Annotated in this window: 60 protein-coding genes and 3 riboswitches (2 of these 63 running past the window's edge); of the genes, 17 read left to right on the top strand and 43 right to left on the bottom strand. The window is 68.8% G+C overall.

The window, feature by feature from the left end; translation table 11 throughout:
• The 10 genes from gcvP to V9K99_RS18040 all read right to left on the bottom strand — a co-directional run.
• A protein-coding gene (gene gcvP / locus V9K99_RS17995) for an aminomethyl-transferring glycine dehydrogenase (protein WP_336999698.1) crosses the window boundary here: on the bottom strand, positions 1–779 show its start. 2,068 nt of this gene lie to the left of the window's left edge; the window shows 779 of its 2,847 coding nt (coding positions 1–779); it begins with the start codon at positions 777–779; its stop codon lies beyond the left edge, outside the window.
• A gap of 72 nt (positions 780–851) precedes the next feature.
• A riboswitch (glycine riboswitch) is annotated at positions 852–941 on the bottom strand.
• 128 nt (positions 942–1,069) lie between these two features.
• A complete protein-coding gene (locus V9K99_RS18000) occupies positions 1,070–1,684 on the bottom strand; it encodes a MerR family transcriptional regulator (RefSeq protein ID WP_442914690.1) in 615 nt (204 codons plus the stop codon).
• A gap of 205 nt (positions 1,685–1,889) precedes the next feature.
• Entirely contained in the window at positions 1,890–2,384 is a 495-nt protein-coding gene (locus V9K99_RS18005) for a bifunctional nuclease family protein (RefSeq protein WP_336999696.1), read from the bottom strand.
• Between the two features lie 144 nt (positions 2,385–2,528).
• On the bottom strand, positions 2,529–3,212 hold the full coding sequence (gene ftsR / locus V9K99_RS18010) for a transcriptional regulator FtsR (RefSeq protein WP_336999693.1): 684 nt from the start codon (positions 3,210–3,212) through the stop codon (positions 2,529–2,531).
• Positions 3,199–3,723, bottom strand: coding sequence for an FHA domain-containing protein (locus tag V9K99_RS18015; protein ID WP_336999691.1), 525 nt, complete (start codon positions 3,721–3,723; stop codon positions 3,199–3,201). Before V9K99_RS18015 ends, ftsR begins: the two co-directional genes overlap by 14 nt.
• A gap of 179 nt (positions 3,724–3,902) precedes the next feature.
• The gene (gene gcvH / locus V9K99_RS18020) at positions 3,903–4,283 is read right to left on the bottom strand and encodes a glycine cleavage system protein GcvH (RefSeq protein ID WP_336999689.1); all 381 of its coding nucleotides are present in this window, start codon (positions 4,281–4,283) and stop codon (positions 3,903–3,905) included.
• 72 nt (positions 4,284–4,355) lie between these two features.
• Complete coding sequence (locus tag V9K99_RS18025; RefSeq protein WP_336999687.1) at positions 4,356–5,399, bottom strand: DUF881 domain-containing protein; 1,044 nt, start codon at positions 5,397–5,399, stop codon at positions 4,356–4,358.
• Between the two features lies 1 nt (position 5,400).
• Complete coding sequence (locus tag V9K99_RS18030) at positions 5,401–5,733, bottom strand: small basic family protein (protein ID WP_132211858.1); 333 nt, start codon at positions 5,731–5,733, stop codon at positions 5,401–5,403.
• Positions 5,730–6,515: a DUF881 domain-containing protein gene (locus tag V9K99_RS18035; RefSeq protein WP_336999682.1), complete on the bottom strand. Its 786-nt coding sequence runs from the start codon at positions 6,513–6,515 to the stop codon at positions 5,730–5,732. The genes V9K99_RS18030 and V9K99_RS18035 overlap by 4 nt, the downstream gene beginning before the upstream one ends.
• 79 nt (positions 6,516–6,594) lie before the next feature.
• Complete coding sequence (locus V9K99_RS18040; RefSeq protein ID WP_336999680.1) at positions 6,595–7,191, bottom strand: CDP-alcohol phosphatidyltransferase family protein; 597 nt, start codon at positions 7,189–7,191, stop codon at positions 6,595–6,597.
• A 219-nt stretch (positions 7,192–7,410) separates the two neighbouring features.
• On the opposite strand from V9K99_RS18040, the gene V9K99_RS18045 reads away from it, so the two are divergent.
• Positions 7,411–7,779 carry a YciI family protein gene (locus V9K99_RS18045; RefSeq protein ID WP_336999678.1) on the top strand — a complete coding sequence of 123 codons (369 nt, stop codon included), beginning with the start codon at positions 7,411–7,413 and terminating at the stop codon, positions 7,777–7,779.
• A complete protein-coding gene (locus V9K99_RS18050) occupies positions 7,779–8,957 on the top strand; it encodes an RNA polymerase sigma factor (RefSeq protein ID WP_336999676.1) in 1,179 nt (392 codons plus the stop codon). The genes V9K99_RS18045 and V9K99_RS18050 overlap by 1 nt, the downstream gene beginning before the upstream one ends.
• Here the strand turns inward: V9K99_RS18050 and V9K99_RS18055 are convergent.
• On the bottom strand, positions 8,954–9,322 hold the full coding sequence (locus tag V9K99_RS18055) for a VOC family protein (RefSeq protein ID WP_336999673.1): 369 nt from the start codon (positions 9,320–9,322) through the stop codon (positions 8,954–8,956). The two genes, V9K99_RS18050 and V9K99_RS18055, sit on opposite strands and share 4 nt — an antisense overlap.
• Before the next feature lie 32 nt (positions 9,323–9,354).
• Between V9K99_RS18055 and V9K99_RS18060 the strand changes: the two genes are divergently transcribed.
• From V9K99_RS18060 to V9K99_RS18075, 4 genes are all read left to right on the top strand, one after another.
• Complete coding sequence (locus V9K99_RS18060; protein WP_336999671.1) at positions 9,355–10,257, top strand: alpha/beta hydrolase; 903 nt, start codon at positions 9,355–9,357, stop codon at positions 10,255–10,257.
• Between the two features lie 31 nt (positions 10,258–10,288).
• Positions 10,289–10,897, top strand: coding sequence for a GNAT family N-acetyltransferase (locus V9K99_RS18065; protein WP_336999669.1), 609 nt, complete (start codon positions 10,289–10,291; stop codon positions 10,895–10,897).
• Positions 10,898–10,975: 78 nt separating this feature from the next.
• Positions 10,976–11,473: a SigE family RNA polymerase sigma factor gene (locus V9K99_RS18070; RefSeq protein WP_336999667.1), complete on the top strand. Its 498-nt coding sequence runs from the start codon at positions 10,976–10,978 to the stop codon at positions 11,471–11,473.
• Positions 11,470–12,339: a PASTA domain-containing protein gene (locus V9K99_RS18075; RefSeq protein ID WP_336999665.1), complete on the top strand. Its 870-nt coding sequence runs from the start codon at positions 11,470–11,472 to the stop codon at positions 12,337–12,339. The genes V9K99_RS18070 and V9K99_RS18075 overlap by 4 nt, the downstream gene beginning before the upstream one ends.
• Positions 12,340–12,345: 6 nt before the next feature.
• Here V9K99_RS18075 and V9K99_RS18080 read toward each other — a convergent pair whose 3' ends face one another.
• Positions 12,346–13,134, bottom strand: coding sequence for a DinB family protein (locus tag V9K99_RS18080; protein ID WP_336999663.1), 789 nt, complete (start codon positions 13,132–13,134; stop codon positions 12,346–12,348).
• A 100-nt stretch (positions 13,135–13,234) separates the two neighbouring features.
• On the opposite strand from V9K99_RS18080, the gene V9K99_RS18085 reads away from it, so the two are divergent.
• Positions 13,235–13,813, top strand: a complete 579-nt coding sequence (locus V9K99_RS18085; RefSeq protein WP_336999661.1) for a hypothetical protein — start codon at positions 13,235–13,237, stop codon at positions 13,811–13,813.
• A 1-nt stretch (position 13,814) separates the two neighbouring features.
• Here V9K99_RS18085 and V9K99_RS18090 read toward each other — a convergent pair whose 3' ends face one another.
• The 3 genes from V9K99_RS18090 to V9K99_RS18100 form a co-directional block, all read right to left on the bottom strand.
• The gene (locus V9K99_RS18090) at positions 13,815–14,537 is read right to left on the bottom strand and encodes an SDR family oxidoreductase (RefSeq protein ID WP_336999659.1); all 723 of its coding nucleotides are present in this window, start codon (positions 14,535–14,537) and stop codon (positions 13,815–13,817) included.
• A gap of 210 nt (positions 14,538–14,747) precedes the next feature.
• Positions 14,748–16,541, bottom strand: a complete 1,794-nt coding sequence (locus V9K99_RS18095) for a DNA polymerase Y family protein (RefSeq protein ID WP_336999657.1) — start codon at positions 16,539–16,541, stop codon at positions 14,748–14,750.
• Positions 16,541–17,692: a hypothetical protein gene (locus tag V9K99_RS18100; protein ID WP_336999655.1), complete on the bottom strand. Its 1,152-nt coding sequence runs from the start codon at positions 17,690–17,692 to the stop codon at positions 16,541–16,543. The genes V9K99_RS18095 and V9K99_RS18100 overlap by 1 nt, the downstream gene beginning before the upstream one ends.
• Positions 17,693–17,767: 75 nt before the next feature.
• Between V9K99_RS18100 and V9K99_RS18105 the strand changes: the two genes are divergently transcribed.
• From V9K99_RS18105 to V9K99_RS18115, 3 genes are read left to right on the top strand one after another with little or no spacing between them, the layout of a single operon-like run.
• Positions 17,768–18,307 carry a hypothetical protein gene (locus V9K99_RS18105; RefSeq protein ID WP_336999653.1) on the top strand — a complete coding sequence of 180 codons (540 nt, stop codon included), beginning with the start codon at positions 17,768–17,770 and terminating at the stop codon, positions 18,305–18,307.
• A 21-nt stretch (positions 18,308–18,328) separates the two neighbouring features.
• Positions 18,329–18,793, top strand: a complete 465-nt coding sequence (locus V9K99_RS18110) for a PPOX class F420-dependent oxidoreductase (protein WP_336999652.1) — start codon at positions 18,329–18,331, stop codon at positions 18,791–18,793.
• Complete coding sequence (locus V9K99_RS18115) at positions 18,794–19,528, top strand: PIG-L family deacetylase (RefSeq protein ID WP_336999650.1); 735 nt, start codon at positions 18,794–18,796, stop codon at positions 19,526–19,528.
• Here the strand turns inward: V9K99_RS18115 and V9K99_RS18120 are convergent.
• The 13 genes from V9K99_RS18120 to V9K99_RS18180 form a co-directional block, all read right to left on the bottom strand.
• Positions 19,491–20,183: a GntR family transcriptional regulator gene (locus tag V9K99_RS18120; RefSeq protein WP_336999648.1), complete on the bottom strand. Its 693-nt coding sequence runs from the start codon at positions 20,181–20,183 to the stop codon at positions 19,491–19,493. The genes V9K99_RS18115 and V9K99_RS18120 overlap by 38 nt on opposite strands.
• 153 nt (positions 20,184–20,336) lie before the next feature.
• Positions 20,337–21,281 (bottom strand): zinc-binding alcohol dehydrogenase family protein, encoded by a 945-nt coding sequence (locus tag V9K99_RS18125; RefSeq protein WP_336999646.1) that lies wholly within the window; start codon positions 21,279–21,281, stop codon positions 20,337–20,339.
• Positions 21,282–21,345: 64 nt separating this feature from the next.
• Positions 21,346–22,245, bottom strand: a complete 900-nt coding sequence (locus V9K99_RS18130) for an amidohydrolase family protein (protein ID WP_336999644.1) — start codon at positions 22,243–22,245, stop codon at positions 21,346–21,348.
• Between the two features lies 1 nt (position 22,246).
• Positions 22,247–22,639 carry a cupin domain-containing protein gene (locus V9K99_RS18135; protein WP_336999642.1) on the bottom strand — a complete coding sequence of 131 codons (393 nt, stop codon included), beginning with the start codon at positions 22,637–22,639 and terminating at the stop codon, positions 22,247–22,249.
• A 1-nt stretch (position 22,640) separates the two neighbouring features.
• The gene (locus V9K99_RS18140) at positions 22,641–24,212 is read right to left on the bottom strand and encodes an FAD-dependent monooxygenase (RefSeq protein ID WP_336999640.1); all 1,572 of its coding nucleotides are present in this window, start codon (positions 24,210–24,212) and stop codon (positions 22,641–22,643) included.
• 3 nt (positions 24,213–24,215) lie between these two features.
• Positions 24,216–24,944, bottom strand: coding sequence for an SDR family NAD(P)-dependent oxidoreductase (locus tag V9K99_RS18145; protein WP_336999639.1), 729 nt, complete (start codon positions 24,942–24,944; stop codon positions 24,216–24,218).
• On the bottom strand, positions 24,941–25,669 hold the full coding sequence (locus tag V9K99_RS18150; RefSeq protein ID WP_336999637.1) for a GntR family transcriptional regulator: 729 nt from the start codon (positions 25,667–25,669) through the stop codon (positions 24,941–24,943). The genes V9K99_RS18145 and V9K99_RS18150 overlap by 4 nt, the downstream gene beginning before the upstream one ends.
• Positions 25,666–26,499: a fumarylacetoacetate hydrolase family protein gene (locus V9K99_RS18155; RefSeq protein WP_336999635.1), complete on the bottom strand. Its 834-nt coding sequence runs from the start codon at positions 26,497–26,499 to the stop codon at positions 25,666–25,668. Before V9K99_RS18155 ends, V9K99_RS18150 begins: the two co-directional genes overlap by 4 nt.
• Positions 26,500–26,538: 39 nt before the next feature.
• A complete protein-coding gene (locus tag V9K99_RS18160; RefSeq protein WP_336999633.1) occupies positions 26,539–26,934 on the bottom strand; it encodes a RidA family protein in 396 nt (131 codons plus the stop codon).
• A complete protein-coding gene (locus tag V9K99_RS18165) occupies positions 26,934–28,022 on the bottom strand; it encodes an Ldh family oxidoreductase (protein WP_336999631.1) in 1,089 nt (362 codons plus the stop codon). Before V9K99_RS18165 ends, V9K99_RS18160 begins: the two co-directional genes overlap by 1 nt.
• Positions 28,019–28,798, bottom strand: a complete 780-nt coding sequence (locus tag V9K99_RS18170) for an ABC transporter permease (protein ID WP_336999629.1) — start codon at positions 28,796–28,798, stop codon at positions 28,019–28,021. The genes V9K99_RS18165 and V9K99_RS18170 overlap by 4 nt, the downstream gene beginning before the upstream one ends.
• The gene (locus V9K99_RS18175; protein WP_336999627.1) at positions 28,795–29,583 is read right to left on the bottom strand and encodes an ABC transporter ATP-binding protein; all 789 of its coding nucleotides are present in this window, start codon (positions 29,581–29,583) and stop codon (positions 28,795–28,797) included. Before V9K99_RS18175 ends, V9K99_RS18170 begins: the two co-directional genes overlap by 4 nt.
• Positions 29,584–29,595: 12 nt before the next feature.
• Positions 29,596–30,615, bottom strand: coding sequence for an ABC transporter substrate-binding protein (locus tag V9K99_RS18180; protein WP_336999625.1), 1,020 nt, complete (start codon positions 30,613–30,615; stop codon positions 29,596–29,598).
• Positions 30,616–31,041: 426 nt separating this feature from the next.
• Here V9K99_RS18180 and V9K99_RS18185 point away from each other — a divergent pair, with 426 nt between their 5' ends.
• Both V9K99_RS18185 and V9K99_RS18190 read left to right on the top strand, forming a co-directional pair.
• Positions 31,042–32,391, top strand: coding sequence for a sensor histidine kinase (locus tag V9K99_RS18185; protein WP_336999623.1), 1,350 nt, complete (start codon positions 31,042–31,044; stop codon positions 32,389–32,391).
• Position 32,392: 1 nt separating this feature from the next.
• The gene (locus V9K99_RS18190; RefSeq protein WP_336999621.1) at positions 32,393–33,049 is read left to right on the top strand and encodes a response regulator transcription factor; all 657 of its coding nucleotides are present in this window, start codon (positions 32,393–32,395) and stop codon (positions 33,047–33,049) included.
• A 39-nt stretch (positions 33,050–33,088) separates the two neighbouring features.
• Here the strand turns inward: V9K99_RS18190 and V9K99_RS18195 are convergent, their stop codons facing one another.
• On the bottom strand, positions 33,089–33,661 hold the full coding sequence (locus tag V9K99_RS18195) for a MarR family winged helix-turn-helix transcriptional regulator (RefSeq protein ID WP_336999619.1): 573 nt from the start codon (positions 33,659–33,661) through the stop codon (positions 33,089–33,091).
• A gap of 120 nt (positions 33,662–33,781) precedes the next feature.
• Here V9K99_RS18195 and V9K99_RS18200 point away from each other — a divergent pair, with 120 nt between their 5' ends.
• The gene (locus V9K99_RS18200; RefSeq protein WP_336999617.1) at positions 33,782–34,435 is read left to right on the top strand and encodes an FMN-dependent NADH-azoreductase; all 654 of its coding nucleotides are present in this window, start codon (positions 33,782–33,784) and stop codon (positions 34,433–34,435) included.
• 52 nt (positions 34,436–34,487) lie between these two features.
• On the opposite strand, the gene V9K99_RS18205 is transcribed toward V9K99_RS18200, so the two are convergent.
• The 9 genes from V9K99_RS18205 to V9K99_RS18245 all read right to left on the bottom strand — a co-directional run bounded on the left by V9K99_RS18205 (position 34,488) and on the right by V9K99_RS18245 (position 44,409).
• The gene (locus V9K99_RS18205) at positions 34,488–35,318 is read right to left on the bottom strand and encodes a putative RNA methyltransferase (protein ID WP_336999615.1); all 831 of its coding nucleotides are present in this window, start codon (positions 35,316–35,318) and stop codon (positions 34,488–34,490) included.
• 24 nt (positions 35,319–35,342) lie between these two features.
• Complete coding sequence (locus tag V9K99_RS18210) at positions 35,343–36,221, bottom strand: ABC transporter permease (RefSeq protein WP_336999613.1); 879 nt, start codon at positions 36,219–36,221, stop codon at positions 35,343–35,345.
• Positions 36,208–37,128 carry an ABC transporter ATP-binding protein gene (locus tag V9K99_RS18215; RefSeq protein ID WP_336999611.1) on the bottom strand — a complete coding sequence of 307 codons (921 nt, stop codon included), beginning with the start codon at positions 37,126–37,128 and terminating at the stop codon, positions 36,208–36,210. The genes V9K99_RS18210 and V9K99_RS18215 overlap by 14 nt, the downstream gene beginning before the upstream one ends.
• A gap of 26 nt (positions 37,129–37,154) precedes the next feature.
• Positions 37,155–38,255 (bottom strand): LolA family protein, encoded by a 1,101-nt coding sequence (locus tag V9K99_RS18220; RefSeq protein WP_336999609.1) that lies wholly within the window; start codon positions 38,253–38,255, stop codon positions 37,155–37,157.
• A gap of 126 nt (positions 38,256–38,381) precedes the next feature.
• The gene (locus V9K99_RS18225) at positions 38,382–38,984 is read right to left on the bottom strand and encodes a hypothetical protein (RefSeq protein ID WP_336999607.1); all 603 of its coding nucleotides are present in this window, start codon (positions 38,982–38,984) and stop codon (positions 38,382–38,384) included.
• Positions 38,985–38,997: 13 nt separating this feature from the next.
• Positions 38,998–40,365 (bottom strand): 5,6-dimethylbenzimidazole synthase, encoded by a 1,368-nt coding sequence (bluB, locus tag V9K99_RS18230; RefSeq protein ID WP_336999605.1) that lies wholly within the window; start codon positions 40,363–40,365, stop codon positions 38,998–39,000.
• Positions 40,362–41,717: a cobyrinate a,c-diamide synthase gene (locus tag V9K99_RS18235; protein WP_336999603.1), complete on the bottom strand. Its 1,356-nt coding sequence runs from the start codon at positions 41,715–41,717 to the stop codon at positions 40,362–40,364. Before V9K99_RS18235 ends, bluB begins: the two co-directional genes overlap by 4 nt.
• Positions 41,711–42,325, bottom strand: coding sequence for a cob(I)yrinic acid a,c-diamide adenosyltransferase (gene cobO / locus V9K99_RS18240; protein ID WP_336999601.1), 615 nt, complete (start codon positions 42,323–42,325; stop codon positions 41,711–41,713). The genes V9K99_RS18235 and cobO overlap by 7 nt, the downstream gene beginning before the upstream one ends.
• The gene (locus V9K99_RS18245; protein ID WP_336999599.1) at positions 42,325–44,409 is read right to left on the bottom strand and encodes a putative cobaltochelatase; all 2,085 of its coding nucleotides are present in this window, start codon (positions 44,407–44,409) and stop codon (positions 42,325–42,327) included. Before V9K99_RS18245 ends, cobO begins: the two co-directional genes overlap by 1 nt.
• Positions 44,410–44,479: 70 nt before the next feature.
• Positions 44,480–44,605: riboswitch (cobalamin riboswitch) on the bottom strand.
• Between the two features lie 241 nt (positions 44,606–44,846).
• On the opposite strand from V9K99_RS18245, the gene V9K99_RS18250 reads away from it, so the two are divergent.
• A complete protein-coding gene (locus V9K99_RS18250; RefSeq protein WP_336999597.1) occupies positions 44,847–45,542 on the top strand; it encodes a 3-keto-5-aminohexanoate cleavage protein in 696 nt (231 codons plus the stop codon).
• Here the strand turns inward: V9K99_RS18250 and surE are convergent.
• Positions 45,533–46,306: a 5'/3'-nucleotidase SurE gene (gene surE, locus V9K99_RS18255; protein WP_336999595.1), complete on the bottom strand. Its 774-nt coding sequence runs from the start codon at positions 46,304–46,306 to the stop codon at positions 45,533–45,535. The two genes, V9K99_RS18250 and surE, sit on opposite strands and share 10 nt — an antisense overlap.
• Positions 46,307–46,328: 22 nt before the next feature.
• Positions 46,329–50,036 carry a cobaltochelatase subunit CobN gene (gene cobN / locus V9K99_RS18260; RefSeq protein WP_336999593.1) on the bottom strand — a complete coding sequence of 1,236 codons (3,708 nt, stop codon included), beginning with the start codon at positions 50,034–50,036 and terminating at the stop codon, positions 46,329–46,331.
• Positions 50,037–50,071: 35 nt separating this feature from the next.
• Positions 50,072–50,198, bottom strand: a riboswitch (cobalamin riboswitch).
• 231 nt (positions 50,199–50,429) lie between these two features.
• Here cobN and V9K99_RS18265 point away from each other — a divergent pair.
• On the top strand, positions 50,430–51,128 hold the full coding sequence (locus tag V9K99_RS18265; protein WP_336999591.1) for a GAF and ANTAR domain-containing protein: 699 nt from the start codon (positions 50,430–50,432) through the stop codon (positions 51,126–51,128).
• Positions 51,129–51,131: 3 nt separating this feature from the next.
• Entirely contained in the window at positions 51,132–52,073 is a 942-nt protein-coding gene (locus tag V9K99_RS18270) for an acyl-CoA desaturase (protein ID WP_336999589.1), read from the top strand.
• A 2-nt stretch (positions 52,074–52,075) separates the two neighbouring features.
• Here V9K99_RS18270 and V9K99_RS18275 read toward each other — a convergent pair whose 3' ends face one another.
• The 3 genes from V9K99_RS18275 to V9K99_RS18285 all read right to left on the bottom strand — a co-directional run bounded on the left by V9K99_RS18275 (position 52,076) and on the right by V9K99_RS18285 (position 54,857).
• The gene (locus tag V9K99_RS18275) at positions 52,076–53,053 is read right to left on the bottom strand and encodes a DUF3500 domain-containing protein (RefSeq protein ID WP_336999587.1); all 978 of its coding nucleotides are present in this window, start codon (positions 53,051–53,053) and stop codon (positions 52,076–52,078) included.
• Between the two features lie 197 nt (positions 53,054–53,250).
• Entirely contained in the window at positions 53,251–53,931 is a 681-nt protein-coding gene (locus tag V9K99_RS18280; protein ID WP_336999585.1) for a phosphoglycerate mutase family protein, read from the bottom strand.
• A 2-nt stretch (positions 53,932–53,933) separates the two neighbouring features.
• A complete protein-coding gene (locus V9K99_RS18285; RefSeq protein WP_336999583.1) occupies positions 53,934–54,857 on the bottom strand; it encodes a cobalamin biosynthesis protein in 924 nt (307 codons plus the stop codon).
• A 42-nt stretch (positions 54,858–54,899) separates the two neighbouring features.
• On the opposite strand from V9K99_RS18285, the gene V9K99_RS18290 reads away from it, so the two are divergent.
• On the top strand, positions 54,900–55,006 hold the beginning of the coding sequence (locus tag V9K99_RS18290) for a serine hydrolase (RefSeq protein ID WP_336999581.1). It continues 697 nt past the right edge of the window; 107 of the gene's 804 nt are visible here — the first part of the coding sequence; it begins with the start codon at positions 54,900–54,902; its stop codon lies off the right edge, out of view.

Below are 55,006 nucleotides of genomic sequence, written 5' to 3' on the forward strand. Positions count from 1 at the left end.
GCACCGGCCTCACCCGGTGCCTCGAGCAACGTCAGCGCGAGCAGGTCCGACGCGACCGCGACCAGGGTGTCGCGCTCGTGCGCGGCGGCGATCAGCGGCTCGAGGTCGCGGACCACGCCACCGGAGCCCGGGTACTGCACCAGGAAGCCGAAGAAGTCGCCCTCGGGCAGACCGTCGGTGGTGTCGGCGACCACGACCTCGATACCGAGTGCCTCGGCCCTGGTCTGGACCACCGCGATGGTCTGGGCGAAGCAGTCCGCGTCGACCAGGAACCGGTCCGACTTGCTCTTCTTGTTCGACCGGTGGGCCAGCGTCATCGCCTCGGCGGCCGCGGTGCCCTCGTCGAGCAGCGACGCGTTGGCGGTCGGCAGGCCGGTCAGGTCGGAGACGACGGTCTGGAAGTTCAGCAACGCCTCGAGCCGGCCCTGAGAGATCTCCGGCTGGTATGGCGTGTAGGCCGTGTACCAGGCCGGGTTCTCGACCAGGCGGCGAACGATGACGGACGGGGTGAAGGTGCCGTAGTACCCCTGGCCGATCATCGAGGTGGCGACGTCGTTGCGGGCGGCGAGCTGGCGGAGCTCGTGCAGCGCGTCCACCTCGGAGGCCGGGTCGGGCAGCCGGAGCGCCTCGGCGGACCGGATCGACGCGGGGACGGCGGCATCCACCAGCGCGTCGACGTCGTCGTACCCGAGTAGCTGGACCATTCGCGCGACCTCGTCCGGGCGCGGCCCGATGTGTCGGTCGGCGAACGTGGCGGAGATTTGCGGTTCGGTGGTCATCGAGAGGCTCCGTTGCTGACAGTGCTACCGGTCGCCTCCCCCTCTGTCACGCAGCGCACGCTCCAGAGTCGCCTGTGGCACTCGGTCCATGGGCCTGAGAGGTTCCGGGGAGGAATTGCCCCTTCGGCGCCCGGTCAAACGGGTCTCTCCCGAGTGCTGTGTACGGCTGTCCCGAGGCTACCAGGAATCCTCGAACAGTTCGGGCAGCAGGCTCGGGGGCAGCAACAAAGTCGCCCACACACCGCGCACTGATTCGGCGGTGAGTGGGCGCACAGTGTGATGCGTGGGTGTCAGCCGGTCATCCGGGCGCGACGGCGCGCGGCGAGCTCGTCGTTCGCGTGGTGGTCGCCGTCGTCGTGACCGTCGGCGCGCTCGGTGGGGAGCTCGGACAGGGAGCCCTCGACCTCGCGCCAGACGCCGCCGAGAGCGATGCCGAACACGCCCTGGCCGCCGGCCAGCAGGTCGATCACCTCGTCCGGCGAGGTGCACATGTAGACCGAGGCGCCGTCGCTCATCAAGGTGATCTGGGTCAGGTCGTCGATGCCGCGCTTGCTCAGATGAGCGATCGCGGTCCGGATCTGCTGCAGCGAGATCCCGGCGTCGAGCAGCCGCTTGATCACTTTCAGCAACAGAACATCGCGGAAGCCGTACAACCGTTGCGTCCCCGACCCGGTCGCCGGGCGGACGGACGGGGAGACCAGGCCGGTCCGGGCCCAGTAGTCGAGCTGACGGTAGGTGATCCCGGCCGCGGCACATGCCGTCGGACCGCGGAACCCGACGTCCTCCGGCATCGGCCGCAGGTCGTCGTCGAAAAGCAGGCCCTGGACGCCGGCGGTAGCGGCCGCCTCGGCGTGCGCTTCGGACGTCGACTGCGCCGTCAGATCCGTGTCGCCGGTGCGTGTCACGCCTGAGCCTCCCTGGGTACCGACTGGAACGGGTCACATCCGTGGAGTGACAACACCCCACAACTCCTTCAAGGTAAGCCGCCGATCAGGGAGGGTCAACGATCACAGCCCTCACCCGAGAGCGTGTCGCAATCCCGACCTCAATCGTTACCTGCCGTGCCTTGTACCAGACCGTTCAAATCTGCCCGGGCGCGAGGTCCGGGCGTCAGCTCTTGTCGAAGTCTTCCGGAGTCACCTGGTCGAGGAACTCGCGGAACCGCTCGACCTCTTCTTCCTCCTCCACCTCGTCGGTTTCGGCCGTCTCGCTGTCCGGGACCGGGATGCCGGCCTCGGCCAGGATCTCCTCGGTGCAGAACACCGGGGTCCCGGTGCGCAGCGCCAGCGCGATCGAGTCCGACGGCCGCGCGGAGATCTCGGTCTTGTCGTCGAACACCAGGATCGCCTCGAACACCCCGTTGGTCAGGTTCACGATCCGGACCTGGCTGAGCGTGTGCCCGAGCACGCGGATGGTCTCGGCGAACAGGTCGTGTGTCAGCGGCCTGGGCGGCTCCATCCCCTGCTGGGCGAAAGCGATCGCACTCGCCTCGGCCGCGCCGATCCAGATCGGCAGATACCGCTCGCCGCCGACCTCCCGGAGCAGCACGATCGGCTGACTCGAGGGCATCTCAACCCGGACTCCGACCACGTCGACTTCGCGCACCCCTTCAGCCTACTCCGCAGGCCGGCCCCGGGCAGGCCCGCGGGTGCGCCCCACCTCATGGTTGCCCCCTCAGATCGGGGGTTGCCCACTCAGAATCCGAGGGGGCAACCCCCGACCCGGGGGGTTATCCCTTCGGATCGGGGGTTAGCGAGGTAGGCGGGAGCGGACCAGGGCGGCGTGCAGGCGGACGGCGAGGGCGGCGAGTTCCTCGGTCTGTTCGGTACGGCGGGGGCCGGTGACCTGCTCGATCAGGCCGGCCTCGCGGTCGGCCGCCGTACGGAAGGGGCGCAGGTGGCGTGGCTCGATGCCGTACCGGGCGAACTCGCCGGCCAGCTTCGCGACCAGCAGCGCGTCCCCGTCGTAGTGGTTGCCACGGGCCACCACCAGCCCGTGGTTCTCCACCTGGTCGAGCAACTCGGCCGGGATGTCCGCCGCGGCCCGCAGCTCGTCCCGGGTCAGCTCGAGCCGGGTGCCGTAGGCACCGAAGTCCTCGGCGACCGGCAGACCGGGTGGCTCCGGCAACGAACTCGGGGCCACCGGCGGGCCGCCGGCCGACGGGCGCAGGCCGCGGTCCATCGCGGCCAGGTGTTCCTTGATGATCTTCAGCGGCAGGTACTGGTCACGTTGCGCGGTCAGCACGTACCGCAGCCGCTCGACGTCGGCGGCACTGAACTTGCGGTAGCCCGACGCGGTCCGGGCCGGCGCCACCAGTCCCTCGGCCTCGAGGAACCGGATCTTGGAGATGGTGACGTCGGTGAACTCGGCCTGCAGGAGCTGCAGCACCTCGCCGATGCCGCGGCCTTCGACGGAGGGCTCAGGCTTGGCCACTGGCGTAGTACACGAGGCGGTACTTGCCGATCTGGACCTCGTCGCCGTTGCTCAGCTGGACCTCGTCGATCCGGTCGCGGTTCACGTAGGTGCCGTTCAGGCTGCCCACGTCGCGCACCTTGACGCCGTACGCGTCCCGGCGGAACTCCGCGTGCCGGCGGGACACGGTCACGTCGTCGAGGAAGATGTCGCTGTCCGGGTGGCGACCGGCGGTGACCACGTCGACGTCGAGCAGGAACCGGCTGCCCGCGTTCGGGCCGCGCTGGACGATCAGCAGGGCGGATCCGGCCGGCAGTGCGCCGACCGCGGCCTCGTCGTCGGCCGAGAGCGGCTCACCGGTGCGCTCCGGCTCCGGCTCGACGCCGATCGGGGTGAGCATCGCGGTGTCGGTGACACCGGGCGTCGCCGGGGTCGCCGCCGGGCGGTCCGCGCCAGGGAGCATCGCTCCGCACTGCGAGCAGAACCGGCTGCCCTCGGAGTTCTCGTGCCCGCACTGGTTGCAGAACGGCATGCTGTGATCCTCCCGATCGCCGGCGGTCCGGCGACGTTTTTGATAGACCCCGTGTGAACAAGTGTGGACTCAGAACCGCAGACCTCAACCCTCTACCAGCGGTTGAGGTCCGGCCAACCTATCAGTTGCGGCCAACCCGGTTACGGTCGGTGCCGCAGGCCCGGCAGGCCCGGTGCGGGTCAGCTCTGGTCGAGCTGGCCCTGGTAGGTCTCGGCGTCCATCAGCGCCTCGACCTCCTCGGCGTCCTCGACGTCGATGTCGAGCAGCCAGCCCTCGCCGTACGGGTCGGTGTTGACCAGGTCCGGCTGGTCGGCGAGCGACTCGTTCACCGCGGTCACGGTGCCGTTCACCGGCGCGAACAGGTCGCTCACGCTCTTGGTCGACTCCAGTTCGCCGCAGGCGTCGCCGGCCCGCACTTTGCTGCCGACCTCGGGCAGTTGCACGTACACGATGTCGCCGAGCGCGTCCTGCGCGAAGTCGGTGATGCCGACCCGCACCGGGCCGTCGCCGGCCTTCACCCACTCGTGCTCGGCCGTGTACTTCAGGTCTTCGGGGTACACCTTCGTCCTCTTTCGCTCAAAGCACAGCTAGTTGGTCGGGGCACAGCTTGTGTTACTCGGGTCTGGCTGGGGTTACTTGGTCGGGCTGGGCGCCGGGCGAGCGTAACGATGCTCCTCGGGCGCGTGCAAGGCGGTGATCTGGACCTGCTCGAGCTCGTTCACCTCGGCGGTTCCACCCACCTGAGGGCCGGTCACCTCGCTGACCAGGCCGCCGGGGAAGTTGGCCGCCTCGGCCAGGTTGTGCGACTCCCCGATCGCCTCGATCACGTACGGCGAGTTGAGCTTCTGACCGTCGATCCGGATCCCGGGGGCGTCGTCGACGAAGTCGGTACTGGCCACCACCCGGACCGAACCGTTGACCTGGATCGCCTCGGCACCGGCGTCGCGCAGCTCCTCGATCGCGTCCAGCAGGTTGCTCGACGTCATCTTGCTCTCCGGGTCGTTCAGCGTGATCCGCACCCCCGGTCCCTGCGCGGGCAGGGTGCCGGCCAGGATGCCGAGCACCCGGACCTGCGCCTCGGCCTGCTCGCGGGCGGTCTGTGCCTTGTCCGCGCTGGACGACAGCGAGTTCTTCCGCTCCTCCAGCTCGGTGATCTCGCTCTCCAGCCGGCGGGTGTTCTGGCCGAGGCCGTCGAGGATCGCGATCAGGTCCTCGCGGCGGGCGTTCTGGTAGCCGTCGTCGGCCCGGTTGACCCGGACCTGGACGACCGCCATACAGGCGACCAGTGCGAGTACGACGGCCACGATCGCCTGGCCGCGGGACGGTTTGAACCCGGCCTTGAGCCGGCGCAGCGCCAGGTTCGGCGACCGCGTCTTCTTCGGCTGCGGCATCGGCGTCGGCTCGGCCGGAAGCTGCGCCTCGACCCGCTCCGCCCCGGCCGCCGCCGGCGTCGCGGCCGGCTTGGGCTCAGGCGTCGCGGCCGGCTTCGACCCCGGCGTCGCGGCCGGCTTGGCGTCGGGCGTCTCGGCCGGCTCGGGGGCGCGTGACGCGGCCGGTTTCGGGTCAGGTGTCGCGGCCGGTTTCGGGTCAGGTGTCGCGGCCGGTTTCGGGCCGGGTGACGCGGTCGGCTCGGGGCCGGGCGTCGTACCGGGGTCGTCGGGTTTGTCGTCGCTCATGTCAGGCCCTGAAGACGTGCCGGCGGATGGCGGCCATGTTGGTGAAGATCCGGATGCCCAGGACGACGACGACGCCGGTGGACAGCTGGGAGCCGACGCCGAGCTGGTCGCCCAGGTAGACGATCAGCGCCGCAATCAGCACGTTGGAGATGAACGAGACGACGAACACCTTGTCGTCGAAGATCCCGTCCAGGAACGCGCGCAACGCCCCGAACACCGCGTCCAGCGCCGCCACCACCGCGATCGGCAGGTACGGCTGGGCCCACTCCGGCACGTCGGGTGCGACCAGCAGGCCGATCACGACACCGATCACCAGTCCGAGTACGGCGATCATCTTGGACCGACCTTTGCGTAACGCAACGCGATGGTCGCATCGGCGGGCACCAGCAAGGATTCCTCCGTCGTGATCGTCATCCGGACACCGAAGTTGCTGACCAGGTACTGCACCCACTGACCGCCCGAGCTCTGTGCGAACCGGGCCGGCATCGTCGCGGTGTCCCCGATCGCGTGCACCGTGTACGGCGGCGTGAGCGAGCTGTAGTCGACCGTGATCGCACTGCCGGCGCCGCGGATCGCGGTCATCGAGGTGAGCCGGTGGCCGTTCACCGAGATCGCCTCCGCGCCGGCCGTCCACAGGCCGTTGACCAGCTGCTGCAGGTCGACGTCGAGCAGGCGCCCTTCCTTGTCGGCGTCCTTCGCGTCGTCGACCACGGCCTTGATCCCGGGTCCGGTGACGGCGATGGCGCCGGTCTGCAGTTCCAGGGCGTCCAACTGCTGCTGCAGCGCGGCACCCGAGCTGGTGTTGCTCAGTCCGCTGGCCTGCAAGCGCCGTACCTCGTCTGCTAGTTGGGTCTGCTGGGTGCGCATGGTGCTCAGCCGGGTGTCGGCCTGGTTGATGCGGGTGATCAGCTCTTTGCGCTGCTTCTCCGCCTCGGGTGCGCTGCGATAGTTCTGCGAGGCCGCGACGGCGAGCAGGAAGCCGAGCACGAGGGTCGCCGCCACCAGCATCACCCGGTGCCGCCTGCGGGCCGGCTTGTCCTGCTTCGGCCGCGTCCGGGCGGCGACGGCGTACCCCTCGTCGAGCGGGTGGGCCATCAGGTTGTTCAGCAGCGACATCGACGCGTCGACACGGCGCGGCTTGGGTGGGCCTTCCGTCGAGGGCCCAGACTTCGGGGGCGCAGACTGAGTCACGGGTCTACCCGGCCGGGTCGTTGATCGGTTTCACCGTCTGGACGAGGTGGCGCAACTGGGCGAAGTAGAGGGCGCCGGCCCAGTAGTACAGCCCGGTCCCCCAGATCGCGAACGCCCAGCCGAACACCCGCGCGAGCAGGTTGAGAGTGCTGTCGCCGTCACCGAGCAGGAGCAGCGGGAACGCGTACAGCAGGCAGAAGGTGGCCGACTTGCCGAGGAAGTGCACCGGCAGCGCGTTGAAGCCGCGGCGGTGCAGCGCGGGCAGCGTGAAGGTCAGCAGCAGGTCGCGCAACGGCAGCGCGATCGCGAGCCACCAGGGGATGATGTCGCGCAACGCCAGGCCGAGCACGGTGGCGAAGATGTAGAGCCGGTCCGCGACCGGGTCGAGCATCTGGCCGAGCCGGGTGGTCTGGTTCATCCGGCGGGCGATCTGGCCGTCGGCCCAGTCGGTGAACCCGGAGATGGCCAGCACCAGGATCGCCCAGCCGTCCTCCTGCGGACCGAGAATCAGCCACAGGAAGAGCGGCACCCCCAGCAACCGGAGGAAGCTGAGCGCGTTCGGGATTGTCAGTACCCGGTCGGACACTTCCAAGTCCGGCACGCGACCCCTCCCTCTCTCACCCTGGATACCCGACCGCAACTGTACTTGGGGCTGCCGACAGGTTTACGCCCGGCCACACCGGGGCATGCCCCGGTCTTCCCCTGATACCAGAACGCCCCTGGCCGGTTCCCGCTATGCCCGCGATGAACCGGTGACCCGATCGATATCCAAGGGTGATCCTTGAGCTGCTTTACGCTGACCAGAACGGGAGGAGTGCTGGTGAAGTTCCTGGTACTGATCTACGGCAATCCGGAGTCCCGCAAGGTCTGGGACTCGCTGAGCGAGGAGCAGAAGCGGGAGGGGATGGCCGGCTACACGGCGCTGCACGAGGCCCTGGCCGCCCGGGGCGAGCTGGTCGCGTCGGAGTCGCTCGACGATCCGGAGGCAACCAAGCAGGTGCGGATCCGGGACGGCCGGGTGCTGACGACCGACGGGCCGTTCGCCGAGGTGAAGGAGCAGCTGGCCGGGTTCTACCTGCTCGACTGCGAGAGCATGGAGCGCGCGGTCGAGATCGTTCCGCAGATCCCGGAGGCGCCGTTCAGCATCGTCGAGATCCGTCCGGTCCGGGACCTCGGTGCGCTGATGTGATGGTCGAGGAGCTGCTCCGCGAGCTCGCTCCGCAGGTGCTCGGTCCGCTGGTCCGGCGGTACGGCGATTTCGACGCGTGCGAGGACGCCGTACAGGAGGCTCTGCTGGCGGCGGCGCAGCAGTGGCCGGCGGACGGCGTACCGGACAATCCGCGCAGCTGGCTGATCACGGTCGCGTCGCGGCGGCGGATCGAGGTACTGCGGAGTGAGGCGGCCCGGGTACGGCGGGAGTCGGCGGTCGCCGCTGAGCCTGCGCCGGAGCCGTCGTCGGTCGACGATTCGCTGACCTTGCTGATGCTGTGCTGTCATCCGGCGCTGACGCCGCAGTCACAGGTCGCGCTGACCCTGCGGGCGGTCGGCGGGCTGACCACCGGTGAGATCGCCCGGGCGTTTCTGGTGCCGGAGGCAACGATCGGGCAGCGGATCAGCCGGGCGAAGGCGAAGCTGCACGGTGCCCGCTTCGCGATGCCGCCGGACGCGGAGCTGCCGTCGCGGCTGGCCGCGGTTCTGCATGTGCTGTATCTGATCTTCAACGAGGGGTACACCGCGTCGTCGGGTTCGTCACTGCATCGGGTCGAGCTGAGCGCAGAGGCGATCCGGTTGACCCGGCAGTTGCGCGCGCAGTTGCCGGCCGACGGCGAGGTCGCCGGGCTGCTGGCCTTGATGCTGCTCACGGACGCGCGACGGCCCGCTCGTACGACGGCCGACGGCGCGCTGGTGCCGTTACCCGAGCAGGACCGGTCGTTGTGGGATGCCGAGGCGATTGCCGAGGGCACCGAGTTGATCGCGGCGACGTTGCGCACGGCACCGATCGGGCCGTATCAGTTGCAGGCCGCGATCGCCGCCGTACACGATGAGGCCGGGCAGGCCGAGGACACCGACTGGCGGCAGATCCTGATGCTGTACGAACTCCTCGAGTCGACTGCGCCCGGGCCGATGGTCACCCTCAACCGCATCGTCGCCGTCGCCATGGTCCACGGACCCGCACGCGGTCTAGCTCTCCTCGACGACATCGATCCGGCGTTGAAGGACCATCACCGGCTGGCCGCCGTACGTGCCCATCTTCTGGAGCTTTCCGGCGACCTCGACGCCGCCCGCGCTGCCTACCAGCAGGCCGCTCGCCGCACCGACAGCATCCCCGAACAGCGCTACCTACAGTCCCGCGCCGACGCTCTCTAGCCTTCCCAGGTGGTTGCGTTGGCGGCGAAGTACTCCGGGGTGCTGTGCACCGGGATGACGCACAGGAGGTGGCCGCCTGGTGCCCGGAGGGTGTGACAGCCCTGCCAGCTCGACTCCTCGACCGCACCGAGCCCGACCAGCCGCGCGACCTCGGCGTCGACGTCGTCGGTCTCGATGTCCAGGTGGTAGCGCGGCTCGTCGTCCACCGACTGCACTGCTGTCGCGTATCCCGGCACCGCGTCGTGGAGCGTGGTGAACTGCGGCTCCCCCGGCGGCGTGGACGTCTTCACGCCCAGCGCACTCGCCCAGAATCCGACCGCGTTGTCGACCTCGTCCCGCCGTACGTCAATCAGAAATGTGGACACTCGACTCCTGTGCATGCCCCTACGCTAACCCGGTGGAAATTGCTGAGACCGAGTACGACGCCCTGTCCGACCGCGTCACGTCCTTGTACGAGCAGGGTGCTTACGAGGAGGCCCTCGCCGTACTGGACCAAAGTGACGACTCCCTCCTCCCCTGGCTGGCCGAACTGACTCACACTCGCGCCTGCCTCCTCGCCGTACTCGGTCAGCCGGACCAGGCCCTGGCCGCGCTCCAGTCCGCCGCCACCACTGGTGCCTGGTGGGACGACACCCTGCTCACCGAGGACGACGACCTGGCCAGCCTGCAGAGCCTTCCGGGCTTCGCCGACCTCCTGGACTCCTCTCGCGCGGGCCGTGCAGCTTCACGTTCAGAGACTGCGGAGCCTGTCCTTCAACTGCCGACCGGTGAGGTGCGGGGCGTGGTGGTCGCTCTCCATGGAGCCGGGCAGCGGGCTACGCATGCAGCACGCGACTGGGCGAGTGTGACGTCGCTCGGGTACGCGCTGCTCTGTGTGGAGTCGTCTCAACTCATGTCACCTAGGTACCGGACCTGGCCCGACCCAGAGCGGTCTCGTGACGACGTCGCCCGGGCACTCACTCACCTACCAACAGAACTGCGGTCCGTGCCTCTCATCGCCGCAGGCTTCTCCGCAGGTGGTCGGGTCGCCCTCGACTGGGCTCTCACCGCCCAACCCCGGTCCGTTGCCGGTGTCGTCGTACTGGCTCCGGCACTGCGCCAACTGCCGGCAGAGGCACACGGTGTACTGCAGCCGGCGGTCGTGTTGATGGGGACCGACGACGATCTGCGAGAGGTCGTGGAGGAGGCCGGTGAGCAATTGCGCGGGTTCGGGGTGTCGGTGGAGTGGTTGCCGGGTGTGGCACACGGGTTCCCGGCGGACTTCGCTGATCGGCTCTCGGAGGTGCTGTTCCGGAAGTAGAGCGTCCGGAATCAGGGCTAACCTGCCGATCATGAGACCGATCGAGGCGGAGCAGTTGACCGCCGTACCCGCGAACGAGGCGTCCTGGGCGGACCTCCAGGCGATCTTCGGGACCGCCGACGCGGGGCAGTGCCAATGCCAGCGGTTCAAGATCCGCGGCTGGATCTGGCGCGACTCCACCCTGGAGGAACGCACCGCGATGCTCCAGGACCAGACCGCCTGCGGCGACCCCGGCGCGCCGACGACGAGCGGCTTGGTCGGGTACGTCGACGGCGAACCAGCCGGCTGGGTCGCGGTCGAGCCACGGACGGCGTACCCGAAACTCCGCACCTCCCGCATCCCGTGGACGGACCGATCCGAGGACAAGGACGACGACGGCGTCTGGTCGGTCACCTGCATGGTCGTACGCAAGGGCTTTCGCGGCCGCGGCCTCACCTATCTGCTCGCCCGCGCCACCATCGACCACGCCCGCACCCGCGGCGCCCGCGCCCTCGAGGCCTACCCGATGGTCACCCAAGCAGGCAAACAGATCACCTGGGGCGAACTCCACGTAGGCCCCCACCAAGCCTTCGAAGAAGCCGGCTTCCAACAGCTCACCCGCCCCACCGTCCGCCGCACCGTCATGCGCATCGACTTCTAGCAGCTGCGAGCTTCGTTGGAACCTCGGCCTGGGGTCGGCGTGTCTTTAGGGTGAGGGCATCGGGGAGAGCGGGTGGGCATGAGTAGGGATGACTTCAGTGAGTATGTGGCGGCGCGGTGGCCCGGGCTGGTGCGGTCCGCTGTGCTCTTGGGGTGCACGCATGCCGAGGCTGAGGACCTCGTCCAGACCACCCTGGAACGGTGTCTGATCAAGTGGGCCAAGGTGCGGGCGGCCGATGATCGCGACGCCTACGTTCATCGGGTTCTGATCAACATCTTCCTCTCCGGACGGCGCCGCCGCTGGACGGGTGAGAAGCCGACGGCGACTCTGCCCGAACACTCCGGCCTCGATCCGACCACCGGCATCGACGACACCGACGCCGTCATGCGTGCCCTCGACCGACTACCCAGCGACCAACGCACCGCGGTGGTCCTGCGGTACTACGCCCACCTGAGCGAACAGCAGATGGCCGCCGTGCTCGACGTCGCCGCCGGCACCGTGAAGAGCCGTCTGTCCAGAGCCGTGAAGGCCCTCGCCCAGGACCCGAACTTGGCAGAACTGCGGGGAACACGATGATCGAATCCAAGCTGACCGAATTGCTCGAACGCGCCGGAGACCAGACCGATGTCGGGCCGCCGCCGATCGACGCGATGTACGCCCGTGTTGCTCGCGTACGTCGGCGTCGCACCGTGGCGCTTTCCATCGCCGCCTCGGTCGCCGTCGTGGCTGCGGCCGGCGGAACCGCTCTGCTCGTCCGACCCGGCACGGGTTCCGAGGACACTCCCCCACCGGTCGCGTCCACCAGTCCAGGCGTCGTACCTGCAGATGTCCGTCTGGTCGGCGTGGGTCACGCGGCGATCGCCGTACCCAAGGAATGGGCCACGAACAAGGAGCACTGTGGGACGCCGCAGGCCGACACGGTCATTTACGACCTTGGCGCCCGTCTCCTTTGCCTGATGCCGCGGCCCAGCGGCGTCGAGAGTGTGGAGCTGGCGAGTGGTAAGCCCGCGATCTTCGATTTCCGCGCCGACGAGACCTTCGAGATCGACGGCGTACCGGCCGAACGTCAACGCACGAGCTGCACCACCGGGCCGCTCGACCAGGTCGAAGTCTGTTCCGGCACGGTGTTCATTCCGTCCCTCGATGCATCGTTCCGGGCGCAGTCGTCCACGAGCGCCGACGAGGTCGACCGCCTCCTCGAACAGATCACGATCGTCTCGGACCGCGTCGGCGTACCGGCGTTCCGCACCATCGGAGAGGACGGCCGGGCCCCCACCAGCGCGAAGTACATCGCTGCACTCCGCAAGCTGGGTCTGACCCCCAAGGTTCAAACCATCAAGTCGCCCGGCTACGACCCGGACTACATCATGGCCGTCTCCCCCGTGCCCGGCACAATGCTTCCCGTGGGAGCCACCGTCACCCTCACCGTCGTCGCCCCCTGAGGACTGTCAGCGGGACTCCAGGGTGGTGAGGTCGCGAGCGGCGAAGCGGTAGTGCTCGCATTCCTCTTCCATCAGTACTCCGAGGCATTCGCCAACCGGGCGTTCTCCCTCTGGGTATCCGGGGGCGGGCGACCGCAGGCAGGGGCGGCCGAGTTCGGCATCGGTCAGGGCGTCGAGGACGCTGTGCACGACCGCTACCCGGTCTGCGCGTGCTGCGAGGACCTCGTCGTACGACGGCTTGGCGTCGAGGTCCATGCCCAGCGCCGCGGCATCCGCGGGAGCGTAAGCGGTCTGCGGTAGGGCGAGTGGGTGGAACGGTCGCTCCTGGTCGAGGATCGTGCGGCTCACCCAGGAGTCGGTGATGAAGACGAGGTGGCGCACCGTCTCGACGAAGGACCACTCGTCGGCGACCCGCTCGTGGCGGGCGGGCTCGGGCAGCCGCTCGGCGCGGGCGGTCAGCTCCGACCACAGCCGTTCGGTCGTGGCCCACATCGCCCGGAAATCATCGGCGTTCTGGATGTTCCGCAACTGCACCCGCTCCGGATGGCGGCGGTCGAGCTCGGCGTCGACGTACTCGGTGACGTCGATCCCGTTCACGACCAGGTTGCTGACGTATCCCGAGATGTCGACGTCGATCAGGCATCCGTCGACGATCTTGGCCCCGGTCAGGTCGCAGTCGACGAACCGCGTGCCGCGCAGGTCCGCCACCATGAACGTCGATCCGCGAAAGCTGTCATTCGCACCGTGATACCCGGCCGACCATCGATGCGGCCCGTACTGCGCTGGTTCCTCCATCGCGCCATTCTCACCCCCAGCACCGACAATTCGGGGGATCGCTGCCCCGTTGGGCAGGATGGGGTGCGTGCGGATGGCTCGGGAAGGTTCAGAGGCCGAAATGATTGCCGGCTTTCTCGCCGGCGAGCTGGACTCGGAACGGTTCGGGCCGGAGCTTGCGCGGGTCCTGACCAGACACGGTCACCCGGCGACGCTTCTCACTGAACCCAACCTGTCCGGGGCCTCGGAGAACGAGGCAAGACGTCGGATTCTGGGCGACTTCCGGGGCTATGGCCAGGATCGAGAGCTGTTTGAGGGCTTTCCCAGCGATGTCAGGTGGCAGCACGTACTGCTGTCACCATCCGAGCTGCTCGGCGTGCGCTACATCGACTACAGCTACTGGAACGCGCTGAGTGGCGGCACTCGTCGGCCGACCAACGCCGTACCGTTCATCCTCGGCGGCGGCCTGGTCTTCGGTCACATGCCGACCGACCAGTTCCTCGCTGCCGCCGAAGCCTTCCGGAACGGGCTCCGCTGGCAACCGATCATCTGTGTACGAGCGAGCGAAGGCCAACCGCTCGTCGTACTCGAGGGCCACCTGAGGCTCACCGCGATGGCGTTGGCAGCCGAGTCGCTTCCGCCGGAGACCTCCGTGCTCCTGGGCACATCACAAGCGATCTCCGACTGGCCCTGCTACTGATCTACCAGGGGATCGGGCCGTTCTCGTCGAAGAAGCCGCCGGAGGGGCCGTCAGCGGGGAGAGTCGCGTACCGGACGACGACGGCAGCGCCGTGTTCCACCGGCCGGTCGGCGCCAGGTGACATGTCGGTCCTGGTGTAGCCGGGGTTGACCGCGTTGACCTTGATCGGCGTCTCCCGCAGCTCACTCGCGAACGCGACAGTCACCGCGTTCACCGCCGACTTCGACGTGTTGTACGCCAGACCGTTCCACTCCGGTCGCCAATCCGGTCGGCTGGTCACCGCCAGCGAGCCAGCCCCGGACGACAGGTTCACGATCCGTCCGGCCTCAGCTCTGCGCAGCAACGGGAGCGCCGCCTGCGTCACGGCGACCAGGCCGAACACATTGGTCTCATAGGTCCGTCTGAGGACGTCCACAGCCACCTGGCTCGGCGGGCCGTCGGGCTGGGCGATGGCGGCGTTGTTGACGAGTACGTCGAGCCGTCCGTACTGCTGGTCGATCTGGTGGATCGCGGTGGCGACGCTGTCCGGGTTGCTGACATCCAGGACGACGTACGACGCCTCTACACCCTCGGACTGGAGTTTCTCTGCCGCTACCCGGCCGCGCCCGTCGTTGCGCGACCCGATCACCACCCGGTGATTCAGTTGAGCCAACTGCCGGGCCACCTCGAAACCGATGCCCTTGTTGCCGCCGGTCACCAGCACGGCCTTCCCGCTGTCTGTCATATCGTCCTCGGCAGAAGTCTTGGTCCGCGTCCGGAGGTCGGCGCGGGAGGACACCATTCTCACCATCGAATGCAACGGAGTTTTGCCGCGACGGAGATTGCGCCGGTCGCCGGCTGGCCGAGGTACCCGAGCTCACCGCGGTCTTCGTCGCGAACGACCGGGGTCGCGAGCATGGTGAGCTCGTTCCGCGACGGCGGGCCCCGTGGGTGGTTAGTCGTAGGTGGCTTCGGCTTGCCAGGTGGTTTGGTGGAGGGTGAAGAGCCAGGCGCGGGTGTCGGCGGTGGTGAATTGGAAGCAGGCACGACGGGATTCGGTGCGAGGGTCCCACCAGCGTTCGTCGACCAGCCAAGGGCCGGCCCAGGCAGTGATGAGGTAGAGGTCGTTGCCATCAGCAACTCGAGTCCCCGCGCCGGGGCCCAGACCGTTGCCCGTGTTGACGCCGGAGCCGAAGCCAGAACCGTGGTCGGAGCCAGAGTCGGGACCGTAGCCCGGGCTGAGGCCGTAGCCCGGGCTGAAGCCGTAGCCAGAGCCGGGACCGGGACCGGAGCCAGGGCTGAGGTTGGGGCCGGAGCCGGAGGTAGGGCTGTGGTCCGGGGCGGGACCTGGGTTGGGGGTGGGGGTTAGGCGGAAGGTGGTGGGGGTGGCGGAGAGGGTGCCTCGGGCGGTTACGGAGACTTGGGTGCCGTCTTCGGCGAGGACTTGGGCGGGTAGGGGTTCGGGGAAGATGGTGGTTGGTGCGAGGGTGGGCCAGCGGGTTGGGTCGGCGGAAGTGATCGCGCCTGGCCACGGTTGATCCGCCGGATGGGCCGGCACCGGGGGGTCGCCCCACGGGATCAGGGTCTGCCGTTCGGCGGACCCGCGACCGCCGCCGATCACCACCGACGCGACGGCACCGTGACCGAGCATGCTCTGGACCCGCGAGAGTGCCCGGTGGATCCGCTCGTCCGGCCCGCCTCCCCACAGTCCGTCGACATGCGCGCCGACCGGGTCGACCTGTTCGGGTATGAGCCGGAGCCGTACGACGGGTGACGTCAGCTCGCTGGTCGCCGTACCGCTCCCCTGCAATTGCCAGCGGACCCGATCCACCAGGTCGGCCGCGGTGAACCAGCGTGGATGCAACCACTCCCGCTCGTGGATCCGGCCGGACTCGGTGCCGGCCTCGACCCGCAGCGTCGTACACACCAGGCCGAGCTCGGTCAGCCGGGCGATCAGTTCGTCGGCGACCGACCGGACCGCGAAGGCGACCTGGTCGACCCGGTCCACGGCCGGCTCGAAGTCGAGCGTGCGGACGAGCTCCGGCGGGACCTCGCGGCCGACCACCGGGCGATCGTCGTACCCGCAGGCGAGCCGGTGGGCGAAGGCGCCGTCAGGGCCGAACCGGGTCAGCACCTCGGTGGGAGACAACCGCGCGAACGCACCCAGCGATCGCAGCCCGAGCCGGCGGAGCAGATCGGCGAGGGTCGGCTGCTCGAGCGTGTCGACACTGAACGGCGCCAGGAACTCCGCGGACTCCCCCGGCGGGACGACCAGGATCCGCGTCTGGGCCGAACTCGACCGGGCCGCCTGCTCGGCCGCGAACGGACCGTCGGCGATGCCCACCCGGCTCCCCGGTACGTCGAACGTCTCGAGCCGGTCGAGAAGCTTCTCCGCCGCCGCGGACTCACTGCCGTAGAACCGGGTCGGCCCGCGTGCCTTCAACGCGCACATCCCCGGACGGATCATCTGGACACCGGGAATGAGTGCCTCCAGGCAGCCGATCACCGGGTCGAACGCGCGGGCGTCGAGCACCGGGTCGTATTTCAGTACGACGAGCTCCGGGCAGCGCGACTGCGCGTCCCGGGCACGCAGACCGCGGCGCACCCCTCCGGCCCGGGCCGCGGCGGAGGTGGCGAGCACCTTGCCCTTCTCCAGGATGGCGATGGGCTCGTCCGGAGAGCGTCCGGTCGCCACCACCGGCCAGTCGGGCACCCAGATCACCATCGTGCGTGTCAGTCCACGACCCATCAGCCCACCGCCTCGTCCTGCCAGCGAGGAGCTCCCTCACCGAGCGGATCAACGGAGCCGAGCGGATCGACCGAGCGAAGTGGATCAGCCGATTCGACCGAGCGGACGGTGCCGTCGGGCCCGGGGAGCCAGAGCTGATGCTTCCGTTGGCGTACGGCGGCGCGCCGGCCCGTCACCACGACCGTCGCCTGTCTGGCGGCGAGCATGCCTTCGCCGGACCCCAAGCCGGTCCAGATGTTGCTCTCCACCTCCAGACGCGCCTCGCTCCCCGGCCAGGAACCGACCGCGATCAGCACCGCACCCCGGGTCCGCAGGCGTGCGGCGAGCCGGGACGCCTCCCCCGGTGTCACCTCACCCGGCGGACGGACGACCACCACCGTCAGAGCGTCGACCAGCGCGGCGACGACGTTGAGCCAGTCGTGCTCCGGATCCGGCACCAGGACCAGGCGTTCGAGGTCCACGCCGAGTGATCTCGCCGCCTCCGCACCGAACGATGGCAGCCCGACCACCCCGCACCACGCACCCTCCGCGGACGGGCCGGCCATCATCGCCATCACCAACGCGGACGAACCACGCACGGAGTACGCCGACCCGCCTCGCAGCCCTGGTCCGGCCAGCAGCTCGGAGACCGCGGGGAGTGTGGGGAGCACCCGATCCACACTCGCGGTGTCCAACGCCTGCTGCAGCCGCACCTCGGTGGTCCGAGGCGCCGGCACCAGCCGTCTCAGCCCCACAGGCCCTGCTGTCACCACAGAGCCGAGCTCCCCCGAGTCAGCAGCAAGACCCAGGCGGGCGGGAACACCGGCAGAGCCGTCGTCAGCGGGATCGAGGTGGGCAGAGTCGGCGGCGTGGAGTGAGCCGAACCTGGTGGAAGCAGCTGTAGGGCTGCGGTGGGCGAAGCTGTCGGTAGAGCTGGGGTGGGTGGGGACGCGAGCAGAGCCGCCAGCAGTGTGGTCGAGGTCCTCGGTGGGCGTGGTGTGGTGGCGGGTGTCAGAGGCGTCCACGGTGGACTCTGGGGCGGAGAGGGCGGCTTCTTCCAGGTCGCGGAGGCGGGCGGCCTTCTGGGCCTTGGCCCGGGCGAGCAGCATCCGCGCCTGGTCCAGCGCCGTGACCCCTGGTCGCGCTCGATCTACTGCGGATCGCCCCGTCATGAATCCATGTTCGAACACCTGTTCGAACATGTCAATCCGGTCGTCCACAGTCACCGGAAGATCTAGAGTCACGGTATGCGACGGGTCGATCATCCGCGGCTGATCGCCGCGCTCCGGCAGGTCGAGGACAGTATCGACGAGGCCTGGCAGCACTTCTGTGCCGAGTCCGGGATCACAGCCGGTACGGCGGATGAACGCGAGCTGGCCGAGGTCGTCCTGCAGGACACCTCCGAGTTCGATTGGCGGGTCGTGGACGGCGCGCTCAAGCAGCTGACCTGTCCCGACTGCGGCTCCGGCCTCGGCGCCGGACCGACCGGCTGTGCGAGGTGCGACCAGGCCAACGGCTTCCGGTTCGCCGCCCGCGAGACCGACCGCCCTGGCGTACCACCGGGCAACGAGCACGCCATCCGCGTCTCCTCCGCCGTCGCCCGGACCAGGCACAGGTACTCGCCGCGAGCCCGCGCCGGCTACGAGCTCTGCCTCCCCGATCTGCTCGAAGGTGCGCTCCCCACGACCCCACAGGCACAACGTCTGAAGGCCCTCATCAACCAGCTCACCGACGACGAGCTGGAGCAGCTCCTCACCCCAGCCGACCTGCACCCCAAGACCGCCTGACGGACTGCATAGGGTGGAGTCATGCCGAGGACTATTGCCACCAACACCAAGGTCGGGGTCGACGAGCTGCTGGAGTTCGTGCGGCCGCGTCACCACATGCTGCTGATCACCACTCGTGCGGACGGTACGCCGCAGGCGTCGCCGGTGTCGGGTGGTGTCGATCCCGAGGGCCGCATCGTCATCTCGTCGTACCCGGAGCGGGCCAAGAGCACCAACGTGGAGCGGGACCCGCGGACCAGTGTCGTGGTGCTGTCGGACGACTGGAACGGACCGTGGGTGCAGGTGGACGGTAGTGGCGAGGTGATCCAGCTCCCGGATGCAGTGGAACCACTGGTGGACTACTACCGGTCGATCTCAGGCGAGCACCCGGACTGGGACGAGTACCGCGAGGCCATGCGTACGCAAGGCAAGTGCCTGATCCGCATCACCCCCGAGCGCTGGGGTCCGGTCGCGACAGGTGGTTTCCCGGCCCGACTGGCTGACTGAGTGCGCACTGCCCTCGTAGTACACGCGCACCCCGACGACGAGGTGTTCGCCACCGGTGCCGCTACCGCAGTGCTGAGTGATGCGGGGTGGCGCGTCGTACTGCGTGTTGCCACACGAGGGATCGGTGACGCAGCGGACAAGCTCCAAGCGTCCTGCGACTTGCTGGGCATCGACGAGTGGGACTGGCTGAGTACAAAGGACCGGTGGGTCGACGACGGTGGCCGAAGTGGACCGCGGACTCTGGCGAGTGCTGAGCTCGGTGAGGTCGCAGAGGCAGTCGAGAGGGCCATCAGCGAAGTCGAACCGCAGTTGGTGCTCACCGTCGGCAGAGATGGACTCACCGGGCACCCGGACCACATAGCCATCTCAAAAGCTGTGCAACTGCAGCCGTGTCACGCCTTGGGAGCAAGGCTCCGAGCGCAGGACGTGCAGGCAGGCCACCAACACGTCCAGCAGCTGCTACCCGGGGAGAAGGTGGGGTCCGGCCTCGTTGTCGGCTGCGACGACAGCACTGTGTTGCAGGAGATCTCCGGTGCATCCGCGATGAGGCGTCGCAAGGCTTTAGACCAGTACTACGACGGCCTGGGTACGACGGACATCCCCGAACTGGTCACGACGTACGGCAGACGTGGAGACTCGCTCCTGCTCCGGGCGATCTTCGACGAGAGTGGCTGGGACACCGATCGTTTCGAGGTGCTCAGCTCTTCTGGTAGCGACGCTCCATCGTTTCCGTGATGCGCTGCATCGCGCCCTCGAGGTGTTCGCGCAGTGCGGCTTCCGCACCGGCTTCGTCGTGGGCGACACAAGCGTCGAGGATCGCCTGGTGCTCCCGCCGGGTCTGCTCGATCCGCGCCTTGGTCTGGCGGGAGCCGAAGCGGTAGCGCTCGCTGTTCTGCCACACGGGTTCGATCGCGCGCGGCAGCCAGCGTGACCCGCCGGCCCGGTAGATGGCGAAGTGGAACTCGGTGTGCGCCTGCCGGGAGGCGATGTTGTCGCCGGCCTTCGAGAGCCGGACGTGCTCTGCCAACGCGGCCCTGGCAAGGGTGGCGTCCGAGTCGGAGAAGCGTGTAGCAGCGGCCCGTACGGCGAGGGACTCCAGCGCCAGCCGGGTCTGGTGGGTGTCGCGCAGGTCTTCCAACGACAGCTCGCGGACCCAGGCCCCCTTGTGCGGCACGATCTCGACCAGCCCGAGTGCCTGCATCCGCCGCAGCCCTTCGCGGATCGGCATCTGGCTCATGTCCAGCCGCTTGGCGAGTTCCTCGAGGCGGAGCGCCGTACCACTCGGAAGTTCACCGGACAGGATGAGTTCGTGCAGTTCGGCCGCAGCCTCCTCGGCGAGAGTGCGACGGCCGGTAGGTCCCCCGGGCGTGAGCTCGAGTCGTCGGGTCATAGGGTGCGGGCTGCCTCTCTCCTCCACTGCACAACTCTGGGAGGTAACCGTAGCGGGCAGTAGGTGAACTGGGGCGCTTCGACAACAGATTGCCTAGCGGATACTTGTGCGGCCCTGATTGGTCTAGTCCGGCACCCCAGAACGGCAGCGGCGCTAGAACGCCGTCAGATCAAGGAAAACCCGGCCATCGGCAGCGCTCCGATCAAGAGCGTCACCGACCCGGTCGGCAGGTATCACCTCGCCATCCGGGCGCAACCGGGCAGGCGCCACGTCAGCCAGCGCCTGGCTGACAGCACTGGGCTCGATGACTGTTCGCTGCAGATTGACCGGCAGCACCCGCAGGTCCCGCCCGATCAACTGATGCAGGTCGATGGTGGTGAACTCACCAGCCTTGTAACCCAGTACGGCGACCCGCCCGCCCGGAGTGATGTGTCCAAGCACCCCACTGGTCACTGGACCACCCACGGTGTCGATCGCCGCGTCACACCAAGGCAACTCGCGTCCGATCTGACCCAGCTCGTCCACTCGCACGATCTGGTCGACCAACGCGGTCGCCGCGTCGACGGGCTCACCAAGCCGCGCCAGCCCGATCACCTTCCCCGCACCGGCCGATCGAGCCACAGCGGCACACAGCCGGCCGAGCAGACTGGTGATCCCGGTGATCACGACAGTCTCGCCTTCCAATACGCCGGCAACCCGTCGTACCGCGGTATGTGCCGTGAGAGCGGGCGTCAGCAACGCCAGGGCGGCAGCAGGATCCAGTTCGGCCGGCAGACGATGTACGGCGGCGTCCGGCACGACGGCGTACCGACCCCAGAGGCCGGGCCCGGTCACACCGACTCCCTCACCGCGGATCACCACCGGCGTCCCGGCCTCGAGAACAGACGAAGCCACCACAACGCCGGCACCCTCGGATCCCGGAACGAAGGGCTGTGTGGGCTGCTTGCCGGCAAGCACCGACCGGTCAGCCTGAGTGACCGCAGCCAACCGCATCTCGACCAGCGTCTCGCCCGGACCGGCAACCACCTCGAGCTCTTCGGCCTTCAACTGCTCACCCGGCCCATGACTGCGCAGCATTTCCCCCGTGCGCGAAATCATCTCTCCACCCCGTTCATCCACATTTGATATCTGATCACAGCTAGGTCCTGACAAAGGCTGCGTCTCACGGGACGACGACCTCCTTGGCCAGCGGTGCCGTCAGCTCACCGGCCGCCACGGCCCGCGCACCGGACACGGAGTCGCTGCCCATCGGGAACGGCCAGTCGCTGCCGGCCAGCACGCGATCAGCCCCGAACGTCGAGCCGAGCAACTCCAGTACGGCGTCGTCGTGCACCAGATCGTCGACGTAGAACCGGCGCAACGCGTCCGCCACCGAGAGCGAAGGCGGTTCGATCCCAGGACGGGCCGTGTCGATCCCCCGCTGCCACCGGCCGGCCAACGCCGCCGTCACACCACCCCCATGGCACAAGCAGAATCGGATCCCCGGGAACCGCCCCGGCACATCCGCGAAAACGAGGCTGGCTGCGGCCAGTCCGGTCTCGTACGGATTCCCCAGCAGATTCGTCAAGTAGAACGACTCAAGCCGCTTGTCGTCACTGTGGCCCGGGTGGATCAGCGTGAAGGCCTCAAGCGAGTGCAGCACCTGCCACACCGCGTCCAGCCCTTCGTAGCTCGGCGTACCGAGAGCAAAGCCGCTGAAGACGCCCTCGCGAGCGAGAGACGCGGCAACGGCCGGTGCGGCTGGGTCGAGCAGTGGTAGCTGGCCCAGCACGCGCAACTGAGGTGTAGCGAGCTCACGGAGCCCTTGGTTCACCAACTCGGCCCACTCGACGCCGGCGTCGTACCGGAACAGTGCGGGCGGTACGGACACCACAGCACCGTCCAACTCCTGCTCAGCAACCCAGTGCAGCAGCGCAGCTGGGTCAGCGAGGCGCCGTAAAGGCAGCCGCTGTCCGTCCACAACCAGCGAGCCGCTCTCGACGGACAGCCCGAACTCACCCCTGTGCGCCGCCGACAACACAGTCGGCGGTATCAGGTGAGTGTGGACGTCCCAACCAGCCATGTCAGCGGGCGTCCTCGTCGTTGTCGTAGAACGACGGCCGCTCGGGGTAGTGCGGCCCGTCGTACACCTCCAGCAGGACAGACGTCTCCTCGGCGAGCGTCGGCCCGTGCACGACCCCCTTGGGGTTCCAGTAGAAGCTGCCCTTGGTCAGCGTCGTCCCGGTCGGCAGGTACACGTACCGCCCGGACAGGCAGAACATGAACTGGTTCGAGGCGTGCTTGTGCTCCGACGGGATCCCAGACCCCTTCTCGAACCGCACCAGTGCTATCGATGCCTCGGTCACCGGGTCACGCCACAGCATCTTGTGGGACAGCCCGGCCAGGGACTTCTCCACCCACTCCATGTCCTCCGTCTGCAGCAGCACCTCGCGCAGCGACTCGTCAAAGGAAGTCATTTCAGCCCTCCCGGGGTACAGGCCGGCCAGTGATCCCCGAGTACAGCTCCTCCGCCACACCAGCCCGCAGTGGCGCCACAGCGGCGATGTGACCGTCCGGCCGAACCAGTACGACGGTCTCCGGTGGTACGCCGTACCTGTTCGTGGCAACGCTTCCCGGGTCGAACAGGGCTCGGTCACGCAGACCGGAGTCGTGCGGAGCGTCCCACCGGGAGATGGCGTAGTGCTTCAACGCAGGAGAGTCGTTGACCGGGATGTCCGGCCTCCGTCGTACGTCGGTGAAGTAGAGCGCGACGAACGAGTGCCGGCACAGCTCGTGGATCGTCACTCGACCGGTCGGGCCCTGCAACTGGAGATCCGGCGACCGGTCACCAGCTCGGACGGTCGGTGGTTCGGCAGTGGTTGCCACCATCGACCAGTCTCCCTCGCCGGCCACGTCCAACCGCACACTCAGCAGAGTCCGCGTGTACGCCGTCGCCCAGTCACTGCCCGACGCAGTCACCGCACCCCGTTGGTGGGACATGTACTTGCGAGCCGCTTCGGCCATCTCACCGGACCCGTTCACCGCCACCGGCCGCTGCTCTTGCTCGTAGCCGTCCAGCAGCGTCTCGTCCGCCCAGCCCCGCAGTACCCAGGCCAGCCGCCAGGGCAGGTTCGACGCGTCCAGTGCGCCCGTGTTCAGGCCCAGTGCCCACATCGGCGTGATCAGGTGGGCCGCGTCACCCATCAGGAACACCTTGCGGTCCACCGACCACTGGTCCGCGACCCGGTGGTGCACGTTGTAGACAACCGAGCCGAGCAGCTCGATCCGGTCCACCTCGCCGATGAACTGCTTCACCTTCACCAGCAGGTCCTCGTCCCCCGGCGGCTCGGCCCCCGGGCCGAGCGGGAACAGGAACCGCCAGTTGTCCGGCTGCCGGATCAGCACCATCCACTCGGACCGGTCCGCGAAGTACGCCAGGTACGGGTAGTCACGCGCGTTGTCGACGTCCAGGTCGACCACGACGTCGATCAGCATGTACCGCTCCGGCAGGGTCTCCCCCACCACAGTCACACCGAGTGCGTCACGCACCCTGCTCCGGCCGCCGTCACACGCGAGCAGATGCGACGCCTCGATCACACGCGGCCCGTCCGGCGTCTCCACCTGCAGCACAACCCGGTCGTCCCGTACGTCGAACGACTGCAACCGATGCTGAGTCAACACGGGCTGCTTCAGCGCGGCCGCGAGGATCGGCTCCATCTTCTGCTGCGGCAGGTTGATCACGAACGGGAACTGGGTGTCGTTGACCAGTTCGGCCAGCCGGACCGAGGCCCGCGGCGTATTCGTGGCCCGGTCGATGTCACCGATCTCGTCGATCCGCAGTGCGGCCGCCAGGATCTCGTCCACCGCGCCGTACCGGTTCCAGATCTCCAGTGTGCGGCTCAGCGTCGTACCGGCCTTGGTGTCAGAGGACAGGACGGCGTCCTCCTCGAGCAGCACGTACGGCACGCCGTAGTGCGCCAGACCGAGTGCCGTCGTCAGCCCGATCGGCCCGGCACCCACTACGGCGACGGGCAGCTGGTCAGCAGTCACTCATCACTCCGTAAAGGTCGCTAGCTTGGCGAAGGCCCGCTCACGGGTCAGCACTGACCCAGTCATCGCGGCCGCGTCGGACAGCAGGTACAGCAACGGACCGACCACGTCCTCGGGGTCGCCGATACCTATGGTGTCCTGCCAGTGCTCCCGGTCCGCACCGGCGTTCGCTCCTCGGAACTGCTCGGTGTCGATCACCCCCGGCGCGACCACGTTCACACGCACTCGGTGCTCTGCTACCTCGGCGGCCAGTGACTTCGCGAAAGCGACCAGAGCAGCCTTACTCGACGCGTACGCCGCCGCACCGGCGAACCCGGTACCAGCCAGGCCCGACGTGAACACGATCACCGATCCGGACCGCCGCGCCACCATGTGCGGTACGACGGCCTGACACACCCACACCACGCCGTCGAGATTCACTTGCAGCGTCCTGGTCCACTCGGCCGCGTCGATCGTCAGCACCGGCGACCGAGGCTGCACAGCAGCTCCTGCGACCAGTCCGTCGATCCGGCCGTAGCGCTTGAGGACCTCCGAGACAGCGACTTCCACAGCGTCCCGGTCCGCCACGTCCACCTCGACGAACTCAACACCAGCGGCCAAGGGCTTCACCACGTCGAACACCACCGCAGTACCGCCGCAGGCCGTCACCGCCTGCGCCAGCGCCGCTCCGATCCCCTGCGCGCCTCCTGTGATCACCACGACCTCACCGGTCGCGTCGAAGCTCACCTTCATGACGTCTCCTTCTGTTTCGACGGGCCGTGCTGCTCCCCCTCGGCCCGTCTCGTCATGGTCTCGGTGATCCGCTGGAACGCGCCAGCAAGGTGGTTGCGTAGTGCCTGCTCAGCAGCGTCCGGGTCGCGCGCGACACACGCGTCCAGGATGGCCTGGTGCTCCGCACGGTTTCGCTCGATCAGGAAGGCGGTCGGCCGGCTGCCGAAGCGATAGCGCTCACTGTTCTGCCACACCGGCTCGATTGCCCGGGCGAGCCACTGCGACCCACCGGCGCGGTAGATGGCGAAGTGGAAGTCCGCATGCGCCTGCCGAGCACCCACCGAGTCTTCGGCCCGCGACAGCCGAAGGTGTTCGGCCAGTGCAGCCGCTGCCTTCTCCAGATCGCCCTCGCTGAACTGCGCCGCAGCAGCCCGTACGGCGAGGCTCTCAAGAGCCAGCCTGGTCTCGTGGGTGTCCCGCAGGTCGTCCAGCGACAGGTCACGGACCCACGCACCGCGGTGCGGGATGATCTCGACCAGTCCGAGTGCCTCGAGCCGCCGGAGCCCTTCCCGAACCGGCATCTGACTCATCTCCAGCCGACTCGCCAGTTCGACCAAGCGCAGCGGCGTACCGCTGGGAAGCTCGCCGGACAGGATGAGCTGGTGCAGCTCGGCCGCAGCGTGCTCAGCGAGGGTACGACGCCCTCCCCGGCCACCGCCTGGTAGCAGCTCCAAATTGCCGTTCATGCTCGAGCCACCTTGTTGCGGAGCTCACCGATCTTGTCGGCGCGGGTGATGACCACATCGCCCTCCTGCAGGAACACCTGCGGCTCCCGGGCGTTGCCGATGCCAGCAGGAGTGCCCGTCAGCAGCAGGTCGCCAGGGCGCAGTGTCATGCCGAAGGACAGCTCGCTGATCAGCGTGGCGATGTCAAAGGCCATCTGCTTGGTGGAGGCGTCCTGCCGTACCTCACCGTTGACCAGGCACTGCAGCCGCACGTCCTGCGGGTCACCGAGCTCGTCGGCAGTCACGATCCACGGACCGAGCGGCATGGTGTTGTCGATGCTCTTGCCTTTCAGCCACTGCCCACCGTGCGCTCGCTGCAGGTCCCGCTGCGACACGTCATTGGCCAACGTGTAACCCCAGACGTAGTCCAACGCCTCGTCGGCCGGGATGTTGCGACCCGTCTTGCCGATCACCAGCGCCAACTCCGCCTCGTAGTCCCACTTGGCCGAGATGGCCGGGTCCCACGCGATGTCGTCGTACGGGCCGATCACCACGTCCGGCCCTTTGGTGAAGAACGTCGGGTGCTCGGGCCGTTCCACGTCCTGGCCCTCACGCTTGCCGCGACTCTCCTCGAAGTGGTCCCAGTAGTTCCACCCGGTGCACAGGATGTCCCGGCGGAACCGTCGCAACGGCGGCCGCAGAATCCCTTCACTGTAAGGGATTTTGTCGACAATCGACACCGGAGACGTGATCACCGCGGTCAGATCGGGTGCCGAGAGCAACGAAACCGAATCCCCGTGGAGCACGCCGGGCCGTTCCCGGCCGGCGTGCTCCACCGTCACGTACCGCATCTCAGGTCCACTCGACGCCACGCACAAGATCACCCCCGGTCATGAGACCACCGCGATCGCGCTGATCTCGATCAGATAGTCAGGATCCGCAAGCTTGCTGACCTCGACCATGGTCGAGGCGGGCAACGGCTCCTCGAAGTACTGCGCCCGGATCTCGTGGATCTTGGCGAAGTCCTCCATGTTCCGCACGTACACATCCACCCGGCAGACATCCGCGAGCGTGCCGCCGGCCGCGCGGACCGCGGCCTGCACGTTCTCGCACACCTGCCGGGTCTGCTCCCGGATGTCGCCGACGCCGGCGATGCTGCCGTCCGGACGGCGCGCGGTCATCCCGGAGACGAACACCAGCCGCCCGGTCGCCTCGATCGTGGTGGCCTGTGAGAACACCCCGTTCGGGCTGTGCACCTGGGTCGTCGAAACCTGTGTCTTCGCCATCAGTCGAGCACCCCTCCCGCCGGAACGACGGCACCGACCGCCCGTGCGGCTGCCAGCAGACCGTCCAGCCCCGACCTCTCGATCAGTACGCCGTCCCGCCGCTGATGTGCTGCCCGTTCCGCCTCGATCTCCCCCGGCAGATACAGCCGGCTCACTCCCGGTGCGGTCGCGCTGCCGCGAACGCGCGCGGCCAGCCCGGACGACCGGCGCCGGAAGTTCTCGACCCCGCCGAGGAGTTCCGGGTCGATCGCCAGAAACAGGTGCGCGCAGTCGTTCGGCCGGTCCGGTTCGCGGTACAGCGGCCGCACCTGGTCGCCCCAGCCGCCGCCGCTCAGCACGCCGGTCAGTACGTCGATCATCAGCGCCAGCCCGAAGCCCTTGTGCCCGGCGGCCGGCAGCAGCATCCCGAGGACCGCTTCCTCGGCGTCGGTGGTCGGGGTGCCGGACGGGTCGGTCGCCCAGGTGTCCGGGATCGGCCGTCCGGCCGACGCCGCCAGCCGAATCTTGCCCAGGGCAACAGCCGACAGGGCCATGTCGAGCACGATCTCCACGCCGGCCGAGGTCGGGACCGCGATCGCCAGCGGGTTGTTGCCGACGATCCGCTCGGCCCCGCCGGGAGCAGGCATCAGCGGTGTGGTGTTGGACATCGCGACCCCGACGCAGCCTGCGTCGCCGGCCTGCATGGCCCACCGGCTCGCCGCGCCGAAGTGGTGCGCGTTGCGGACCGACACCAGTCCGATCCCGTACCGCCCGGCCCGCTCGATCGCGTGTCCCATCGCCTGTGGGCTGGACAGTTGGCCCATCCCGCCGCGCGCGTCCACGACCAGCGCGGCGCCGGCGTCGAAGAGGATGTCGAGCTCGCGTTCCCGGGTGACACCGCCGGCGTTGAGGCGCTCGACGTACATCGGGACGAGCATGACGCCGTGCGAACTTACTCCGCGTAAGTCCGCCTCCACGAGGGCGGCAGCGATCTTGGCCGAGTCACTCGGGTCGAAGCCGAGGGCGCTGAACACGGCCGAGACAGTGGCCTCCAGCCAGGCGGGACGGACCAGCACCCGCCGGTCGGCATCGGAAGCTTGGGCGGTCACCGCGTCTCCTGTGCCCAGGGCAGGAACAGGTACTCCAGCAGGACCAGGCCGTAGAACAAGATGATGCTCATGATGCTGAGCAGCGTGATCGCGGCGAACGCCAGCGCGGTGTCGGCACTCGCGCCTGACTGCTGGATCACGTAGCCCAGGCCCTGGGTGGCGCCGACGAACTCGGCGATCACCGAACCGATCACGGCCAGCGAGATCGCCACCTTCAGCCCGGTGAAGATCTGCGGCATCGCGTACCGCAGCCGGAGCTTGAAGAACTCCTGCGCCCGGCTCGCGTTCAGCGACCGGAGCAGCTCGACCAGCTCGACCGGGGTCGACTTCATCCCCTGCGCGGTCGAGATCACGATCGGGAAGAAGCACACCAGCAGCACCATCACGACCTTCGGCCACTGGCCGAAGCCCATCCAGACCACCAGCAGCGGCGCGATCGCGATCTTCGGGATCGCGTTCACCATCAGCAGCAGCGGATAGACCAGCCGCTCCAGGATCACCGAGCGGACGATCAGCAGCGCGATCGGCACCCCGAGCACGATCGCGAGCAGGAAGCCCTCGACCGTCTCCAGGAACGACGTCCCGGTCTCCTTCAGCAGGTACGCCGGATCGTCGAAGAACTTCACCACCACGTCGTACGGCGTCGGCAGCAGGTAGGACTCGATCGAGAAGACGATCGTGGCCAGCCACCAGAGCGCGATCGCGCCGGCCAGGCCGAGGATCGGCAGCAGCACCGCCGCGGTCGGCGACGTGGTGAGCCAGGAACGCTTCTTCACGGCCGCACCTCGTCGACCGGGCGAGACTCTTTCTCCGCGAGCAGGCCGTGCAGCAGCCCGCTGATCTGCGCGACCTCGGTCAGGTGCGCATTCTGGCCGAGGCTGCGCGGCCGCGGGATGTCGATGTCGACGACCTCGCGCAACCGGCCCGGCCGCGGGGTCAGCACGACCACCCGGTCGGCCAGTACGACGGCCTCCTCGATCGAGTGGGTGACGAACACGATCGTGGTGGACAGCTCCATCTTGATCCGCTGGAGCTCCTCGGACAGCTCGGTCCGGGTGAGCGCGTCGAGCGCGGAGAACGGCTCGTCCATCAACATCACCTGCGGGTCGCGGATCAGCGAGCGGCACAGCGACACCCGCTGCTGCATCCCGCCGGACAGCTCGTGCGGCAGCCGCCGCTCGAACCCCTTCAAGCCGACCAGGTCGAGCAACTCGTGAGCCTTGTCCCGGTACGCCGCCCGATCACCTGAGCCACCATCGATCTCGACCGGCAGCATCACGTTGGACAGCACCGACCGCCACGGCAGCAGGGCCGGCCGCTGGAACATGAACGACACGTCCCGGCGCGGCCCGGTGACCGGTTCCCCGGCCACCGTGACCGTGCCGGACGTCGGCGGCAGCAGTCCGGCGATCAGCCGGAGCAGGGTGGACTTGCCACACCCGGACCGGCCGATCAGCGTGACGAACTCGTTCGGCTGGACGTGCAGGTCGATCTCCGCGAGGGCCGTGACCGGGCCCTCGCGTCCATCGAAGACCTGCCCTACCTTGTCCAGCCGGATCATCGAGGAAGCGACCTAGCCCTTCGGGGCGAGGTCGACGGTGACGACGTCTTCCGGCTTGACCGAACCCTTCGGCTCGATCGCTCCCGCGGCGTCCAGGATGCTGATGATCTTCTGCACCCGGGTCGGGTCGACCGCACCCAGCTCACCCTTGAAGTCATCCGGCTTGATGTACTCCTGCATCCGCTTCAACTCGTCGGTGGCTACCTCGAGGTCGGTCTGCGGCACATACTTCTTCAGGATCGCGGCCGCACCGGCCGGGTCGTCGTACGTGTCCTGCAGGCCCTTGAGCAGCGCGCTGGTGAACTTCTTCACCTGGTCCGGGTGCTCCTTGGCCAGGTCGGACCGGGTGATGATCGCGTTGCCGTACAGGTCCGGCAGCTTGTCGCGGTACGGGAGGACGATCGCCTTCTTCTTCGCCGCCTTCTCCACCAGCGGTACGCCGACCACGAACTGGCCGATGCCGTCCACCTTCCCCGACGCGAGCAACTGCGGCAGCGCCGGCGGCGGCGACGGCACGAAGGTGACCGATTCGGGGTCGATACCGACCGCCTTGGCGTAGACCGGGAACATCACCGTGTTGGTCGACCCGGGCTGGTCACCGATCCGCTTGCCGACCAGGTCCTGCGGCTTGCTGATCTTGCCGCCCTCGAGCGCGACGATCGCGGCCATCGACCGCTGGTGGATCATCCCGACCGTGGTGATCGGCAGCTTCTGCTTGCCCAGGGTGATCACGGTGGCGGTGAAGTCGCCGATGCCGTAGTCGGCCTGGCCGCCGGCGACCAGTTTCATCACGTCGACCGTGCCGGAGCCCGGGTTGATGGTGACGTCGAAGCCGGCGTCCTTGAAATAGCCCTTCTCCAGGGCGACGTACGCGTATGCCTCACGACCGAAGGTGTTGAACGAGGTCAGATAGCTGACCTTCTGAAGGCCCGAGTCCTGGCCCTGGCCCTCGTTGCCGGAGTTGTTGCATGCACTGACCAGGGCGAGCCCCAGGACCGCCATCAGGGCGACGGCGGAACGCCTCAACCTCATATCGACCTCTCTCCTCCGATATTTGATCAAACATCAAATATGGAAGGGTGGTCAATCGGCCCTCCGGGGACTTCACGGCGACTTTACGTCCACCGCATCCGGTCCCCGCAGAGCCCGCTTGCCACCCGTCCTGGAGCCGTTCCCCATACCTGTCCGCACCGGACGGGCATCCCGCCCCGACCACAGACCGTACCCGCCCGGACAGCAGATCGCGACGCCCATCGGGCTCCGAAGCCGTCCTTCCCCCGTCAAATTTGCGTAAACCCTCCGTGGCGAGTGATCCACCCCACGTGTCCGCCGAACAGTCAAGGGTTAACCGTCGGGGACCTCAACTTCTTGCCTCCGACAAGCGCCTCCGCAGGGCCCTCGAGCGGGTTCACTCCGGGGAGGGAGGTGGGGCGAGCAGTGGTTTGGGACGATGGACAGGTGGTGGACGAGCTGGTGCGTGGGTCGGCGGCTTCCGGGCGCGGCACGACGCGTCCGGCAGGCCGGTTCGCGCGTACGGCGTCGTACCTGGTGCGGGGTTTCACCTGCCTGGGCCGGGCGTCGACGTACCTGCGGTGGGTCTATCTGCTGCTCGGCGCGGCGCTGGTGCTGGCGTTCATCCTGGTCGACAGCGCGCTGGGCGCCTTGGCCCAGGATCTCGACCTGCCGGCCGTTGTCAGCGTTATCGTGATCGCGATCCTGATCGTCGGACCGCCGATCGCACTCGGCATCCTGCCCGCGGTCCGCGAGGTCGAGGGCATCGCGGTCGAATCGCTGCTCGGCGTCCGGTTCGAGGAACGTCCGCTCGGCCCGGCCCGGACCTGGGCGCAGCGGCGCCGTACGGCGACCTGGTTCTGCCTGCACCTGGTCACCGGCGGCATCGTCGGCATCCTCAGCACGATCGTGTTCGGCGTCGGCGCGGTGTTGCTCGCGGCACCGTTCCGCTCCCCCGGCCGGCACGAACTGTTCCCGGACGTCTCCTACGAGATCAGCGGCGGCTGGTCCGATCTGTGGATGCCAGCCGTCGCGCTGGCCGGGATCGTCGCACTGTTCTTCCTGTCGTCCGCGGTGGGTGCGCTGCTCGCCTACCTCGCGCCACGCGTCCTCGGTCCGACGCCGGCGGAGCGGATCGAACTGCTCGAGCGCCGTACGGCGATGCTTGCCGAGCGCAACCGTCTGGCCCGGGAGCTGCACGACAGCGTCGGGCACGCGCTGAGCCTGGTCACCATCCAGGCGGCCGCGGCGCGCCGGGTGCTGGCGACCGATCCGGAGTTCGCCGAGACCGCGCTGGCGGCGATGGAGACCTCGGCCCGCAACGCGCTGGCCGACCTCGACCACGTTCTCGGCCTCCTGCGCGACGACCGACGGCCCGGTTCGCGGACCTCACCGCAGGCGACGCTGGACGATTTCGCCCGGTTGGTCGACGCCACCAGGGCCGGTGGGATCGCCGTCGAGGTCCGCCGCGACGGCGACCTGAGTCAGCTCCCGGCGGCGGTGTCCCGAGAGGCCTACCGCATCGTCCAGGAAGGCTTCACCAACGCGATCCGGCACGCGGGCCGTCCGGCCGACGAGCTCACGGTCGACCTGTCGATCCGGCTGGACACGTCCGGGCTGCGCCTCGAGCTGACCAACCCGGTCAGCGGCGCGTCGGACCATGCCGGTGGTGGCCGCGGCCTGGCCGGCATCCGTGAAAGAGTCGCCGTACTGCGTGGCACCGTCGACGCCGGCCTGGTCGGAAACCAGTGGCGGCTCGCGGTGACCCTGCCGGTCTCGGTGACGACGAAGGGATGAGATGAACCTGTCGGTGGTCGTGGTCGACGACGAGCCGCTGATCCGGAGCGGGCTGCGCGCCATCATCAACGCCGAACCCGACCTCGCGGTCGTCGGTGAGGCCGGCGACGGTGCGGAGGTGCTGCCGGTCGTACGTCGTACCGGTGCGGACGTCGTCCTGATGGATGTCCGGATGCCCGCGGTCGACGGCATCCAGGCGACCCGGCTGCTGCTGGAGAACCTCGATCCCGCGCCGCGCGTGCTGGTGGTGACGACGTTCGAGAACGACGACTACGTGTACGACGCTCTGCGCGCGGGCGCGTCCGGGTTCCTGCTGAAGCGGACGCCGCCGGACGACATCATCGCGGCGATCCGGACGGTCGCCGGGAGCGAGTCACTGCTCTTCCCCGAGGCGATCCGGACGCTGGCGCTCGCGCACGTCGGTGCGCAGCCGTCGCGTCCGGCCGGGCTGGACGAGTACCAGCTGACCGATCGGGAGCAGGAGGTCCTGCGCCTGATGGCCAAGGGGCTGTCGAACGCGGAGATCGCGACCGAACTGATCCTCGGCCTGCAGACGGTCAAGACCCACGTCGCGAACGTGCTCGCCAAGCTGAACGCCCGGGACCGCACCCAGGCCGTGATCCGCGCCTACGAGTCAGGCTTCGTCCCACTGCACTGAGGTCCGCAGCATGAGGTCCAGCGGCTGAGGCATCTGCTCCTAGGTCGTGGCGGGGTCGTCCGCTTCGGCCAGGTCACAGGCGTTGTGGATCGGGTCGATCGCCTGGGCCTTCATCGCCACCCGCTGCAGCAGCAAGCGGAAGCTGGAGCGCTCGGCCTGGTCCAGGCTGCCCAGGATCTCGTCCTCGGCCGTCGACAGACGCCGCTCCAGATCACACAGGGTCTCCTTGCCCTGCTCCGTCGGCACGATCAACCGGGCCCGCCGGTCAGCCGGATCCGGCTGCCGCTGCACCAGCTCGGCCTTCTCCAAGTCGTCCAGCAGATACGTCATCACAGTCCGGTCCACGCCGAGCTGCGCGGCCAGATCGAGCTGTCGCCGCGGGCCTTCGGCCACCGTGGTCGCCAGCACCTGATAACCCCGTGGGCCACCGGGTACGTCGTCCAGCGCGGCGGCAGCCGCCTTCGCGTACCGGCGGAACACGACGCCCAGCGCCCAGCCCAGGTCGGACTCGACCGGGGCGCCGCTGGTCGCGCGCGGCTCCATTCCGCCGGCAGACCGACGCGCCACCTCGCGGGCGATCCGGCCCTTGACGTCGGGCGAAGTACTGGTCATGTCCCCATCGTACGTGGTGTACGCCACTCGGAATACGATCTGGCTTGAATATGTTCTGCTTCACAGACTATCTTCAGTACAGCTCGTCTGAGCCCCCTCACATGATGGAGAGAATCTGAGATGACCACCCTGCTACGCGTCGACGCCAGCGTCCGGCTGGACGGATCGGTCAGCCGTGCCCTGGCGGATAGCGCCGAGGCCGCCTGGAAGGCGGAGCACCCGGACGGTGTCGTGGTACGGCGCGACATCGGTCTGCACCCGCTTCCGGCGGACGCCTGGCCGGCCCTGGTGGCCGCCAAGCTCGGCGCCGAGACCGGCCCGAACCTCGCCGAGGCCACCGCGCTGGCCGAGGAACTCGCCGCCGAGATCAAGAACGCCGACGCGGTCCTGCTCGCCGTACCGCTGTACAACTACGGCATCTCCCAGCACGTGAAGACCTGGATCGACCTGCTGATGATCGACCCCCAGCTGGTCTACGGCCCGAGCCCGGTGGCCGGCCGTCCAGTCATCCTCACGCTCGCCCGTGGCGGCGGCTACAGCCCCGGCACCCCGAAGCACGGCTGGGACCACGCGACGCCGTACCTGGAGCGCATCTTCGGCGATGTCTTCGGTATGAACCTCCGTACCGCTGCCGCTGAGCTCACGTTGGCCCCGGTCACCCCCGGGATGGAGGAGCTCATCGACGCATCCAAGGTCTCCGAGTCCGAGGCCCACGTCACCGCCGAAAAGCACGGCACCGTGGTGGCCCGCGAACTCACCGCCGACGCCGCCTGACCCTGGCTTGATCCTGGGCGCGCCCGTGGTGCCGAGCTCGAGCCGGCATCACTCAGGCGACCCGCCAGGTGGACAGCGTGACCGACAACGTGACCATCCCGGGCTCCGGCAGTACAGCGATCTTGGCCGCCATCTCGCGGTGATTCACATGCCGCGCACTCGGCGTCATCAGCACCAACTGCTCGATCGCGGTCCGGTCGAGCCGCATCGTCTCTTCGACGACCTCACTCCCGGTCTGCTCGAACTTGCCGGCCAGTGACTCCTGCAGGCGTCGTTCCTTCTCTTCGTCGACCTTGACCAGGCCGAGTACGCCGACCAACTCGGCCAGGTGCTCCTGGTTCGGCGTCACCACGAGCAGTGTGCCGCCGGGCGCGAGGACGCGGGCCATCTCGGCGGCGTTGCGCGGAGCGAACACGTTCAGCATCAGCTGCGCCGAATCGTCCAGCAACGGCAACTCCTGCCACGCGTCGCAGACGACCGACCCGATCCGCGGGTCCACCTTGGCTGCCCGCCGGGCGGCGTACCGCGAGACATCCAGCGCGATCCCCCGCCGGCGGGCCGCGGTCCCGAGGACGCCGGCCAGGTAGTAGGCGGTGCCGGCGCCGACCTCCACGACCAAGTCGTCGTCCCCCAGGTTGGCGGCGAGGATCAGGGCGTCGCGGATCGGTTCGTAGTGGCCGAGGCCGAGGAAGACCGTCCGCGCGCCGATCATCGCGGCCGAGTCGCCGTCGATCCCGGTGGATGCCGAGGGCAACAGATTGAGGTAGCCCTGCTTGGCCAGGTCGTACGCGTGGCCGTGCGAACAGCTCGCCGTCCGGGCGTTCAGCGCGAGCGCGTCACCGCAGACGGGACAGCGCAGTACGGCGACCAGGTCGGCATCCACCGCTCCATTGTCCCAGAGGGCGTCTCAGCCGTTGATGTCCCGACTGGTGATGCGGGCCCAGGCAGCGGCGTAGAACACGGCCAGATAGGCGCCCTGCAGGAGCAGGTTGCGGCCGATCGCGTCCCAGTACGGCGGATCGCGCAACAGATCGGCGAACGACGGCCAGCCGTACATCAGCAGCCACGGGTGGATCACGTCGATCTGCGGGATCGCGCTCAGGATCCCGCACACGATGAACGAGCCGAACGTGGCTGCCATCGCCGCCAGCGGGGTCGACGTCAGCGACGAGACGAACAGCCCGATACCGGCCAGCCCGAGCATCGACAGCCCGATCAGTACGGCGATACCGAGCGCGCGGACCAGTCCGTCGCCGAGCGAGACCGTCGTCCCCGAGAGCAGGAGGACGTCGCCGACCGGGAACAGCACCATGCCCGCGATCAGCCCGGACAGCCAGATGACCAGCGTCGCGGCCAGACAGAACACGGCGAGCGCGACCATCTTCGCGGCGAGCAGCCGGGACCGGCCGGCCGGAGCGGTGAGCAGGTTGCGGAACGTGCCGAGACTCGACTCGCCGGCGAGTGACTCCCCCGCCACGACCGTGATGGCCGTCGGCAGGAAGAACGGGAGCGAGACCGCCAGGCTCGCCACGATCAGGAAGAACCCGTTCCCGGCGACCTGGCCGATGAACCCCTCGGCGTCGCCCTCGGACCCGGACAGCTTGATCGCGACACCGATCATCACCGGCACCGCGGCGAGGACGGCGAGCAGCACCCAGGTCCGGGCCCGGCCGAACACCAGATGCAGCTCGGACCTGAAGAGCGCCAGCGTGTGCCGCCCGGGCCTCGGCCGGAGGTCCACGGTCTCCGCAGTCACCACGTCCGGCGACAGCTCACTCGGCGACATCGAAGCCTTCTCCGGTCAGGGCCACGAAGGCGTCTTCGAGGCTGGGGCGTTCCAGGCCGAACCCGTGGATGCGAACATCGGCGGCGACCAGGGCGGCGGCGAACTTGTCGATCGGGAGCTCACCGGCGTCGCCTTCGACGGTCTCGGCCGTGGTCTTGAGGTCGGTGACACCGAGGCTCTTCAGGGTCTCGGCGGCCTGGCCGATGTCCGGCGTACGCACGACCAACCGGGGCCGGAGCTCGGAGCGAAGCTCGGCGACGGTGGACTGGCGGACGAGGCGGCCGCGGCTCATCACGGCGGCGTGGGTGCAGACCTGCTCGACCTCGGCCAGCAGGTGGGTCGAGGTGAAGATGGTCGTGCCGTCGCTCGCGAGCTCCTGGATCAGGTGGCGGACTTCGCGGGTACCCTGCGGATCGAGGCCGTTGGTCGGCTCGTCGAGGACCAGCAGCTCGCGGCGCTGCATCAGCGCGACCGCGATGGCCAGCCGCTGCCGCATGCCGAGTGAGTAGGCGCGGACCTTCTTGTTCGCCGCGTTGGACAGTCCGACCCGCTCGAGCGCCTGCCCAGCCCGCGCCTTCCGGGTCTGTGGATCAGCCGTCCGGTCCGCCGCGTCGAACCGGAGCAGATTCGCCTGCCCGCTCCAGAACGGGTAGAACGCCGGCCCTTCGACCAGCGCACCGACTCGCGGCAGCACCCGCAGCTGGGCCTTCGGCATCGACTCCCCCAGCAGCTCGACCGACCCCGCCGTCGGCGTGATCAGGCCGAGCAGCATCCGGATCGTCGTCGTCTTCCCGGACCCGTTCGGCCCAAGGAACCCGAACACGCTCCCGGCCGGCACCGCGAGGTCGACCGCGTCCACCGCGACCTGCCCGCCTCTGAACCGCTTGGTCAGCCCCCGTGTCACCACAGGCGGCGAGGTGGGGCCTGCCACGGTTAGCGCGGCGCCTTCGGTGCGGCGGCGACCAGAGTGTCCGGGCTGACCATTCCGACCAGGACACGGCCGTCGTCGGTGATCAGGGCGTTGACCATCTTGCTGGTCAGGATCTTGCCCTTGCCCCAGGAACCCTCGACGGTCCGGGCGTTCGCGAGCAGTTGTCCGAGCGGACCGGTGCGGGTCAGCTCCACATCGCGGAACGCGACCACGCTCTCCCAGCCCTCACCGATCACCGTCGGCTTGTCGTCACCACTCGGCTTGACGGGTTTGTCGATGCCCGACGGCGGCTTGACCGGAGTCGGGGCCTGACGATTGGCAGGAACCTTCTCCTCCTTCACCTTCACACCCTTCGGCGGGGTGAACGTGAACGTGCTGGCCGCCGGTACGTCGAACGACACCGAGGAGAAGCCGAGTTGCACGGCTGGGTCCGACCCGGTGCGGGGCATCACCGTCACCTCGAGCGGGACCCAGGTCTTCGAGTCGATCGCCAGCGTGACCGAACCGACCGTGGACTTGTCGGTCTTCGGCACCAGGCGCAGCTTGTACGCATCCCGGCCAGCCACCTTGTCGGTCCCGTTCACCTCGACCTTGGTGGTCGGGTCGATCGCGGCCAAGAACTGCTTGGCGACCGCGGACGGATCGTACGACTCCGGCTTGACCTCAGGCTTGCTCGGCCGGTTGGTCCGGGCCGGCAACGTCAGCTTGACGGCCTCACGCTCGGAGGAGTCATAGGCCCAGGCGGTCTTGCCGTCGGTCGTCCAGACCCGCTCGGCCATGCTGTCCAGGACGGAGACGCGTGCCTTGTCCGGGCTCGCGAAGGCGACCCGGGCGGTGTGCTCGCCGGTCAGCAGGTCGGGGATCTGGCTGCCGCCTTCGACCCCGGGCAGCGCGGGCAGACCGAGGTCCGCCGCGGACCGGACGGTGCCGCTCAGGCCGTCGACCTTCGCCGTCTGGACCTTGGTCAGCAGCTCCTGCGCGGTGATGTCGGGGAGCTTGGGTGACGCGTCCGCAACCACCGGACCGAGCGTGCCCACCCCCGCGACCACTGCGACTGCCGTGACCGGTACCAACCACCGTCGACTCCGCTGCGCTACGCCCATGCCTCAAGACTCGCACCGTGACGGGGTGGAACCAAGTGGTCTCAGGGTCACTTCACCCAAAAGAGTGAGGGGGGTGTACGACGAGCGTAGTACGCCGGGTGTACGACGTACTGCGCCGGTCGGATGTCAGCGGCTTTGCAGCGCGTCCAGGGCAACGGTCATGGCGGCGGCCACCCGGAAGTCCAGGCGGGGATCCTGAACGGTGATCCGGTAGCGGTCGCGGACGGAGACCTTGCGCTCGACCGACAGCACCGGCTGTGCCGATTCCTGCTCGGTGAAGTCGAAGTGGAAGATGAACGGCAGCGGGATCTCGCCGACGAACGGAACGAACTCCCAGACCCGGCGGACGATCGCGACGGTCGCGTTACGCTCCGTGCCGCTCGCGTGCAGGTGACCGCTGGACAGCAACCAGCTGGATCGCAGCAGGCTCTTGCCGAACTCCTTCTTGAACCACCCGATCGGCTGACCGTTCGCGTCGAAGACGTCGTACCCGGAGCCGAGGTCGATCGCCTTGCGCGCCTTGAACGAGAACACCGCCTGCGTCTTGGTGTCGTCGCTGTAGAAGGTGACCTGCTCCTTGAACGCCATCCGCTTCTGCTGCGCGAACGCCAGCACCGGACCGTCCGTGCCGTCGGGGTTGGTGGCGATCAGCTCGTACTTGTTCGCCATCATGGTGATCCGCTGCTTCATCGAGAAGGCGGGCACGTACATGGGCGCTTGATCAGTCATGCGGAGGAGTGTGTCACCTCACCCAGTCCACTCCACACGCCAGTGCACCCGCCCGCAGCCCGCGGACCAGCCCATCAGCCAGCTCTGACTGCTCTACTGCGCGTACGGCGAGCTGCCCGACCCCCTGCAACGCCAGGTCGCGTGCAACCTCGACACCCAGCTCAACAGCCTCCACCGGCGTACGCGCAGGCCGCCAGAGCACACCGAAGTCAGCCACCGGCTTCTCAGGCCCCAGGTGTACGACGAGAGCGTCGGACTGCCCCAGATACTCCGCAGGGTCGCCACCCACGACCACTCGCACCCGCTGACGACCAACAGCCTGTACTGCGTTCTCACCGGCACGTACCGCGTCACCTTCGATCGAGGTGGGGCCCCGCTGACCCCACTCCTCGTGGTGAACGGCCCAGGCGAGTGGACGACGTGCAGCCCAGCCTGTCCGCACCAACTCCGGTGCGGCCGCGAACTCCTCCACATGCCCGACACAGAGGTAGCCGACGAGCTCTATGTGCGCCGGAAGGTCCAGTACAGCCGCGACCTCGCCAGGCTCGAAGAAAGAAACCCAACCGACGCCGAGCCCCTCGGCACGGGCGGCAAGCCAGAGGTTCTGGATCGCAATGGCCGCTGAGAACCAGGTCGTGCGTGGATCCGCATGCCGGCCCAGAACGTGCCTGCCGCCACGGCCGGGGTCACAGGTCACCGCGATGTTCAGTGGGGTGTCGAGAATGGCCTCGATCTTCAGCCCGTCGAACGCCTGCCGACGGTCGGGCGGTAGGGACGCGGCGAACGCGTCACGCTGGGCAGTGGCGAGGTCGTGCACTTTCCGGCGCGTGGCGATGTCCCGGATCAGCAGGAAGTCCCACGGCTGGCTGAGTCCCACACTCGGCGCTCGGTGTGCGGACTCCAGCACCCGGGTCAGCACGTCGTCCGCGATCGGCTGATTCACGAACCCGCGCCGTACGTCCCGGCGCTCAGCTATCACCCGGTGCACCACGTCCCGCTCGTTCGGCGGGTAGCCGGGTGCAGCAGACAGTCGACCGACGGCTGCGGTGGCGTTGATGGATTGGCGCTTGGTGACGACTAGATCGGCGCCGGCCGCGAGTACGGCTGCCTCCGCAACGCTTGGCGTGCCCTTGAGTCGCTGGACCTGCTCACTCGGCGTTGGCACGGGCTGTCGTGCGAGCACTGCAGGTGGTGTGGTGTGCAGGTCTGCTTTGAGGGACGCTGCCAACCGCTGCAGCCCCGGCTCGCTCTCGCGGCCGTCGACTGTGACCACCACGCGCACGTCTCCCCCGCCAGCAGCAGCCAGTGCGGCGTCAACCAGGTCCCGGAGTTCGCGGTACGACGTACCGGACCGCAGGCCGACGCCCACGACCAGGTTCACTTCTCCAACCCGGCGTGAACACGGGCAGCGGCTACCAGGCGTGCCGGCACGTCAGGAGTCGCTGTCCAATGCAGATGCAGGTACGACGCGTGCACTCGGGGCTGGGCGATTCCTTCGACACCACCTGGGAGGTACCAGGCCGGATCCACGTCGGTGTCGAGGTCGACCGTCGTACGGTGGAACTCGTGGCCGCGGACGCGGCGGCCTTCGTCGAAGAAGGCGGTCGTGGTCGCGGCGATCGCCGTCCGGTAGCCGAGGGTCAGACTGCCGGTCATCCGGCCGGTCGCGGGGAGCACTCCGGTCATCGGGTGACCGTCGAGCTCGCGACAGAGGTACAGCAGGCCGGCGCATTCGGCCACGACCGGCAGGCCGGCCGCGATCTCGGTCGCCACCTGCCGACGGAGCTGGTCGTTGGCAGACAGGGCCTCGGCGTGCAGTTCGGGGAAGCCGCCACCCAGGTACAGCGCCGCGGTTGCTTCAGGCAACGGATCGGCGAGCGGGTCGAAGGTGACGACCTCGGCACCGGCGGCAGCGAGCAGCTCGGCCGTCTCGGTATAGCGGAACGAGAACACCGGGCCGCCGGCAACAGCCACGACCGGTCGTCCTTCCTCCGCGGGCGTTACCTCCGCCGCCGGATCCCAGACCGCTGTCTCGAGCTCCGTCGCGGCGCGGGCGGCGGCCACGAAGGCTTCGAGGTCGACGCCCTTCCGGACCAGCTCGGCGGCTGCCTCGACGGCTGTGACGGCCTGTTCGCGCTGTTCGTCGGCCGGGACGAGGCCGAGATGACGGCTGGGCACGGTCAGGCGGGTGTCACGCCGCAGTACGCCGAGCACCGGTACGCCGGTCGGCGCGACGCCGGCCCGCACCTCGGCCTCGTGCCGGTCCGAGCCGACCTTGTTCAGGATCACTCCGACGATCCGCACCTCGGTGTCGAAGGCAACGAAACCGTTGACGACGGCACCGACACTTCGACCAGCCGCAGAGGCGTCGACGACGAGTACGACGGGTGCCTTGAGCAACTTCGAGACGTGCGCCGTGGACGCATAACCCTCGGTCCCGAGCGCACCGTCGTACAGGCCCATCACGCCCTCGACGACGGCCAGATCCGCACCCGCGGCGCCGTGCGCGAACAGCGGGGCGACCCGCTCCTCGCCTTGCAGCATGGGGTCGAGGTTCCGCCCCGGCCGCCCGGTCGCGACCGCATGGAAGCCGGGATCGATGTAGTCGGGGCCGACCTTGAATCCCGCCACCGTGTGCCCGGCCTGCCGCAGCGCCGCCATCAGGCCGACGGCGACCGTCGTCTTCCCGGCGCCCGAGGCGGGCGCCGCGATCACCAGGCGTGGGATCACCACTCGATGCCCTTCTGACCCTTCTGGCCCGCGTCCATCGGGTGCTTGACCTTGGTCATCTCGGTGACCAGATCGGCGGCGTCGAGCAGCCGCTGATCGGCGTTGCGGCCGGTGATGACGACGTACTGGTGACCCGGCCGGTTGACCAGCGTGTCGACCACCTCGTCGACGTCGACCCAGCCCCACTTCATCGGGTACGTGAACTCGTCGAGCACATAGAGGTCATGCGTCTCGGCCTTGATCCGGCGCTGGATCTCGCGCCAGCCCTCGAGCGCGTCGGCGGCGTGGTCCTCCTCGCTGCCGGCCTTCCGCGACCAGCTCCAGCCCTCGCCCATCTTGTGCCACTCGACCGGCCCGCCCTGTCCCGTTGCCTCATGCAACTGACCGAGGGCCTTGAAGGCGCTCTCCTCGCCGACCTTCCACTTCGCGCTCTTGACGAACTGGAACACGCCGATGTTCCAGCCCTGGTCCCAGCCGCGCAGCGCCATCCCGAAGGCGGCCGTCGACTTCCCCTTCATCTCACCGGTGTGAACCATCAGCAACGGCCGGTTCCGCCGCTGCCGGGTGGTCAGGCCGTCCTGCGGCACCACACTCGGCTGACCCTTCGGCATCAGGCGACGCTCCGCTCGGTGACCGTACGGACGAGGTTGCCGGCGGCAACATCGCCGAGATCGAGGTACTCCGCCGACAGGCAGGCGGCGAGCTCCGCGGCCAGCCCGAGCCGGACGCCGCGACGCGGTTCGCAGTCGACGACGACCGTGGCGATCCCTTGCCGGGCCAGCCATTCGGCCGTCTGACGGGCGCGGGCAAACGCGTTGTCGCCGTACGTCGCGCGGCCGTCGGTGACGAGCACGAGCAGGGGTCGGCGACGCGGGTCCCGGATCGCGGCGATGCGTAGTACCTCGGCCGTTTGCAGCAGACCTTCGGCGAGCGGGGTGCGTCCACCGGTGGGCAGCGATTCGAGACGTCGTACGGCGGTCTCGACGCTGCCAGTGGGCGGCAACGCGACCGTGGCGGTGGCACCGGCGAAGGTGACCAGGCCGACCGTGTCGCGGCGTTGGTACGCGTCGAGGAGGAGCGAGACGATCGCCGTCTTCACCTCACCCATGCGCTTCTTGGTGCCCATCGAGCCGGACGCGTCGACGGCGAAGAGGACGAGGTTGCCTTCACGGCCTTCCTTGACAGCGAGCCGGACGTCCGCCGGTCGCACCGTAAGGCCTGGACCACTCCTCCCCCTCGCCTGCTGGTGAGGTGCGGCCGAGCGGATGGTTGCCAGCAGATGCGGCCGGCCAGACTCTCGTCCGATGCGTGGCCGATCCCCCACCACGCGGCCGACGTCAGTGATCGCTCGCGACCGTCGACCGGCGACGCCGGCACCGGCGGACTGAACGCTGAGCAGACGAGCCTTGAAGGGCTCGGAGCTGCCGACCACCTCGCCGACGGGCGCCGGGCCTGGTCTGGGACCGTTCGCCTCGTCCTTGGCCGGGTCGGGCGTCTGAGGCTCGGCCGGGTCTGAGGCGTCGGGCTCGGCTGGATCGGAGTCGGACCGGTCCGCGGGGTCGGCGGAGTTGCTGCCGTCCGGGTCGGACGGGTCCGCGCCGCCGCCTCCGGGACCGTCCGGGTCGTCGTCTGGGTCCTCGGGTGGGGTGCTGTTGTTGATCGCCTCTTCGAGCTGGTCCTCGTCCAGGCCCGGCGCGTCGAAGGGGTTGCGGCGCTTGCGGTGCGGCAGCGCGAGTTTGGCGGCCGCACGTACGTCGTCCACCTCGACGACCGTCCGGCCCGACCAGGCCGCGTGGGCGACCGCCGTACGTGCGGTGACGAGGTCGGCACGCATGCCGTCGACGTCGAAGGACGCGCAGATCTCGGCGATCTGGCGCAGCGCGGAGTCGGTCAGGATCACTTCGGACAGCAGGTCGCGGGCCTTGACGATGCGCTCGGCGAGTTCGCTCTGCGCGCCCTCGTACCTCGCGGTGAAGCCCTCCGGGTCGGCCTCGTAGGCGAGACGGGCGCGCATGACCTCGACGCGGACGGCGGGATCGCGGCTGGCAACCACGTCGACGGTCAGGCCGAAGCGGTCGAGGAGCTGCGGGCGGAGCTCGCCCTCCTCCGGGTTCATCGTGCCGACCAGGACGAAGCGGGCCGGGTGGGTGACGGACACGCCGTCGCGCTCGACGGTCGCGCGACCCATCGCGGCGGCGTCGAGCAGTACGTCGACCAGGTGGTCGTGCAGGAGGTTGACTTCATCGACGTACAGGAGCCCGCGATGCGAGGCAGCGAGCAGACCAGGCTCGTACGCCGTGACGCCCTCGGCCAGCGCCTTCTCCAGATGTAGCGAGCCAAGCACGCGGTCCTCGGTCGCGCCGACAGGCAGCTCGACCAACCGCGCCGGCCGGGTGAACGCCTCGGCGTCCGACTGATGCGGGCCGTCGGGACACCCTGGATCCGGGTGGTCGGGGTCGCAGGAGAAGCGGCAGCCGGGTACGACGTCGACCGGCGGGAGGATCTCGGTCAGCGCGCGGACGGCCGTCGACTTGGCGGTGCCCTTCTCGCCGCGGATCAGCACGCCGCCGATCGCGGGTGAGATGGCGGCCAGGATCAGCGCCAGCTGCAGATCCTCCATCCCGACAACCGCTGTGAACGGGAACCCGGAGGCGCCGGAGCGCAGGTTGCCGGAGGTGATCGGAGCAGGCCGCATCGGCGGGGTCCCTTCGTCGAGCGGGTGTCCACGCCCGCTTCGGCAGCTGGTACGCCGTACCGCGGAGATCGCAGGCCGGCGGACGGACGCGGATGTCCTGGCTCCCGGGTCTCCCCGGTCACAGTGGCGGGACCGCCCCGGACTCCCGGCCGCAGCCAGTCACCGGTGTTCCTCCACAACCGTCGGCCCGATCATGGCACACCCCCACCCCATCCTCAGCGACGAGGTTCACACCCTCCAGCCACCGAGTCGTGGATCTTGGTCGCTGCAATCGCCTGGAACCAGCAGAGATCTACGACTCGGTGCGCGTCAGCGGGACTGGCCGGCCCGCGCGGATGCCGACGAGAGAACCGAAGTCTTCGCCGGAGCCGGGGCACTGGCCGCCCTCCGCGCCTCGCTCAGAAGCGGGCTGCGGGGTTGTCCGTTAGCTTGGTTTCATGGCTCGGCTGGTCAAGGCATGTCTGAACGGGGATCGGTCGCGGGCTGATCATCCGGCGGTGCCGGTGACGCCGGAGGGATTGGCTCGGGAGGCCGAGGCGGCGGTTGAGGCCGGGGCGGGGGCGATTCACCTGCATCCGCGTGGGGCGGACGAGAAGGAGAGTCTGCGGTGGGCCGATATTCGCGACGCGGTTGAGGCCGTGCGTACGCGGTGTCCCGGCATTCCGATCGGCGTGTCCACGCGCGAGGGGATCGTCCCGGATCTGTGGGAACGCTTGGCGCTCCTGGCCGAGTGGGATCGCGGGCCTGACTTCGCGAGTGTGAACTTCCACGAGGTAGGCGCCGAGCAGATCGCCGACCTGCTGATCGAGCGCGGGATCGAGATCGAGGCCGGTCTGTTCACACCGGCTGCGGCGGAGGACTACGTCGCCTGGGGCGGCCCCGTCACCCGTGTGCTGGTCGAAGCCATCCCCGGTATCTCACCGGGATCCGACGGAATCGCGGCCGCTCAGGCGACCCTCGCCGTACTCCCGACGACCGACGTACTCGCGCACGGCGAGAACGAATGGGCTTGGCCGGTACTGCGTTGGGCCTCCGAGAAGGGGTACGACGTACGCCTCGGCTTCGAAGACATGCTCACCGGCCCCGACGGCCAACAAGTCCGCAGCAACGCAGACCTACTGAGCTACCTGTAGCCGGAGAGGCGTTTGGCGAGGGCGGTGGCGGCGGTGTCGTCTTTTACTTCGCGGATGCCGATGATTGGGGTTACGGAGACGAAGCCGGCGGCTAGGAGGGCTTCGTCGGAGTTGTGGACTGGGTTTGCGGCGGGTGGCTCGAGTTCGATCATTGGTTCGCCGGTTGGGGCTGTGGTGCCGGTGATGCGGGAGCGCGTGATCGGGGCCAGCGAGGCGTGCCGTACGCCGGCCAGCTGGTCGAGGGGACGGTCCGGGACGTTGATGGTCAGGACGGTCCCGGCCGGCTCCGGCACGATCCAGGTCAGCGCCTCAGCGGCCACCGCGCCCGCGGTGCCCCAATGCGCAGGGTCCTCGGAGTCGATGCTGATGGCAACCGCCGACAGACCTTGGCCGGCCGCGGTCAGGGCGGCGGCCACGGTGCCGGAGTGGAAGATCGGTACGCCGATGTTGTGGCCGCGGTTGATCCCCGAGACGACCAGGTCCGGCGCGGCCCCGAACGCCCCAACGGACGCGAGTGTCACCGCGAGCGCCGGAGTGCCGTCGATGCCGTGATAAGTGATGCCGTCCTCGTCCTCCGACAAGGTCCGGATCGGTCGCCCGACCATCCCGGCCCGGGCCGAGCCGACGCCACTCTGGTCGTCCAGCGGCGCCACGACGAGGACGTCGTACCCGAGATCGGCGATCGCCGGTGCGAGCGCCCGGATCCCCGGAGCCTGGTAACCGTCGTCGTTGGTGATCAGGACTCTCAGATTCTCGGGCGCCATACCTCTACCCAATCACATGCGGTCAGCCACGATCCTCGATGTCACCTTCTGTCTCGAGGACGGCGTTACGCAGCGTCTCGAGTGCCTCTGGGGAAGGCGCCGACCACAGACCGCGCTGCGCCGCCTCGAGCAGCCGCTCGGCGATCCCGTGCCGCGCCCACGGGTTGGACTTGCGGAAGAACTCCGCCATCTCCGGATCGGCGACGTACTCGGTCGTCAGCGTCTCGTACATCCAGTCGTCGACCACGCCCGCGGTCGCGTCGTACCCGAAGAGGTAGTCGACCGTCGCGGCCATCTCGAAGGCGCCCTTGTACCCGTGCCGCCGCATCGCAGCCATCCACCGCGGGTTCACTACCCGGGCCCGGAAGACCCGCTTGGTCTCCTCCTCCAGCGTCCGCGTCTTCACCTGCGCGGGTACGGCGGAGTCGCCGACGTACGCCTTCGGGTTGGACCCGGTCAGGTGGCGGACCATCGCGATCATGCCGCCGTGGTACTGGAAGTAGTCGTCGGAGTCCATGATGTCGTGCTCGCGGGTGTCCGCGTTCTTCGCCGCCACCTGGATCCGGGCGTACGCGCGCTCCATCGACCCGCGCGCCTCGGCACCATCGAGGTCCTTGCCGTACGCGTACCCGCCCCAGACGGCGTACACCTCGGCCAGCTCGGCGTCGGTCCGCCAGTTCCGCGCGTCCACGAGCGGCAGCAGGCCGGCGCCGTACGAGCCGGGCTTGGACCCGAAGACGCGTGCCGTCGACGAGCGTACGTCGTTGCCCGCAGCAACATCCGCGTCGACATGGGCCTTCAGATAGTTGTCGTCGGCTGACTCGTCCAAGGCAGCCACCGTGCGGACGGCGTCGTCCAGGAGCGCGACGACATGCGGGAAGGCATCCCGGAAGAAGCCGGAGATCCGCACGGTGACATCGACGCGCGGCCGGCCGAGCTCATCAACAGGAACAACCTCGAACCCGGTGACCCGGCGTGAAGCGTCGTCCCAGACCGGGCGGCAGCCGAGCAGCCACAGCACCTCGGCGAGGTCGTCGCCCTGCGTGCGCATCGCCGACGTACCCCAGACCGTCAGGCCGACGGACCGCGGCCACTCCCCTGTCTCGGCCTGGTGCCGGGCCAGGAGCGAGTCGGCCAGCGCGACGCCGACGTCCCAGGCGTTGCGGCTCGGGATCGCCTTCGGGTCGACGGCGTAGAAGTTGCGCCCGGTCGGCAGCACGTTGACCAGCCCACGGGTCGGCGACCCCGACGGGCCGGCCTCGACGAAGCGGCCGTCCAAGGCGCGCAGTACGTTGGCCAGCTCGTCACCGGTCCGGGCCAGTCGCGGCACGACCTCGGTCGCGGCGAAGGTCAGCGAGGCCTCGACCCCAGCCGAGGAGCGACCGAGCACCTCGGCGACGACCACCGGGACCTTCGCCGCATCCCAGCTCAGCGTCTCCATCCCGACGACGAGCTTCCGCGCGACCGCCTCCAGCAGGTCGACGCCGTCCGCGCCGCTGACCGCAGGCAGGTCCGCGAGCGTGGCCAAGTCGGCGAGGTCTGCGGCTTGGCCCGGGTTCGCCAGCAGTGCGGCCTCGTCGACGCCGAAGGTCTCCCCCAGCGCCGTCCGCAGGCCTGCGATCGAGTACGAACCACCCCACAACTGCCGGGCGCGCAGTACGGCGAGCACCAGATTGATCCGCGCCTCACCGGTCGGCGCACCGCCGAGAATGTGCAGCCCGTCGCGGATCTGCACGTCCTTGATCTCACACAGATACCCGTCGAGATGCAGCACGAACTCGTCGAACTCTTCGTCCTCGGGCTTCTCCGAGGTGTGCAGGTCGTGGTGCAGCTGCGCCGCCTGGATCAGCGTCCAGATCTGGGCCCGCAGCGTCGGCACCTTGTCCGGGTCGAGCGCCTGCACGGTCGCGTACTCGTCGAGCAGATACTCCAGCTTCGCCATGTCGCCGTACGTCTCGGCCCGCGCCATCGGCGGGACCAGGTGGTCGACGACGGTCGCGTGCGCCCGCCGCTTCGCCTGTGTCCCCTCGCCGGGATCGTTGACGATGAACGGGTACACCATCGGCAGATTCCCGAGTACGGCGTCCGGCGCACAGTCGGCCGCCATCCCGATCCCCTTGCCCGGCAGCCACTCCAGCGTCCCGTGCTTACCGAGATGTACGACGGCATGCGCGCCGAACCCACCCTCGTCGGCGGGGGCCTCGAGCCACCGGTACGCCGCCAGATAGTGATGCGACGGCGCCATGTCCGGGTCGTGGTAGATCGCCACCGGGTTCTCACCGAAACCACGCGGCGGCTGGATCATCAGGACGACGTTTCCGAAGCGCAAGGCTGCCAGCGCGATCGCGGGCTCGTCACCGGACGTGTCGACGTACAACTCGCCGGGCGCCGCACCCCAGGCCTCGGTCATTGCCTCACGCAACGATTCCGGGACGCGGCCGAACCACTGGGCATAGACCGACAGCGGGATCTTCGCGACCGCGGTGGCCAACTGCTCGTCGGTCAGCCAGTCGACGTCGTGACCGCCGGCCGCGATCAGCCGATGGATCAGCCCGTCCGCACCGTCCGGCCCCTGGAGCTCGCTCAGGTCGAGATCACCGAGGTCGTAGCCGGCGTCCTTGAGTTGACCGAGCAGGACGACCGCCGACGCCGGGGTATCGAGACCGACCGCGTTCCCGATCCGCGCGTGCTTGGTCGGGTACGACGACAGCACCAGAGCGAGCCGCTTCTCGGCGGCCGGGACGTGCCGGAGCCGGGCGTGCGCGACCGCGGTCCCGGCGAGTCGATCGCATCGCTCCGGGTCCGGCGCATACCGGGCCAGGCCGTCTTCGTCGTACGACTTGAAGGAGAACGGGATCGTGATGATGCGGCCGTCGAACTCGGGGATCGCGACCTGGGTCGCCGCGTCCAGCGGGCTCACCGCCGCGTCGCTGGCCAGCCACTGCTCGCGCGTCGAGGTCAGCGCGAGACCCTGGATCAGCGGGATGTCGAGCGACGCGAGCGCACCCGCGTCCCACGCGTCGTCCGAACCGCCCGCGCTCGCGTCGGCCGCGACGGAACCGCCGGCGGCGAGCAAGGTGGTGACGAGGACGTCACACTTCCGCAGCAGCTCGAACAGCCTGGCGTTCCCGGCCGACGTCGGATCCAGTCCGCGGAGTGTGCCGCAGTACACGGGCAGCGGCTGGGCGCCTGCTTTTGAAACCGCAGCGGCGAGGGCGTCGACGAAGGCGGTGTTCCCGGAGATCTCGTGTGCGCGGTAGTAGACGATGCCCACCACCGGCCGCTCGTCCTCGACGAACGTGCCCCGCACCCCGTACGCCGGTAGTGCCCGCGGCGGATCGAATTCGTCGCCGGTCAGTAGCAGCGTGTCGCGGAGGAACCCGGCCAGGTTGCGCAGGTTCTCCGAGCCGCCTTCGCGGAGGTAGGCGAGGGCCTCGGTGACCGCGCCGGCGGGCACGGTCGAGAGCGACATGAGCTCGGCGTCGGGCGCCGCCTCGCCGCTGACCACCACCGCCGGCTTGCCGGACGCGATGACTGCGTCGAGCCCCTCTTCCCAGGCCCGGCGACCGCCGAGCAGGCGGACCACCACGATCTCGGCGGCCTCGAGCAGCGGAGTGAGGGCGTCGAGATCGAGCCGGGCGGGGTTCGCGACCTTCCAGCCGGCGTCCGCCTCGGCGGCGGCGAGCAGGTCGGTGTCGGCGGTGGAGAGCAGCAGGAGGTTCGCGAGCATGCGCGACCGGTCCTTCCTCGGGGTGTCCACGCCCCGTCCGGAGGTTCGACGGCGGCAGTTCCTGACTCCCACGCGAGGTGGTCACAGTGGCGGGACCGTCCCGGACTCACACCGGGTTCCTGCTGATGCCGTCGGATGACCCCGCTGACTCTAGCCGACGGTGGAGTAACAGCTCGGTGCCTCAGCGGCGCCGTCGGTGCGGATTGGCGGTATCGTTCGAAATATCACACCGGTTCCGGCTTCGGAACGGCGTGCTCGGCCGCCCCAGACCCGACGGCCCTCCAATGCTCTGTCATGCAGGGAGTCGGGCCCATGTCTCTCACACGCACTCCGGATCATCAGCGCCTGGCAGCCGACAGACACCGACCCAGGTCACGTTCGCCCGCGACAGACGTGGTCGTAGCTGCCGAGTTCGCGCAGTTGGCGGTCGAGATGTACGACGCGGCGAGCATGGCCGAGACGATGACGCGAGTGCTGGACTACGCGCTGCGCACCACCGGGTGCGACTGCGCCGGAGTGGTCCTGGTTCAGCGCGGTAGGCGTTTGCAGACGGCCGGTGTCACGGACCGGCGGGTGGAGCAGGCTGATCAGCTTCAACTGGAGTACGGCGAGGGGCCCTGTGTCCCGGTGAGCCGGGAGCACCACAGCGTCTTGGTCTGCGACACCGTTGTCGACCCGCGGTGGCCGCAGTGGAGTCCACGGGTGGCCGAGCTTGGTCTGCGCAATGTGCTCACCGTCTGGCTGTTCACCACCCAGTCGACCCTGGGCGCGCTCACCATCTATCGGGCCTCTCCGGGCCGATTCACCGCCGCCGATGAGGCGACCGCGCGTCTGCTGGCCCGGCACACCGCAGTCGCGGTCGCGAGCGTCCGGGAGGTGTCGACGCTGACGCAGGCGGTGGAGACCCGCACACTGATCGGTCAGGCCCAGGGACTGTTGATGGAACGCTTCGCGATCGACGCCGACCAGGCGTTCGCCGTACTCCGTCGCTATTCACGAGACAACAACGTCAAGCTCCGGATCGTGGCCGACGAACTGGTCACCAACCGGCGGCTGTCCACCAGATCACACGAAGCCGGCATCCAGGAGTGAACCATGACTTCAGCAGCAGGTTCCGATGATTCGCCTCCGGTCGAGTTCCAGCCCGTTGGTGGCAGGCTCGAGCGTGGGCTGATCTGGGTGTTCATCGTCGTACCCACCCTTGCGCTTCTGCCCGGGATCTACGTCGCCTGGGGCGGCTGGATCGGCTGGCACGACATCGTCCTCCTGGTCGTGTTCTACGTGATCACGGCCACCGGCATCGGCGCCGGTTACCACCGGGGCTTCACCCACGGCGCGTTCAAGAGCAAGCGTGGGCTCAAGATCGGACTCGCCATCGCCGGCAGTATGGCGCTCGAAGGCCCTGTTATCCGCTGGGTCGCCGACCACCGCAAACACCACAAGTTCTCCGACCGAGAGGGCGATCCGCACTCGCCCTGGCGCTACGGCACCACCGCGTGGGCGGTGACCAAAGGATTCATCTTCGCCCACGTCGGGTGGGTGCTCTGGGGTGAAGATCGCGCCGACCCGAAGCACTATGCCCCGGACCTCCTGAACGACCGCGACATGGCCTCGATTTCCCGGCATTTCCGCAGCTTGGCGGCGATCTCGCTGCTGGCACCGGCGTTCATCGGTGGACTGTGGGACAGGTCATGGCACGGTGCCGCGACCGGATTCTTCTGGGGCACTCTGGTCCGCATCGCCCTCATGCACCACGTCACGTTCTCGATCAACTCGATCTGTCACGTCACCGGCGACAAACCATTCACCGCCCGCGACCGATCAGGAAACGTCTGGTGGCTCGCCATCCTCAGCCAGGGCGAGTCCTGGCACAACCTCCACCACGCCGACCCCACCTGCGCACGCCACGGCGTCCTCAAGGGACAGATCGACATCAACGCCTGGATCATCAAGCGATTCGAACGCCTCGGCTGGGCGTACGACGTCAAATGGCCAGACCCAGAACGCCTCCAAAGAAAACGCGCCCCAGCCACGTGACGTCAGCGGTGCATGGCGTAGTGGGCGGCTAGTAGGTCCGTGCCCCAGTCGTTGCGGAGGTCTCGCCAGACGGAGTGGATGTGGTTGGCGTTGTCCTGGGTGTTGTCGTATTCGGCCAGGAAGCTGGGGCCGGCGATCGAGTAGTAGTGGCCGTGGCCCGGGCCGGGTTCGGTGGCGCCGGCCCAGGCGAAGGTGAGTCGCTCGATGCCGTGGTCGGTGATGTCCTGCCAGGTCTGCAACCCGATCGGTCCGGCCGCGCGTCCGACGTACTGGCCGATGAGGAGGCTGAGCAACTGGCGTTGGTCCGCGGTCATGTCGCCGTACACGAGGCCGCGGTGCAGGAGGGACGCGTCGGCGACCGGGTCGTGGCGGGTGAGGATGTCGTCGGGTGCCTCGTCGGAGACGACCGCAACCGACCGTTGCGCGGGCTCGAGGGAGTGGAGGAGCTGGAAGCCCAGGTCCTGCTCGGCGGCGAGGAAGCGGCGACCGGCGTGCGGGCCGGTACGAACCTCGGCCGGGTTCGAGCCGAAGAACTGCGGGGTGAACGCGATGGCGCCGTCGACGAGCGTGACGTGCAGCGCGAGATGGTGGCCGTTGAGCCGCCAGGCCCACGGCTCGGTCCCGGCGGGGTCGCCGAGCACGCGAAGGTAGTAGCGGTCGCCGACCGTCGAACCGGCCCATCCCCCGCTCTCCGCCACCTCGATCGGATCGGAGAGGCCGCGGACGATGATCTCGGCCACCATGACCGCGCGGAAGTCGGCGAGGCCGCGTTCGCTGTAGACGAGCTCGAGCAGGCGTACGACGAGGGCCTCCTGCGCCGCGGACAACTCGTGCAGCGGCAGGCCCGGGACGGCACCGGGCAGGTAGGTCCAGATCTGGTGATCGGGTGTGTCGAAGGGTGCCGAAATCTTCTTCAGTTGCTCCGGAGTCAGCGCGGCCAGCAGGTCCTGGGTTGCCGCGCGGATCTGGTCCACCACCATGCGTCGCTCCCGTCGAGTAGCCCTTCCCAGGACCCTACCCGGCGCTCGCGATCAACGCTCAGGCTTTCGCAGTGGCGGCCACGCGGAGCCCGACCGTGGCGTAGCTCAGCGGCCCTGATGGGGATCCGATGAACAACGACGCTACGGACGCAACCTCCGCCGACCGAGAACCGGCTGCGAGAACGCTCCGAACGCAACTACAACCAGGCCGAGCGTTCCCGCTCCGTCGGCTCGTAGGAGGTCCACTGCTCGAACGGCCGATCCAGCTTGTAGCGGAAGTCCGGCTGCCGCAGCAGGATCCGGGTCTCCGCGTTGTCCGGGTTGCGCAGCGTCTCGAAGAACCGGACCGACCAGTGGAACCAACGCATGCAGAACAGGCGCATGGTCAGCCCGTGCGACACCAGCAGCACGTTGCGGGGCGCGTCCGGCGTCTCGAAGTCGCGGTGCATCGTCTCCAGGAACGTGGACACCCGGTCGTACACGTCGGAGCCGGACTCGCCGTGGGTGAACCGGTAGAAGAAGTGCCCGTATGAGTCGCGCAACTGCTGCTGCCGCTCGATGTCCTCGGTGTCCTGGAAGTTGGCCCAGTCCTGTTCCCGCAGCCGCGGTTCCTCGCGGGCGAGGCCGATCAGGTCGTCGAGACCGAGTGAGTCGAGGGTCTGCCGGGCCCGCAGGTACGGCGAGACGTAGACCCGCACCGGGTCGTCCTCGAACAGCTCCCGCAGCCGCTTACCCGCCTCGGCCGCCTGCTCGTGGCCGTGCCGGGTGAGCGGGATGGCGTGGTCGGGGACGCGCTCGAAGATCGTCTTGTCCAGGTTCGCCTCGGACTCAGCGTGCCGGATCAGGACGATCCGGAGCGGTCGCCGGCTCAGATCCATCGTCACCTCTTCCGTCGGGCAGCCAGTGCCAGGATCGCCGCGACTCCGACCGCCGCAACGCCGACGCGCCGCGCGAGGGCAGCGGTACGGCGGACATCCGCGACCGTCGGCGTTGGTCCATCGCCCAGCGTGCCACGGTCCTCCTGATAGTCGCCGTAGCTGTTCCGTCCACCCAACTGCAGATCGAGCACACCAGCGAACGCCGCCTCGACCGGACCGGCATTAGGGCTCGGGTGCTTGGACGCGTCCCGCTGCCACACCTTGACCGCCTGCTGCGGCTGTCCCGCCGCGAGTCCGGTCAGCAGAGCACACGCCCGTGCCGGCAGCAGATTGAGTACGTCGTCCAGCCGGGCAGCGGCCCACCCGAAGTTGAGGTACTTCGCCGACTTGTAGCCGACCATCGCATCCAGAGTGTTGGCGGCGCGGTAGCCGAGCAGCCCAGGGACGCCGAGCACGCCGCCCCAGAGCAGCGGTGCCACGCAAGCGTCGGAGGTGTTCTCGGCCAGCGACTCCACAGTCGCGCGGGCGAGCTCGTCAGCCTCGAGGTTCGTCGCGTCCCGCGCGCACAGGTGACTGAGCCGGTCCCGGGCAGCCGGGATGTCCTTCTCTTCGAGCAGAGCCGCCATCGCCTCGGCCTCGCGGTCCAGGCTGCGCGCGCCGAGCACTGTCCAGGTCGCGGCGGCGGTGACCAGGGTGTGCAGGATCGGCCAGGGCCGGGTCAGCCGTTCCGCGAGTGCTCCGGCGGCGGTCGCCGTACCGACGAGGACGACGGTGTACGACGTACCGGCCGCGCGTGAGTCGTCGTACCAGCGGCTCTCCAGGCGGGACGCGACCTGGCCGAAGCCGGCCACCGGGTGGTAGCGGCGGGGATCGCCGAGGACGCGGTCGGCGGCGAAGCCGAGGATGAGACCCAACGCTCTGGACACCCTGGGAAGTCTGCCAGGCGCTGATATGTAAGGGTGATCGGCATGGGAATCGCGGAGTTGCTCCGGGAGGTCGACGGGAGCGGCGAGTTCGGGGTGTGGTTGGGCCGGCTGGACGGCGTACCGGTGTTCGAGCATCAGGCGGAGCGGAC

Source organism: Kribbella sp. CCNWLW201 (genome assembly GCF_037203805.1).
Lineage (GTDB): Bacteria > Actinomycetota > Actinomycetes > Propionibacteriales > Kribbellaceae > Kribbella.

What these genes read in the sequence shown, in the direction of transcription:
- V9K99_RS18015 (WP_336999691.1), bottom strand. Translation starts at nt 3,723, where the DNA reads ATGCCGTTCTGCAACCAGTGCGGGCACGAGAACTCCGAGGGCAGCCGG.
- V9K99_RS18025 (WP_336999687.1), bottom strand. Translation starts at nt 5,399, where the DNA reads ATGAGCGACGACAAACCCGACGACCCCGGTACGACGCCCGGCCCCGAG.
- V9K99_RS18030 (WP_132211858.1), bottom strand. Translation starts at nt 5,733, where the DNA reads ATGATCGCCGTACTCGGACTGGTGATCGGTGTCGTGATCGGCCTGCTG.
- V9K99_RS18035 (WP_336999682.1), bottom strand. Translation starts at nt 6,515, where the DNA reads ATGTCGCTGCTGAACAACCTGATGGCCCACCCGCTCGACGAGGGGTAC.
- V9K99_RS18050 (WP_336999676.1), top strand. Translation starts at nt 7,779, where the DNA reads ATGGTCGAGGAGCTGCTCCGCGAGCTCGCTCCGCAGGTGCTCGGTCCG.
- V9K99_RS18065 (WP_336999669.1), top strand. Translation starts at nt 10,289, where the DNA reads ATGAGACCGATCGAGGCGGAGCAGTTGACCGCCGTACCCGCGAACGAG.
- V9K99_RS18070 (WP_336999667.1), top strand. Translation starts at nt 10,976, where the DNA reads ATGAGTAGGGATGACTTCAGTGAGTATGTGGCGGCGCGGTGGCCCGGG.
- V9K99_RS18075 (WP_336999665.1), top strand. Translation starts at nt 11,470, where the DNA reads ATGATCGAATCCAAGCTGACCGAATTGCTCGAACGCGCCGGAGACCAG.
- V9K99_RS18080 (WP_336999663.1), bottom strand. Translation starts at nt 13,134, where the DNA reads ATGGAGGAACCAGCGCAGTACGGGCCGCATCGATGGTCGGCCGGGTAT.
- V9K99_RS18085 (WP_336999661.1), top strand. Translation starts at nt 13,235, where the DNA reads ATGATTGCCGGCTTTCTCGCCGGCGAGCTGGACTCGGAACGGTTCGGG.
- V9K99_RS18090 (WP_336999659.1), bottom strand. Translation starts at nt 14,537, where the DNA reads ATGACAGACAGCGGGAAGGCCGTGCTGGTGACCGGCGGCAACAAGGGC.
- V9K99_RS18095 (WP_336999657.1), bottom strand. Translation starts at nt 16,541, where the DNA reads ATGGGTCGTGGACTGACACGCACGATGGTGATCTGGGTGCCCGACTGG.
- V9K99_RS18100 (WP_336999655.1), bottom strand. Translation starts at nt 17,692, where the DNA reads ATGACGGGGCGATCCGCAGTAGATCGAGCGCGACCAGGGGTCACGGCG.
- V9K99_RS18105 (WP_336999653.1), top strand. Translation starts at nt 17,768, where the DNA reads ATGCGACGGGTCGATCATCCGCGGCTGATCGCCGCGCTCCGGCAGGTC.
- V9K99_RS18110 (WP_336999652.1), top strand. Translation starts at nt 18,329, where the DNA reads ATGCCGAGGACTATTGCCACCAACACCAAGGTCGGGGTCGACGAGCTG.
- V9K99_RS18120 (WP_336999648.1), bottom strand. Translation starts at nt 20,183, where the DNA reads ATGACCCGACGACTCGAGCTCACGCCCGGGGGACCTACCGGCCGTCGC.
- V9K99_RS18125 (WP_336999646.1), bottom strand. Translation starts at nt 21,281, where the DNA reads ATGATTTCGCGCACGGGGGAAATGCTGCGCAGTCATGGGCCGGGTGAG.
- V9K99_RS18130 (WP_336999644.1), bottom strand. Translation starts at nt 22,245, where the DNA reads ATGGCTGGTTGGGACGTCCACACTCACCTGATACCGCCGACTGTGTTG.
- V9K99_RS18135 (WP_336999642.1), bottom strand. Translation starts at nt 22,639, where the DNA reads ATGACTTCCTTTGACGAGTCGCTGCGCGAGGTGCTGCTGCAGACGGAG.
- V9K99_RS18145 (WP_336999639.1), bottom strand. Translation starts at nt 24,944, where the DNA reads ATGAAGGTGAGCTTCGACGCGACCGGTGAGGTCGTGGTGATCACAGGA.
- V9K99_RS18150 (WP_336999637.1), bottom strand. Translation starts at nt 25,669, where the DNA reads ATGAACGGCAATTTGGAGCTGCTACCAGGCGGTGGCCGGGGAGGGCGT.
- V9K99_RS18155 (WP_336999635.1), bottom strand. Translation starts at nt 26,499, where the DNA reads ATGCGGTACGTGACGGTGGAGCACGCCGGCCGGGAACGGCCCGGCGTG.
- V9K99_RS18160 (WP_336999633.1), bottom strand. Translation starts at nt 26,934, where the DNA reads ATGGCGAAGACACAGGTTTCGACGACCCAGGTGCACAGCCCGAACGGG.
- V9K99_RS18175 (WP_336999627.1), bottom strand. Translation starts at nt 29,583, where the DNA reads ATGATCCGGCTGGACAAGGTAGGGCAGGTCTTCGATGGACGCGAGGGC.
- V9K99_RS18180 (WP_336999625.1), bottom strand. Translation starts at nt 30,615, where the DNA reads ATGAGGTTGAGGCGTTCCGCCGTCGCCCTGATGGCGGTCCTGGGGCTC.
- V9K99_RS18190 (WP_336999621.1), top strand. Translation starts at nt 32,393, where the DNA reads ATGAACCTGTCGGTGGTCGTGGTCGACGACGAGCCGCTGATCCGGAGC.
- V9K99_RS18195 (WP_336999619.1), bottom strand. Translation starts at nt 33,661, where the DNA reads ATGACCAGTACTTCGCCCGACGTCAAGGGCCGGATCGCCCGCGAGGTG.
- V9K99_RS18200 (WP_336999617.1), top strand. Translation starts at nt 33,782, where the DNA reads ATGACCACCCTGCTACGCGTCGACGCCAGCGTCCGGCTGGACGGATCG.
- V9K99_RS18210 (WP_336999613.1), bottom strand. Translation starts at nt 36,221, where the DNA reads ATGTCGCCGAGTGAGCTGTCGCCGGACGTGGTGACTGCGGAGACCGTG.
- V9K99_RS18220 (WP_336999609.1), bottom strand. Translation starts at nt 38,255, where the DNA reads ATGGGCGTAGCGCAGCGGAGTCGACGGTGGTTGGTACCGGTCACGGCA.
- V9K99_RS18225 (WP_336999607.1), bottom strand. Translation starts at nt 38,984, where the DNA reads ATGACTGATCAAGCGCCCATGTACGTGCCCGCCTTCTCGATGAAGCAG.
- cobO (WP_336999601.1), bottom strand. Translation starts at nt 42,325, where the DNA reads ATGCCGAAGGGTCAGCCGAGTGTGGTGCCGCAGGACGGCCTGACCACC.
- V9K99_RS18245 (WP_336999599.1), bottom strand. Translation starts at nt 44,409, where the DNA reads ATGCGGCCTGCTCCGATCACCTCCGGCAACCTGCGCTCCGGCGCCTCC.
- V9K99_RS18250 (WP_336999597.1), top strand. Translation starts at nt 44,847, where the DNA reads ATGGCTCGGCTGGTCAAGGCATGTCTGAACGGGGATCGGTCGCGGGCT.
- surE (WP_336999595.1), bottom strand. Translation starts at nt 46,306, where the DNA reads ATGGCGCCCGAGAATCTGAGAGTCCTGATCACCAACGACGACGGTTAC.
- cobN (WP_336999593.1), bottom strand. Translation starts at nt 50,036, where the DNA reads ATGCTCGCGAACCTCCTGCTGCTCTCCACCGCCGACACCGACCTGCTC.
- V9K99_RS18270 (WP_336999589.1), top strand. Translation starts at nt 51,132, where the DNA reads ATGACTTCAGCAGCAGGTTCCGATGATTCGCCTCCGGTCGAGTTCCAG.
- V9K99_RS18275 (WP_336999587.1), bottom strand. Translation starts at nt 53,053, where the DNA reads ATGGTGGTGGACCAGATCCGCGCGGCAACCCAGGACCTGCTGGCCGCG.
- V9K99_RS18280 (WP_336999585.1), bottom strand. Translation starts at nt 53,931, where the DNA reads ATGGATCTGAGCCGGCGACCGCTCCGGATCGTCCTGATCCGGCACGCT.